Origin of the sequence: Thermincola ferriacetica, assembly GCF_001263415.1 — a bacterium.
Classification (GTDB): domain Bacteria; phylum Bacillota; class Thermincolia; order Thermincolales; family Thermincolaceae; genus Thermincola; species Thermincola ferriacetica.
Map to the genome: position 1 here is coordinate 1 of NZ_LGTE01000005.1, position 57671 is coordinate 57671.

The 57671-nt window shown below is 46.9% G+C and carries 53 protein-coding genes, 1 riboswitch and 2 other annotated features (1 of these 56 running past the window's edge); of the genes, 8 read left to right on the forward strand and 45 right to left on the reverse strand.

Annotated features, from left to right (window positions below; translation table 11 throughout):
* Positions 1-152 precede the first annotated feature (152 nt).
* From pyrE to pyrR, 9 genes are all read right to left on the reverse strand, one after another.
* Positions 153-731 carry an orotate phosphoribosyltransferase gene (gene pyrE, locus Tfer_RS04875; protein WP_200901007.1) on the reverse strand — a complete coding sequence of 193 codons (579 nt, stop codon included), beginning with the start codon at positions 729-731 and terminating at the stop codon, positions 153-155.
* Entirely contained in the window at positions 725-1483 is a 759-nt protein-coding gene (gene pyrF, locus Tfer_RS04880) for an orotidine-5'-phosphate decarboxylase (RefSeq protein ID WP_282432054.1), read from the reverse strand. The genes pyrE and pyrF overlap by 7 nt, the downstream gene beginning before the upstream one ends.
* A 65-nt stretch (positions 1484-1548) precedes the next feature.
* Entirely contained in the window at positions 1549-2466 is a 918-nt protein-coding gene (locus tag Tfer_RS04885) for a dihydroorotate dehydrogenase (protein ID WP_052217143.1), read from the reverse strand.
* Complete coding sequence (locus Tfer_RS04890) at positions 2459-3304, reverse strand: dihydroorotate dehydrogenase electron transfer subunit (RefSeq protein WP_052217144.1); 846 nt, start codon at positions 3302-3304, stop codon at positions 2459-2461. The genes Tfer_RS04885 and Tfer_RS04890 overlap by 8 nt, the downstream gene beginning before the upstream one ends.
* Positions 3305-3329: 25 nt before the next feature.
* A complete protein-coding gene (gene carB / locus Tfer_RS04895; RefSeq protein ID WP_052217145.1) occupies positions 3330-6554 on the reverse strand; it encodes a carbamoyl-phosphate synthase large subunit in 3225 nt (1074 codons plus the stop codon).
* Positions 6555-6558: 4 nt separating this feature from the next.
* On the reverse strand, positions 6559-7638 hold the full coding sequence (carA, locus tag Tfer_RS04900; protein WP_052217146.1) for a glutamine-hydrolyzing carbamoyl-phosphate synthase small subunit: 1080 nt from the start codon (positions 7636-7638) through the stop codon (positions 6559-6561).
* A gap of 14 nt (positions 7639-7652) precedes the next feature.
* Positions 7653-8945 (reverse strand): dihydroorotase, encoded by a 1293-nt coding sequence (locus Tfer_RS04905; protein WP_052217147.1) that lies wholly within the window; start codon positions 8943-8945, stop codon positions 7653-7655.
* Positions 8929-9870, reverse strand: a complete 942-nt coding sequence (locus Tfer_RS04910; protein ID WP_013120694.1) for an aspartate carbamoyltransferase catalytic subunit — start codon at positions 9868-9870, stop codon at positions 8929-8931. Before Tfer_RS04910 ends, Tfer_RS04905 begins: the two co-directional genes overlap by 17 nt.
* A 182-nt stretch (positions 9871-10052) precedes the next feature.
* Positions 10053-10601, reverse strand: a complete 549-nt coding sequence (pyrR, locus tag Tfer_RS04915) for a bifunctional pyr operon transcriptional regulator/uracil phosphoribosyltransferase PyrR (RefSeq protein WP_013120695.1) — start codon at positions 10599-10601, stop codon at positions 10053-10055.
* Between the two features lie 298 nt (positions 10602-10899).
* Here pyrR and Tfer_RS04920 point away from each other — a divergent pair, with 298 nt between their 5' ends.
* Positions 10900-11172 (forward strand): hypothetical protein, encoded by a 273-nt coding sequence (locus Tfer_RS04920; RefSeq protein WP_052217148.1) that lies wholly within the window; start codon positions 10900-10902, stop codon positions 11170-11172.
* A 37-nt stretch (positions 11173-11209) separates the two neighbouring features.
* On the opposite strand, the gene Tfer_RS04925 is transcribed toward Tfer_RS04920, so the two are convergent.
* The 9 genes from Tfer_RS04925 to Tfer_RS16500 form a co-directional block, all read right to left on the reverse strand.
* Complete coding sequence (locus Tfer_RS04925) at positions 11210-11794, reverse strand: restriction endonuclease (RefSeq protein ID WP_052217149.1); 585 nt, start codon at positions 11792-11794, stop codon at positions 11210-11212.
* A 350-nt stretch (positions 11795-12144) separates the two neighbouring features.
* A riboswitch (cyclic di-GMP riboswitch) is annotated at positions 12145-12295 on the reverse strand.
* A 98-nt stretch (positions 12296-12393) separates the two neighbouring features.
* Entirely contained in the window at positions 12394-13359 is a 966-nt protein-coding gene (locus Tfer_RS04930) for an RluA family pseudouridine synthase (RefSeq protein ID WP_427916553.1), read from the reverse strand.
* 1 nt (position 13360) lies between these two features.
* Positions 13361-13828: a signal peptidase II gene (gene lspA, locus Tfer_RS04935; RefSeq protein WP_052217150.1), complete on the reverse strand. Its 468-nt coding sequence runs from the start codon at positions 13826-13828 to the stop codon at positions 13361-13363.
* A 96-nt stretch (positions 13829-13924) separates the two neighbouring features.
* Entirely contained in the window at positions 13925-14674 is a 750-nt protein-coding gene (locus Tfer_RS04940; RefSeq protein ID WP_052217151.1) for a TraR/DksA C4-type zinc finger protein, read from the reverse strand.
* Between the two features lie 23 nt (positions 14675-14697).
* The gene (locus tag Tfer_RS04945) at positions 14698-15222 is read right to left on the reverse strand and encodes a nitroreductase family protein (RefSeq protein WP_013120701.1); all 525 of its coding nucleotides are present in this window, start codon (positions 15220-15222) and stop codon (positions 14698-14700) included.
* 13 nt (positions 15223-15235) lie between these two features.
* Positions 15236-15541 carry a DUF5665 domain-containing protein gene (locus tag Tfer_RS04950; RefSeq protein ID WP_052217152.1) on the reverse strand — a complete coding sequence of 102 codons (306 nt, stop codon included), beginning with the start codon at positions 15539-15541 and terminating at the stop codon, positions 15236-15238.
* A gap of 135 nt (positions 15542-15676) precedes the next feature.
* On the reverse strand, positions 15677-16123 hold the full coding sequence (locus tag Tfer_RS04955) for a threonine/serine exporter family protein (RefSeq protein ID WP_013120703.1): 447 nt from the start codon (positions 16121-16123) through the stop codon (positions 15677-15679).
* Between the two features lie 13 nt (positions 16124-16136).
* A complete protein-coding gene (locus Tfer_RS04960; protein ID WP_013120704.1) occupies positions 16137-16919 on the reverse strand; it encodes a threonine/serine exporter family protein in 783 nt (260 codons plus the stop codon).
* A 312-nt stretch (positions 16920-17231) separates the two neighbouring features.
* Positions 17232-17384, reverse strand: coding sequence for a hypothetical protein (locus tag Tfer_RS16500; RefSeq protein WP_160315526.1), 153 nt, complete (start codon positions 17382-17384; stop codon positions 17232-17234).
* 86 nt (positions 17385-17470) lie between these two features.
* Between Tfer_RS16500 and Tfer_RS17100 the strand changes: the two genes are divergently transcribed.
* Entirely contained in the window at positions 17471-17596 is a 126-nt protein-coding gene (locus Tfer_RS17100) for a hypothetical protein (RefSeq protein WP_282432055.1), read from the forward strand.
* A gap of 279 nt (positions 17597-17875) precedes the next feature.
* On the opposite strand, the gene Tfer_RS04965 is transcribed toward Tfer_RS17100, so the two are convergent.
* From Tfer_RS04965 to Tfer_RS04985, 5 genes are all read right to left on the reverse strand, one after another.
* Positions 17876-19324, reverse strand: a complete 1449-nt coding sequence (locus tag Tfer_RS04965; protein WP_160315527.1) for a cytochrome c3 family protein — start codon at positions 19322-19324, stop codon at positions 17876-17878.
* Positions 19325-19549: 225 nt separating this feature from the next.
* Positions 19550-20557, reverse strand: a complete 1008-nt coding sequence (locus tag Tfer_RS04970) for a 6-bladed beta-propeller (RefSeq protein WP_013120706.1) — start codon at positions 20555-20557, stop codon at positions 19550-19552.
* 71 nt (positions 20558-20628) lie between these two features.
* Positions 20629-21288, reverse strand: coding sequence for a tetratricopeptide repeat protein (locus Tfer_RS04975; protein WP_052217154.1), 660 nt, complete (start codon positions 21286-21288; stop codon positions 20629-20631).
* Between the two features lie 53 nt (positions 21289-21341).
* Positions 21342-22505, reverse strand: coding sequence for a cytochrome c3 family protein (locus Tfer_RS04980; RefSeq protein WP_052217155.1), 1164 nt, complete (start codon positions 22503-22505; stop codon positions 21342-21344).
* Between the two features lie 320 nt (positions 22506-22825).
* Positions 22826-23506, reverse strand: coding sequence for a response regulator (locus Tfer_RS04985; protein ID WP_052217156.1), 681 nt, complete (start codon positions 23504-23506; stop codon positions 22826-22828).
* Between the two features lie 368 nt (positions 23507-23874).
* Here Tfer_RS04985 and Tfer_RS16695 point away from each other — a divergent pair, with 368 nt between their 5' ends.
* Positions 23875-24261, forward strand: coding sequence for a hypothetical protein (locus tag Tfer_RS16695; RefSeq protein WP_052217157.1), 387 nt, complete (start codon positions 23875-23877; stop codon positions 24259-24261).
* Positions 24262-24735: 474 nt separating this feature from the next.
* Here Tfer_RS16695 and Tfer_RS04995 read toward each other — a convergent pair whose 3' ends face one another.
* Both Tfer_RS04995 and Tfer_RS05000 read right to left on the reverse strand, forming a co-directional pair.
* Positions 24736-26094, reverse strand: coding sequence for a PFL family protein (locus tag Tfer_RS04995; protein ID WP_052217158.1), 1359 nt, complete (start codon positions 26092-26094; stop codon positions 24736-24738).
* 16 nt (positions 26095-26110) lie between these two features.
* Positions 26111-26422, reverse strand: a complete 312-nt coding sequence (locus Tfer_RS05000) for an ACT domain-containing protein (RefSeq protein WP_013120712.1) — start codon at positions 26420-26422, stop codon at positions 26111-26113.
* A gap of 219 nt (positions 26423-26641) precedes the next feature.
* Between Tfer_RS05000 and pduL the strand changes: the two genes are divergently transcribed.
* From pduL to Tfer_RS05010, 3 genes are all read left to right on the forward strand, one after another.
* Complete coding sequence (gene pduL, locus Tfer_RS05005) at positions 26642-27325, forward strand: phosphate propanoyltransferase (protein WP_345786538.1); 684 nt, start codon at positions 26642-26644, stop codon at positions 27323-27325.
* 72 nt (positions 27326-27397) lie between these two features.
* On the forward strand, positions 27398-27574 hold the full coding sequence (locus tag Tfer_RS16505) for a hypothetical protein (RefSeq protein ID WP_013120713.1): 177 nt from the start codon (positions 27398-27400) through the stop codon (positions 27572-27574).
* Positions 27575-27662: 88 nt separating this feature from the next.
* Positions 27663-28187, forward strand: coding sequence for a GNAT family N-acetyltransferase (locus Tfer_RS05010; RefSeq protein ID WP_052217159.1), 525 nt, complete (start codon positions 27663-27665; stop codon positions 28185-28187).
* 29 nt (positions 28188-28216) lie between these two features.
* Here the strand turns inward: Tfer_RS05010 and Tfer_RS05015 are convergent, their stop codons facing one another.
* From Tfer_RS05015 to Tfer_RS05025, 3 genes are read right to left on the reverse strand one after another with little or no spacing between them, the layout of a single operon-like run.
* Positions 28217-28537, reverse strand: a complete 321-nt coding sequence (locus tag Tfer_RS05015; RefSeq protein ID WP_052217160.1) for an STAS domain-containing protein — start codon at positions 28535-28537, stop codon at positions 28217-28219.
* A 32-nt stretch (positions 28538-28569) separates the two neighbouring features.
* Positions 28570-30615 carry a FapA family protein gene (locus tag Tfer_RS05020; RefSeq protein ID WP_052217161.1) on the reverse strand — a complete coding sequence of 682 codons (2046 nt, stop codon included), beginning with the start codon at positions 30613-30615 and terminating at the stop codon, positions 28570-28572.
* On the reverse strand, positions 30605-32734 hold the full coding sequence (locus Tfer_RS05025) for an HD domain-containing phosphohydrolase (protein ID WP_052217162.1): 2130 nt from the start codon (positions 32732-32734) through the stop codon (positions 30605-30607). Before Tfer_RS05025 ends, Tfer_RS05020 begins: the two co-directional genes overlap by 11 nt.
* Before the next feature lie 212 nt (positions 32735-32946).
* Between Tfer_RS05025 and Tfer_RS05030 the strand changes: the two genes are divergently transcribed.
* Positions 32947-33168, forward strand: coding sequence for an alpha/beta-type small acid-soluble spore protein (locus tag Tfer_RS05030; protein WP_052217163.1), 222 nt, complete (start codon positions 32947-32949; stop codon positions 33166-33168).
* A gap of 220 nt (positions 33169-33388) precedes the next feature.
* On the opposite strand, the gene ileS is transcribed toward Tfer_RS05030, so the two are convergent.
* The 5 genes from ileS to tyrS form a co-directional block, all read right to left on the reverse strand.
* Positions 33389-36193: an isoleucine--tRNA ligase gene (gene ileS, locus Tfer_RS05035; RefSeq protein ID WP_052217164.1), complete on the reverse strand. Its 2805-nt coding sequence runs from the start codon at positions 36191-36193 to the stop codon at positions 33389-33391.
* Positions 36194-36258: 65 nt separating this feature from the next.
* Positions 36259-36507, reverse strand: a binding site (T-box leader).
* A gap of 47 nt (positions 36508-36554) precedes the next feature.
* A complete protein-coding gene (locus Tfer_RS05040) occupies positions 36555-37274 on the reverse strand; it encodes a hypothetical protein (protein ID WP_013120720.1) in 720 nt (239 codons plus the stop codon).
* A gap of 126 nt (positions 37275-37400) precedes the next feature.
* Positions 37401-37688 carry a DUF167 domain-containing protein gene (locus tag Tfer_RS15920; RefSeq protein WP_083436807.1) on the reverse strand — a complete coding sequence of 96 codons (288 nt, stop codon included), beginning with the start codon at positions 37686-37688 and terminating at the stop codon, positions 37401-37403.
* Complete coding sequence (locus Tfer_RS05045) at positions 37682-38347, reverse strand: DivIVA domain-containing protein (RefSeq protein ID WP_052217165.1); 666 nt, start codon at positions 38345-38347, stop codon at positions 37682-37684. Before Tfer_RS05045 ends, Tfer_RS15920 begins: the two co-directional genes overlap by 7 nt.
* 98 nt (positions 38348-38445) lie before the next feature.
* Entirely contained in the window at positions 38446-39669 is a 1224-nt protein-coding gene (tyrS, locus tag Tfer_RS05050) for a tyrosine--tRNA ligase (protein WP_013120723.1), read from the reverse strand.
* Positions 39670-39916: 247 nt separating this feature from the next.
* Here tyrS and Tfer_RS05055 point away from each other — a divergent pair, with 247 nt between their 5' ends.
* Positions 39917-42433: a transglycosylase domain-containing protein gene (locus Tfer_RS05055; RefSeq protein WP_052217166.1), complete on the forward strand. Its 2517-nt coding sequence runs from the start codon at positions 39917-39919 to the stop codon at positions 42431-42433.
* Between the two features lie 12 nt (positions 42434-42445).
* Here Tfer_RS05055 and Tfer_RS05060 read toward each other — a convergent pair whose 3' ends face one another.
* The 12 genes from Tfer_RS05060 to Tfer_RS05110 all read right to left on the reverse strand — a co-directional run.
* Positions 42446-42976, reverse strand: coding sequence for a ferredoxin domain-containing protein (locus Tfer_RS05060; protein WP_052217167.1), 531 nt, complete (start codon positions 42974-42976; stop codon positions 42446-42448).
* Between the two features lie 91 nt (positions 42977-43067).
* Complete coding sequence (locus Tfer_RS05065; RefSeq protein WP_052217239.1) at positions 43068-45416, reverse strand: endonuclease MutS2; 2349 nt, start codon at positions 45414-45416, stop codon at positions 43068-43070.
* Between the two features lie 67 nt (positions 45417-45483).
* Complete coding sequence (locus Tfer_RS05070) at positions 45484-48024, reverse strand: U32 family peptidase (RefSeq protein ID WP_052217168.1); 2541 nt, start codon at positions 48022-48024, stop codon at positions 45484-45486.
* A gap of 81 nt (positions 48025-48105) precedes the next feature.
* Complete coding sequence (locus tag Tfer_RS05075) at positions 48106-49059, reverse strand: hypothetical protein (protein WP_013120728.1); 954 nt, start codon at positions 49057-49059, stop codon at positions 48106-48108.
* A gap of 164 nt (positions 49060-49223) precedes the next feature.
* The gene (gene polX / locus Tfer_RS05080) at positions 49224-50951 is read right to left on the reverse strand and encodes a DNA polymerase/3'-5' exonuclease PolX (RefSeq protein ID WP_083436794.1); all 1728 of its coding nucleotides are present in this window, start codon (positions 50949-50951) and stop codon (positions 49224-49226) included.
* Between the two features lie 116 nt (positions 50952-51067).
* Positions 51068-51331: a cell division protein ZapA gene (zapA, locus tag Tfer_RS05085; protein ID WP_052217170.1), complete on the reverse strand. Its 264-nt coding sequence runs from the start codon at positions 51329-51331 to the stop codon at positions 51068-51070.
* 90 nt (positions 51332-51421) lie between these two features.
* Positions 51422-53845, reverse strand: a complete 2424-nt coding sequence (gene pheT, locus Tfer_RS05090; protein ID WP_052217171.1) for a phenylalanine--tRNA ligase subunit beta — start codon at positions 53843-53845, stop codon at positions 51422-51424.
* Between the two features lie 60 nt (positions 53846-53905).
* A complete protein-coding gene (gene pheS / locus Tfer_RS05095; protein WP_052217172.1) occupies positions 53906-54928 on the reverse strand; it encodes a phenylalanine--tRNA ligase subunit alpha in 1023 nt (340 codons plus the stop codon).
* A 102-nt stretch (positions 54929-55030) separates the two neighbouring features.
* Positions 55031-55294, reverse strand: a binding site (T-box leader).
* 21 nt (positions 55295-55315) lie between these two features.
* Complete coding sequence (locus Tfer_RS17270; RefSeq protein ID WP_152908973.1) at positions 55316-55408, reverse strand: YqzL family protein; 93 nt, start codon at positions 55406-55408, stop codon at positions 55316-55318.
* A 79-nt stretch (positions 55409-55487) separates the two neighbouring features.
* Positions 55488-56294 carry a TrmH family RNA methyltransferase gene (locus tag Tfer_RS05100; protein WP_052217173.1) on the reverse strand — a complete coding sequence of 269 codons (807 nt, stop codon included), beginning with the start codon at positions 56292-56294 and terminating at the stop codon, positions 55488-55490.
* 4 nt (positions 56295-56298) lie between these two features.
* Positions 56299-56946: a potassium channel family protein gene (locus Tfer_RS05105; protein ID WP_013120734.1), complete on the reverse strand. Its 648-nt coding sequence runs from the start codon at positions 56944-56946 to the stop codon at positions 56299-56301.
* Between the two features lie 65 nt (positions 56947-57011).
* Positions 57012-57671: the 3' end of a TrkH family potassium uptake protein gene (locus tag Tfer_RS05110; RefSeq protein WP_052217174.1), read on the reverse strand. The gene runs 681 nt beyond the window's last position; only the last 660 of its 1341 coding nucleotides appear in the window; the start codon falls outside the window, past its right edge; the stop codon is at positions 57012-57014.

A 57671-nucleotide genomic window follows, 5' to 3' on the forward strand; every position in this document is an offset into this window, starting at 1 on the left:
AATATGCTAGTCACTCGAATCGGCTAATTAGTGACAGGAGACTTTCACTCCATTAGTTTCCCAGCCTTGACGGCTGCTCCCTCTGCGTCCTCTGTGGTGGGTGGGTAAAGGGTGGGTGGGGTGACCCGGCTACCCCACCCACCTTTACTGCCTTAATTTACTTCCCTGCTACCCGGTTTTACTACGGGTATGCCTTCCTTACATAGAGGACAATCATCAGCCTCCCATGACTGGATGTCCATTGTCAATTCAGCGTGCAGCGGCACGCCGAAATCAACAGCGCCGTTACTCCTGTCTACCAAAACGCCTACCCCAACAATATTGCCCCCTAACTCACGTATTACGTTCATCACTTCTTTCACTGAACCGCCGGTGGTAACCACGTCCTCCACCACCAGCACATTGGCGCCCGGTTCAATGGTAAAACCGCGACGCAGCTTCATCTGGCCCTGTTCGCGCTCGCAGAAGATCGAAGGCACACCCAAGGCCCTGGCCACTTCATAAGAAACGATAATACCTCCCATGGCCGGTCCGACAACAATATCAATCTTCTGACCCTGAAATTTTGCCGCCAGATCAGCGCATAATTTTTGTGCATACTCAGGAAATTTTAAAACCTGGGCGCACTGCATATACCGGTTGCTGTGGCGGCCGGAAGTCAGCCGGAAATGACCGGTCAACAGCGCCTTGGCCTCGGTAAAAATATTTAATACTTCTTCCTTACTCAACATTTCAACCCCTCCTCCATTTCCGCAACTATTCTTTTGGCGGCCTCCACCGGGTCATTAGCCGCTGTTATGGGCCGGCCCACTACCAGGTAACTGGCCCCGGCCTCAACTGCCTCTTTGGGGGTCATTACACGCTTTTGGTCATTTTTCGCAGACCAGGCCGGCCTTACCCCGGGGGTGACAATGACAAAATCATTACCGCAGGTTTCCCGAATGACCCTGATTTCCCTGGGAGAAGCCACAACGCCATTCAGTCCCGACTCTTTGGCCAGTTTGGCCCACTTAACCACCTGTTCCTCAACGGTCCGGTCAATACCCATTTCGTTGCGCAGTATTTCTTCATTGATGCTGGTTAATACTGTCACGCCGATTACTAACGGTCTCGGAAGATTTAAAGAGGACGCCGTTTCAACGGAAGCTCTGACAGCCGCTTCCATCATCTCCTTTCCGCCGGCCGTATGTACGTTGAACATATATACCCCGTGCCCCGTCAGGACAGCACTGGCCTGCCCGACAGTATTGGGAATGTCATGCAGTTTCAGGTCCAGGAATATCCTGGTCCCGAGGCTATGCAGCCTCTTCAACACTTCCGGTCCCTCGCTGTTAAACAACTGCATGCCGACTTTGAACACTCCGACATGCTCCTGCAGTTGGGCAACCAGCATTTCAGCTTCTTGTGCCGTATCCACATCAAGAGCCACTATCAAACGGTCCTTCGCTGCTAACAATTGTTTAGCCTCCTTTTCTTTGGCCAACCGCCCGGCAAACCCCCTCGGCCTTCGCCTCTGGGGTGTAAAGGAAGGTTTGCTTACGCAAACCCCTATTTCCACGCGGCGCCTACCAGTTCGTTAATATCTTTCACCCCGTATTTCTCCATGTATTGCTCTATCCCTTCAAGAACGTCCATGGTAGCCCGGGGATTAACAAAGTTAGCCGTTCCGACAGCCACCGCCGTAGCGCCGGCCAGGATAAACTCTATGGCATCTTCGCCTGACATGATACCGCCCATGCCCAAAATAGGAAGATTAACTGCCTGGGCTACCTGCCAGATAATGCGCACGGCCACGGGTCTGATGGCCGGGCCCGATAAACCGCCCATTGTGTTGCCAAGGACCGGCTTTCTGGTATGAATATCAATGGCCATGCCCAGCAGAGTGTTAATCAGGGCCAGGGCATCAGCTCCTGCCTCGGCTACCCCCTGGGCTATTTCCACGATGTTGGTCACATTTGGCGATAGCTTGGCAATAACAGGCAGGGTGGTATGCTGTTTTACTGTCCTGATAACTTCGGCAGCCATAAAGCAGTCGGTTCCGAAAACCATGCCGCCTTTTTTCACGTTGGGGCAAGAAATATTTACTTCCAGGGCCGCCACCCCGTCGGCAGCAGTCAGCCGTTTAGCCAGTTCGGCGTAGTCTTCCAGGGTATTACCTGCTATATTCACAACTACCGGAGTATCATACTCCTTCAGATAAGGTAAGGCCTTGCTGATAAAGTGGTCTACGCCAGGGTTCTGCAGGCCTATGGAATTCAGGATTCCCGCCGGTGTTTCCACAATCCTTACGCCCGGGTTGCCCAACCGCGGCTCAAGGGTAGTTCCCTTGACCACTATGGCGCCCAGCCGGTTTAAGTCGATGTAGGGAGCATACTCCGGGCCAAAACCGAAGCATCCCGAAGCAGTAGTAACGGGATTTTTCATCTGCAGGCCCCCAAGATTTACGGCCAGGTTTGGCCTAGTCATCAAAAATCACCTCACCTGCACCAAAAACCGGACCATGGGTACAAACAAGACTGTAATCAAAATTTTGTTCATGACCGGCCACTGACAACTGACCACCGATCACTGATTGTTGTCCACCGGTCCTTTTTCTTGTTTTACACGTACACGCCAGACAGGCGCCCACGCCGCAGCCCATGCGGGCTTCCAGGGATACCTGGCCAGGGATGTTCGCTTCTTTCATCAGCCAGACCACATTCCTGATCATGACTTCAGGGCCACAGACATAGTAATAATCCGGTTTAAAATCGGTAATGGCCTGTTTAACCAGGTCAGTTACAAAGCCACGGTGGCCAACAGACCCGTCATCGGTAGCTATGGCCAAAGGCCAACCCTTTTCCTGCACGACATCAATGCCCACCACGGCATTAGCATTCCGGAAACCGTAAAGAATCTTCTGCTCCAAACCCGCCTGGTCCAACATGCCGATTAACGGTAAAAGCGGGGCCACTCCAATTCCTCCCCCTACCACCAGGCACCGGGTTGCCCTATCAGGTAGCCAAAATCCATTCCCCAACGGACCCATAATATCCAGGTCGGCGCCAGCTTCTATCTCACTAAGCATGCGCGTACCCCGGCCCACTACCACATAAAGCAGACTTAAAATACCCTTTTCTTTGTCAATATCGTAAAGGCTGATTGGCCTTCTGAGGAGCGGGTCCATGGTCCTGCCAACCCTGATATGCACGAACTGACCCGGTTTTGCTTCTTCGGTAACTTTTGGGGCATCAAGCTCCATAAGGTAATAGCCCGGTTTTACCGGACTGTTGCTGACAACTTTAGCCATTTCCCGGACCGGCAAATCACTTCCCCCTTTTTGTGTAAGTCTAATTAAGGTATTCCTGTAAAGGAATGAGCGTGAAATCTTTACCTTCTTCAAAGGACTTCAGCACGTCGCGGATTACCCGGGTAGTATCCAGGGAGGTCAGGCAGGGGATGCCGTGCTCAACGGCAGCACGCCTGATCTTAAACCCGTCCCTTTCGGGCTGTTTACCCCTGGTCAAAGTGTTTATAACCAGGTCAATTTTGTTGGCCCTGATCAGGTCTATGATATGGGGTGACCCCTCCCTGATCTTGTTGACCTTTTCTACCGGCAGCCCTGCCGCCTGCAGGGCTTTGGCCGTCCCGCAAGTAGCCAGCAGTTTAAACCCAAGTTCTACAAAACCCTTCAGAATGGGGATGACTTCTTCTTTATCCTTGTCTGCTATGGTGGCCAGTATGGTCCCTTCCCTCGGAATATCCATCCCGGCAGCCACCAGAGCTTTGTACAGCGCCATGGACGGGTCGACATCAACCCCCATTACCTCTCCCGTGGATTTCATTTCCGGCCCTAGCGAAGTATCTACTTTCAGCAGTTTGGAGAAGGAGAAGACAGGCACTTTAATAGCATAGTACCTGGGAGCCGGGTAAAGTCCCGGTTTGTAACCCAGGTCCCGGAGTTTCTTGCCCAGAATCATTTTCGTCGCCAGGTTCACCATAGGTACCCCGGTTATTTTGCTGATATAAGGTACCGTCCTGCTGGAACGCGGGTTTACCTCCAAGACAAAAATCCGGTCTTCATGAAGCACATACTGGATATTGATAAGCCCTTTCACATGCAGGGCCCGGGCCAGTTTGGTAGTATAGTCAACCACATCCCTGGCCAGGTTCTCCGGCAGGCTCCTGGCCGGATAAACCGCTATGCTGTCTCCCGAATGAACGCCGGCCCGCTCAATATGCTCCATGATCCCCGGTATGAGTACATCCTCTCCGTCTGAAATGGCATCGACCTCAATCTCCTTGCCAACCAGGTATTTATCTACCAAAACGGGGTGCTTGGGCGATACATTTACAGCAGACTTCATGTATTCCAGCAGTTCATCCTGATTATAAACAATTTCCATCGCCCTGCCACCCAGCACATACGAAGGACGCACCAAAACCGGGAAACCGATTTCTTCAGCAATTTCCTGGGCCCCTTCCACGGAGGTCGCCGTTCTACCCGGCGGCTTGGGAATGCCCAGGTCTTGCAGGAGCTGGTCAAATTTATCCCGGTCTTCAGCCATATCAATATACTTCACAGACGTACCAAGAATATTTACCCCGGCTTGGGCCAGGGGTTCCGCCAGGTTGATGGCTGTCTGGCCGCCGAACTGTACCACCACACCTACCGGCTTCTCTTTCTCGATGATATTCAGCACATCTTCCGGAATAAGGGGTTCAAAGTAGAGGCGGTCCGAAGTATCAAAATCCGTACTCACCGTCTCCGGGTTGTTATTGATAATAATGGTCTCAATACCTTCTTCCCGGAGAGACCAGACAGAATGCACCGAACAATAGTCAAACTCAATTCCCTGGCCAATCCTGATAGGCCCGGACCCCAGCACAATGGCCTTTGGCCGGTCCGTCGGCTCCGCTTCATCCTCCTGGTCGTAAGCAGAGTAATAATAAGGTGTCACCGCTTCAAACTCCGCGGCACAGGTGTCAACCATTTTGTAGACCGGAACTACCCCGTGCCGCTTCCTGACATGCCTGATTTCTTCCTCAGCCAAACCCGTAATTTCCGCCATATATACATCAGGCAAGCCAAAATATTTGGCCTCAGCCAGAACTTCCTTGGTCAGGAAATCCGTTCCCTGCGCCTGAACACCGGCAGCCAGCTTTTCTTCAAATTTAACGATGTTTTCTATCTTTTCCAGGAACCAATAATCAATCCTGGTAATCCTGTGGATTTCTTCTACAGTCATACCGCGCCGCATAGCCTCAGCAAGGACAAACAACCGCTCATCATCGGCGCTGGCCATTTTTTCTTTCAGCAATTCCGTGGAGATCTCTTCCATCCCTTTAACTGTTAGACCGTACCGGCCGATTTCCAGCGACCGGATAGCCTTCATCAGGGCAGCTTCAAAATTTCTGTCAATGGCCATTACTTCCCCTGTAGCCTTCATTTGGGTACCCAGCATACGGTCGGCGAAAGCAAATTTGTCAAAGGGCCACCTGGGGATTTTCACAACACAATAATCCAAGGCCGGTTCAAAGCAGGCGTAAGATTTGCCCGTAACGGCATTGATAATCTCGTCCAGGGTCAAACCAATGGCTATTTTGGCCGCTACCTTGGCAATAGGAAAGCCCGTGGCCTTGGAAGCCAAAGCACTGGAGCGGGATACCCGCGGATTAACTTCAATAACAATGTATTCAAAGCTGTTCGGATTTAACGCAAACTGTACGTTGCAGCCGCCTTCAATACCCAGGGCCCTGATTATTTTTAGGGATGCTGCCCTTAACATCTGGTATTCCTTGTCGGACAGGGTCTGGGAAGGAGCCACCACTATACTGTCCCCGGTGTGTATCCCGACAGGGTCGATATTTTCCATATTGCAGACAGTGATGCAGTTATCGTTACTGTCCCTGATAACCTCGTATTCTATCTCTTTCCACCCGGCCACACTGCGTTCAATCAGGCACTGCTTAATCATACTCATTTTCAGCCCCCGGGTGGTAATATCCTTTAATTCTTCCACGTTGTTGGCTATACCGCCGCCGGTACCCCCAAGGGTATAGGCAGGCCTTACAATGACCGGAAAACCTATTCTTTCAGCAAAAACCACCGCATCATCCACGTTATCCACGATTACGCTTTCCGGAATAGGCTCCTTTATCTCATTCATCATATCCCTGAACATTTCCCTGTCTTCGGCCTTTTTAATGGTTTCGAGCGGCGTCCCCAGCAGGGCAACCCCTTCTTCTTGCAAAATTCCCCTTTCCGCCAGTTCCACGGCAATGTTTAAACCAACCTGGCCGCCCAAGGTAGGCAGCAGGCCGTCAGGCTTTTCTTTCTTGATAATTCTGGCTACAAAATCCGCCGTCAGGGGCTCGATATAAACACGGTCGGCTATGTTCGCATCGGTCATGATAGTGGCCGGGTTACTGTTGACAAGGACGACCTCCAAGCCCTCTTCCTTTAAAGCCCGGCAGGCTTGGGTGCCGGCATAGTCAAATTCCGCAGCCTGACCGATGATAATCGGGCCAGACCCTATAACCATTACCTTCTTTAAGCCCTGCTTCTTAGGCATCCTCCTACCTCCTCCATTTTTCCATCAAGTCCAAAAACTGGTTAAACAGGTATTCCGAATCCCAGGGACCGGGAGCTGCTTCGGGATGATACTGGACCGAAAATACCGGCATGGTTTTGTGCCGGAGTCCCTCTACCGTACCGTCATTCATATTTATATGGGAAACTTCCAGGTCCTTATCTGTCAGAGAATCACCGTCTACGGCATAGCCATGGTTCTGGGATGTAATATGCACCTTGCCTGTAGCCAGGTCTTTAACGGGATGATTGGCCCCCCTGTGACCAAACTTTAGTTTATAAGTTTTGGCGCCAAAAGCCAGCCCCAGGATTTGGTGCCCCAGGCAGATGCCGAATATGGGCTTTTCGCCAAGTAGTTTTTTCACCGTTTCTATGGCAAAGGGGACAGCCGCAGGGTCACCGGGACCGTTAGACAACATAATGCCGTCAGGATTCATGGCCAGTATTTCTTCGGCCGTGGTCTGGGCCGGGACAACAGTCACGTCGCAACCAAGGTTATACAGAGACCTGGCAATGTTTTTCTTCGCCCCAAAATCCATCAGCACCACTTTATAACCGTCATTCGGCAAGTTATACGGTTCTCTGGTGGTAACCTCCAAAACAAGCTCCGGCCCTGTCCAGGTTGGGGGCTGCTTAACTTTTTCTTTCAGTTCATCAATATCAAAATCACCGCTGGCAATTATACCCCCCATGGTTCCGTGGTTGCGGAGACGCCTGGTCAGCGCCCGGGTATCTACACCCGAAATTCCAACGATACCTTTTTCTTCCAGGTATTCATTAACTGTTTTTCCAGACCGCCAGTTACTGGGGTGTTCACAGAATTCCCTGACCACAAAACCTTTGCAAAAAGGCCTGATCGATTCAAAGTCCTCGTCATTTATACCGTAATTGCCTATCAGAGGATAGGTCATGGTAATTATTTGGCTGCAGTAGGATGGGTCTGTAAGTATTTCCTGGTATCCGGTCATACCGGTATTAAAAACTACTTCGCCAAATTGTTCACCAACAGCCCCAAAGCCCTTTCCTTCATACACGGTACCGTCTTCTAATACTAAAACTGCCTTCATAATTTATCCTCCTTCTACAATGTCCTGTTGTTCATCACAATTTTACCCTGTACAATCGTATAAACAGGCAGAGCTTTTAAGCGCCTGCCGATAAATGCGGAATTTCTGGCTTTAGACGCAAAATTGTCGGGATTAACTGTCTCTTCCAAAGCCGGGTCAATTATGGTAATATCCCCATCGTATCCCACAGTCAAAGAACCCTTGCCCTGCAGCCCGAAAATGGCAGCCGGACGCACAGTTAATTTGGCTACAGCTTCCTTTAGGTCTAAAATTCCCTTCTCCACAAGTTCCTCATAAATTAACCCCCAAGCGGTTTCCAGACCGATCATCCCGAAGGGAGCATAATTGTATTCGACATCTTTTTCCTCCACAGTGTGGGGAGCATGGTCTGTGGCAATAATATCTATGGTGCCGTCTTTCAACCCTTCTTTCACAGCCTGTACATCTTCAGCAGACCGCAATGGAGGATTCACCTTTGTACTTGTATCATAATTGCCCACCGCTTCCTCAGTCAGTGTAAAATGGTGCGGCGTGGCTTCGGCAGTAACCCGGAGGCCTTTTTTCTTAGCCATGCGCACCAGTTCTACAGAACCCCTGGTACTTACATGAGCGATATGAAGTTTCGCTCCCGTAACTTCTGCCAGCAGTATATCCCTTGCTACCATAATCTCTTCGGCAGCCCTGGTTATGCCGCGCAAGCCAAAGAGGGTGGAACAGTACCCTTCATTCATAACGCCGTCGGCAACTAACTGCTTGTCTTCACAGTGAGAAATTATCGGGATATCAAACATCATAGCATATTGCATGGCCAAACGCATAAGCTGAGCGTTGGCAACAGGCTGTCCGTCATCAGATATGGCTATTGCGCCGGCCTGGTACATATCGCCGATTTCAGCCAGTTCTTCACCGCGGGACCCCTTGGTAATAGCGCCGATGGGAAAAACATGTACAACCCCCTCAGCCAGAGCCTTGGCTTTGACAAATTCTACCAATGCCCGGTTGTCAATAACAGGATTGGTGTTTGGCATACAGGCAACGGAAGTAAAACCACCCCTGGCCGCCGCCCTTGTCCCTGTGGCAATAGTTTCCTTGGCTTCGTACCCAGGTTCCCGCAGATGTACATGCATATCTATAAATCCGGGAAAAACCCATTTCCCCTGGGCATCAATCACTTCACAGTCATGCCGGGAAACATCAATTTGTGCCCCGACGGAAGCAATTTTTCCATTTGTAATATAAATATCTGCTACCTGATCCATATTATTGGCCGGGTCAACTACCCGCCCGCCTCTAATTAGCAGGTTCATGAGGGTTCCCTCCTCCCGCCAGTAAGTAAAGCAAAGCCATCCTGACCGCTACCCCGTTGGTAACTTGTTCATTAATAACCGCTTCGACGCTGTCAGCCACATCAGGAGCAATTTCAACACCGCGGTTCATCGGACCCGGATGCATGACTATGACATCAGGACTGGCGACCTTGAGCCTGTCCTTCGTAACGCCAAAAATCCGGGCATACTCCCTGATAGTCGGGAATAATCCCTTCTGCTGCCGTTCCAACTGTAGGCGCAGAACCATTACCACATCCGCATCCTGTAAACCTTCCTCCAAATTGTAATAAGGCTTTGCCCCCATTTTTTCAATTTCCGGCGCCATCAGGGTGGCCGGGCCGACAACTCTAACCTCGGAACCCATTTTCGTCAGCCCGAAAATATTGCTCCGGGCAACCCGGCTGTGTAAAATATCCCCTACAATTGCCACCCTCAGGCCCGCTAAAGTACCCTTTTTCTCCCTAATGGTATACATATCCAGTAGAGCCTGGGTCGGGTGTTCATGGGCTCCGTCCCCGGCGTTAATAACACTGGCCGAAACATGTCTGGCCAATATATGCGGAGCGCCGGCAACAGGATGTCTTAAAATAACTACATCGGTCCCCATAACCTCTATGGTTTTGGCCGTGTCTTTCAGCGATTCCCCTTTAACCACGCTGCTGGTGGAAGTGCTGATATTAATAGTATCAGCGCTCATATATTTCCCGGCCAGCTCAAAAGAGGTTCGAGTTCTGGTGCTCGGTTCGTAAAACAGGTTTACCACCGCTTTGCCGCGCATAGTCGGCACCTTTTTGATTTGGCGCTGAATAATTTCCTTCATAGGCTCAGCCGTATCAAGAATCAGGGTGATTTCATCAGCCGTCAGGTCCTTTAACCCCAACAGGTCTTTCCGGTTCAGACTCACCGTCAGTATCTCCTCCTCATCGGCGCTTGGCGCTCCGTGGCACCAAGGGCATGAATCATCCAACAGGCCACTTGCCCACTGACCGCCCGGTCGTAATAGAAAACCTCCTTATCAGCGCAAGCCAATAAGGAGGTGCTGCCATCTCACCACCCTTATTGGCCTCGCCGGACCAAGTTAAAGGGTTACGCTTCACCTTCTACAATGATAACCCGTTCTTCGCCGTCTATTTCCTGGAGCTTACACTCGATAATTTCCTTCTTGGAAGTAGGGACGTTTTTGCCTACGTAATCCGCCCTGATAGGTAATTCCCTGTGGCCCCTGTCTATTAAAACAGCCAACTGAATAGACCTGGGCCGGCCCAAATCCATCAAAGCATCCATAGCGGCACGGATGGTCCGGCCTGTATATAAAACATCATCAATAAGGATAACGGTCTTCCCTTCAATATCAAAAGGTATGTTTGTTTTTTGCAAAACCGGCTGATTATTAATTGTTGTCAAGTCATCGCGATAAAGGGTAATATCCAAAGTCCCAATGGGAATCTCTTTATTTTCAATTTCCTTAATTTTTTGCTGCAGTCTCTGGGCCATTGGCACACCCCGGCGCCTGATGCCTACCAGAACCACATCGTCAATTCCTTTATTCCTTTCAATGATTTCGTGCGCAATACGGGTTAAGGCCCTACGCATGGCTTCCGCATCGAGAATCTGGGTCTTTTCCTGAAGTTTCATTTTACAACACCTTCCGCTTTTAATATTTTTGAACCCCTTTAATTATGCCTGTGGCCAGGCGGATATATAAAAATACCTGCGTACCAAGCGGCAAGCAGGCATAGTTTCCCCAATTAACAAAAAACTGTATACTCCTTACTAGCCTCTCGGACTAATTTAAAGGGACTTTTTATTCTTCTGTTAGTTTACCAAATCGGCCGGAGAATGTCAAGGAAAACTGCACCAGCATTTTTGCACCTTTATTTATCGCCGGTCATATTAATGTATAGAAAATTATTATATGGAGGAGGAGAAGCAAATGTATTTTCACCCTTACCACCCGGGTTTCTACCCAGGTTATAGTTATCCATACAGCCCCATGGGAGAAAATCCGAGTCAAATAATTGCCTGTACCGACCCGATAGTTCAGCACGGTATGAAAGAGCTTAAGGCTCGCGTTCCCATACGCCATGTTTTGAGAGAAGTTGCCGCCGCAGCTTACCTGGCAGGTATGGGCTATGCGCCCACGGAAGCTATAGCTGCTGTTGAAAGATGGGAAGAAATGGGTTATTTCCCGCCTGCCAGAAGATAACGAGGATAGGAAAAGCTAGGGTGATACCCTAGCTTTTTTATGCCACTCGCTCCTTTCCCACCTGCTGCATCTGGACCTTGCTGCTCCGGCCGGGCATCTTAGACTTGTTAGCACGAAAATACGAGAGCAGTCCAAGCAAATCACCCCTGTCGAACAGCAATACTTCCAATTGTTGCGCCGCCTCCTGAGCTTTGGGAGTAAAAAAGCCGTTTGTAATAACCATTCCTTCTGTGCAGCCATACACATCACTGCCGTTGCCTGCCGTCAGGACCGCCCTGCTGCCGACTCTGTAACGGGGCAAAGTATGTTTTATCACTACGGCTATCTTCTTCGTGCCTTTATGGAGAATAAGGTCTATCCCCCCCTGGCCGGCTGATTCTCCGCCTATTTTTTTCACCAGGAACCCCTGCCATTCAAACATTCTAATTAAAAGGAGGACAAACTGTTCCTCTGCCAAATGGTCTATCTGATAAATATCAGCGGAACGAATATTTTTATATCTCTGCTTATAACGAAGGTACCTTGTATAATAAATACCGGCTCCAAACATCAGAAAAACCGACAGCACTATCGTCCATAATACCAATACAAAATCGTAAACGGTAATAGCATAACTTACCATATTTTTCACACCTTTAAAGGAAGACTGCTTCCTTTTTTAAGGAGCTTCCTTTGTTAAATCCTCTAATGATATTATAGTATATTTTACAGCGAATTGGTAGTGCCTCCCGCCCCGGAGGCACAGGTCGAAAACTAAAAAAAAGACCCAAATCACCGGTGCAGGATTTTCCTGCGATTTGGTTCAGGACTATAAGTTTTAGTCCGGGTAATCCTGGTGGGGGGATTAAACCAAATTCATTTGCCGGTGACTTGAGTTGGATGAGGGCTATTTGGGGCAAAACGGGCAAGGTTCTCAATAAAAAAACCTATCCAGTTACCAAGGACAGGTTAAACACATTGTGCGAGAACACCTTCGGTAACCCGGCTGTCGTAAATCAGCGACCAGTGATCCACAGCCAGTAACCAGTTTATTTTTTATTTACCGGTCACTGGTCACTAGTCACCAATTCGTAGACCCGTGGCTTTGCGTCCCAGATTTTCACCTGGTTTGCCGTTTCGGGACCCAATATTTATTTTCCAAATATATTATAATAGCCATAAACCCAAGTTGTCCAGACTAAATTTTCCATTTTTCGAGAAAACGTTATTTTCCGGTGTACATTAACCCCGCAATTTACTAAGGATATTGTTGAAGTATTCCGGCAAAGGAGCCTTAAATTCCAGGTATTCACCCGTGCGAGGATGGTGAAAACCTAAAATGTGCGCATGTAGCAGTTGACCCGTCTGGCCGAACTCGTTTTTGGCCGGCCCGTAAACAGGGTCACCCACTACCGGATATTTGAGGTAAGCCATATGTACCCTGATTTGGTGGGTGCGCCCGGTCTCCAGTTTACATTCTATAAATGTATATTTGTTGAATCTTTCTAAAACTTTATAATGAGTTACGGCCGGTTTAGAATTTTTGGTTGTTACGGCCATTTTTTTTCGGTCCTTCGGATCCCTCCCAATTGGTGCTTCAATGATGCCCGCCGGCTCCGGGATAACCCCATGAATCAGGGCTAGATACCTTCGCGTTATGGTGCGGTCTTTGATTTGCTTGGCCAGGCTTGCATGTGTCTCGTCATTTTTTGCCGCCATAATAACACCGGAGGTATCCTTGTCCAGGCGGTGAACTATTCCCGGTCTCATCACCCCGTTTATACCCGATAAATCTTTACAGTGCCACAACAGGGCATTGACCAGAGTTCCCGAATAATTACCCGGCGCAGGGTGTACTACCATTCCCTGGGGTTTATTGATTACAATCACATCTCGGTCTTCATACAAGATTTCCAGAGGGATGGGTTCCGCCGATACTTCCAGTTCTTCGGTATAAGGTATTTCCACCCGGACAAGTTCTCCTGCCTTCAGTTTATAATTAGCTTTTACGCGGGTACCGTTAACGGTTATATATCCGTCCCCAATCAGCTTCTGTATGTAACTGCGGGATAAATGGTCAAATATGCCGGCTAGATATACGTCTATCCTTGTGCCCGCATTCTCAGACGAAATGATTTCCTCAACTATTTCTTCCACTGCTTCTTCATCTTCAGCCTTATCGTATTCGAGAGTTTCCCGGTCTCCCACCCTACTCACCTCCCGAAGCGATACCAGGCTGATCTTGCTTGTCGGAACGCCAAAACTCCCAGAACAGCAATCCAACCCCAATTACAATGGCGGAATCAGCAATGTTAAAAACCGGCCATACCCGAAAATCCAAAAAGTCTATTACATAGCCGTAAATTAATCTATCCGTTAAATTACCGATGGCTCCGCCAAACTGCAGGGCTAAAGCAATTAGCAACAGCTTCTTTTCCTTTGGAATTCGCCTGTAAAAAAAAGCCACTACCGACAATACTACCACGGTCACCACTATAAAAAAGGTAGTTTTGTGCGCCAGCATCCCAAAAGCAGCTCCGTAATTGTGTACATAAGTAAGATGAAAAATAGGGCGTACAAGAGGGATAGACTGGCCAGGCTCCATATATCTCTGCACCGATATTTTTGTAAGCCTGTCAACGGTAAAGACAATTATGGCAATTAACCAAAAATACATCTGAATTCCCCTTTTGGCTCGCTTAATCGGCCCATGCCAAACTCAGTATAGCATAAAATTTTCCTTTGAGAAACCAGGGAAATTAAAAAGGGTGTATTATTTTTTATCATTATCTGCCCGCACATCGTCTCTGTAAAGGCTTACATTATCATCGAACAATTCATCATCCTGCCCGTCGAAGTCCTGGTAAAACATCCCGTCTTTATGCTTTTCATAGGGAATTGATTCCACATCCTGCACAGTGCCTACATTTTCGTCGGCATCAATATACATGTGGTCGTAATCGGTTATCCCATGGACACTGATATCCTGGGGGGTTTCGGAAGTTCCCCAACGAGCCACCTGCTGCCATGCATCTTCTCCGTCAAATTCTATCTCGTCTTCCGCATCGCCCAGTTCAAACTGAGAATCATCGTGGGTCCGCATACCAAAAGGCGGAGCTATCACATCCTCCTCAATGGGCCTGATATGCCGGTCCGGCAATTCTTCATCCTTCTCCTTACACTCAATACAGTAAGTAGTGGTAGGCATAGCCTCGAGGCGCTCCCTCGGTATTTCCTTACCGCATCTTTCACACCTGCCATAGGTACCTTCCCTGATCCTCTCCAGGGCGTCCTCAACTTGATCCAACTGGATGCGGGTCACCTCCCTTAACGCTATATCTTTGCTCCTCTCGAAAAGTTCATCGCCTATATCGGCCGGGTGGTTATCATAAGCAGAAAGTTCACTTAGAGAATCCCCCAGAGAAATATCCAAGGTTGATTCCATACGGTCTATTCTTGTCAACAAATCTTGTTTTTCCTGCTGTAACCTTTGTTCAAAATACTGTAGTGATTGCCGGTCCAAGTCAAATCCCCCTCATTAACTAATTATTCATATAGGACTACTATGTCATCTACTGAACTCCTGGCCGGGGCTTTTACTTCGCCGCCGGGATAACCAATAGGAATGATGGCTACAGGCCTATGATCAAAGGCCAGTCCCAGGGTTTCCGACACGGCTTTTTCATCGAAGGCTCCGACCCAGCAGGTGCCCAATCCGTAACCCGCAGCGGCCAGCATAATATTTTGCACCATGGCAGCAGTATCCTGAATGGCGTAAAGATTTCTTCCCCGGTCCCCGTAACGGGCAGCCGATTTTTCCGGCAAAGCGCAGACCACAAATACAACCGGCGCCTGAGCCACAAATTGCTGACCGAAAGCAGCCGCAGCAAGCTCTTGCTTCTTATCTTTACTATAAACAACAGCAATTTTCCACGGCTGTATATTACCGGCGCTGGGAGCCCACCGGGCTGCGTCCAGCAACCGGCCAACAGTAGCGGCCGGAACTTCCTCATCTTTAAATCGCCTTATACTGCGGCGTTCCAATATCGCTTCAATTACGTCTTTTGTCATTGTATCCCACCCTTTACTGCATTTTTAGCTGAGCCTGCACAATCCTTACAATGTCGGCAATGAAGTCCCCGATAACCGGAAGATTAAGCACCTGTAATCTTTGCAAAGTATAGATCAATATAGCGCCTAACAGGGTGAAACCTATTGCCATACCCAACCCCCGGGCTATCCCGGCAAAGAAATTAATAAAAAACAGGCGCGTCGGCTTATTTAATAACTCCACATACTCGGCCAGCTTCATTTTTTCCATGGCCAGTCCCAGCTCTTCAATTTTCTTATTCAGATAATTCATATTTTCAGGAGGTTTTTTAGTTTCCATCTACTTTCCCCCGTTTAAATTATAATTTACCCCAAAGGAATAGTCTTTACTAATTTATTTCACAAGGGAAAAAAATAGCCGGACCTCTTTACGGACTCCGACAAAAAAATATGGGTTCACATATACTGATAAGTCTCACTTAACATCCTCTCTACCCCGGCGCAAGATAATTTTTAAGTTGCGCACCACTAAAGGAGGCAAAGCTAACCCCGTTGCCAGGTAAGAAGCAATGAGAAAAGCCTGAAAAAATAACTTTAACCCGTCAATAAACCTGTTTTCCAAAAAGGCCAACATGGAATTGTAAGCCACCAGTCCGGGAACCAGCGGAATAATGCCTGATACCACATAGACCGTAACAGGTTGTTTCTGAACCCGGGCAAAAAATTCCCCCAAAGTCCCTACAACGAGGGCGCCGATGACCACAGCGACCAGCTCCGGCATGCCGCTACCGACTGCCACCTTGTTAGCAGTCCAGCCGAGCATACCCGTAATTCCTGCTGTAAATAAGGCTGATGGGGGTATTCGCAAAGTTACCCCGGTAAATAAAACCGTAATTAAAGCCAGAACCATTTTTGTTGCCAACAGCCATCCGCTCCTAAAACAATACCTTTCTAAGATGGTCAAAATAAAGGGCAAGAGCTAAACCCACACCTCCCGCCAGAGCTGCCGAAACAAGGATGGCTTCAACCATTCTTAAAATACCCGATAAGAGGTCGCCCGTAATAAAATCCCTTACCGCGTTAGTTAGGGCAACCCCGGGAACCAGCGGAAGCAGTGCACCAACCACAATTCTGCCCATGTGCTGACCAAAACCCAGGTCAACAAAAAAACCTCCCAATAAACCGGCAACCAAACCGCCTACATAAATCTGTAAAACATAGGCCAGGTTAAAAGCCGTGATACCGATAATCACCCTGACCAAGGCCGCTGCCATCAGAGCCGGCAGAAAATCGGCCCCGCATCCTCCTAACAGAATGGTAGCAGCCCCGGAAGCCAGCGCTCCGGCAAATAACACGCCCAAAAAAGACGTACGTGAAGGTGTCGGCTGTTCCAAATCACGAACTGTTTTTAAGCCTTCTTCCAGAGATATTCTCCCGGCAGCATATTTTCTGGAAATATCGTTAATTATTGAGACCACGTGCAGGTTAATATCTCTGGCGTAAATACGTTTAGCTCTTGTTAACCTGACGCCGTCAAGTTCTCCGTTTATGATGATTCCTGTAGGAAAAACAATTACTTCTGTATTATGAAAACCGGCCCGGTTACAAATGCGGTTAATGGTATCCTCCACGCGGGAAGTTTCCGCACCGTTTCTCAGCAGCAGTTCTCCGGCCAATCCGGCAAATTCTATGGCTTCATGACCGCTAATAGCAATCATCCCCAAATTCCTTTTTTCTTATTATTTGACAGGCCGAACTTACTATGCAAGATTTTGGTTTAAAAAAATGTTGTAAAAAAGGGAGCCTGTTAAGGCTCCCTTCAGGCCGTTGACAAAGGTATCTCGGATAAATTTGTGGAGCTTAAATATGTTCCGGAGGCTCTAATTTAATCCACCGGTTTTTTATGGAGGGGTGGGTGAAGCAGCATTTTGGAAGGGTGGGTGGGGTGTCCCGGCTACCCCGGAGCTTTGTGCTGCAAAACCTTGCCAGAAAGGCAGTGTTCCCGAACTCGATGGCTCATATTGCATTTCTTACAAGTCAGGCCGCCTCCCGTTCAGGCACTCAACATAAGTTGAGCGCGTGACTTCCCGGCGGCCCTCGCCATCTTCGAACATGCGGGAACCCCCTGCCTCCCTGGCTGCGGTTCTGCGGGCGCAGTCGCTCCTTAACGGTAGCCTCAGCACCCCACCCACCCTTCTGTTGTTGTAGGTATCTGCTGCAGCGATTTCCAGAAAGGCAGAGAAAACCGTTATGGAGGTCAAACAATAAGTTGCGACTTGGTGGAGGGCGGATAGACAGTGTTAACGACAGTGAGGGCTTGAAATCACTGTTTCCGGCACGGACGCCGGAAACCCGGCCATTGAGCCATGGACGGCGATTTGGCCGGGTTCAGTGATTTCAACCGAACGGAGTTTACACTGTCTCCGCCCGTAACCTTGGAGCAACGGTTGTTTACCTTCATAGCGGTTACAGCAACTCACGGCTGTGGTTTTGCAGCATAAAGCTCCTTGGTAGCGAAGAACCCCACCCACCCTTCCAATGGACAGAATTGGAAATATTGGAGTGGAGGAATCATTTAAGCTCTCTTCAATCGTACTTATTAGACTTTGTCTAAAATCTGAAGGGAGCCTGTTGAGGCTCCCTTGAACTTTACCAAATCACAATTGATTTAATTTTAGTGAACGGGGTTAGTACCAGCGTCAACAGTATTCCAGTAGAAGTCGTTGTTCTTCAGTTGTTCAGCCTTGGAGTCAGTATGGCACTTGTAGCAGACAGCCATGTTATAGTAACGCTTCAGAGCAGAAGATGCGTTAACGTCAGTACTTACACCCTGTTGATCGCGAGCATCCTTCATGATGCTGTTGTCTGTACCGTGTGCATAGTGGCAGGACAGACATACCATGTTGGCGTTAGGAGTACCGTTAGCATCCGGCTCGCCAATCATACCGGCCTTAAGGCCTTGTACGATTTTGTGACGGAATGCCTTGGAGAAGGTACCGGTTTCAGTCTGAGCGCTGTTGGAGTTGTAGTCGGTATGGCAAGCAGCACAGTAAGCGTTTACGCCTTTCTGATAGCTGGTTACCTTAACTATAGGAATACCGGCTACAGTTTGCAGCAGTTCTTCATTCATCTTAACAACAGTAGCAGGAGCTATGTCCATTTGAATGTCAGCAGGGTTAACACCATTCAGTACACCTTTGGGGTCGGTGAAGAAACCGCCACGGTAGTTAACTTCCAATACATCGTTCCAGGACTTAGATGGGTCGCCCGGATACTTGTAAGAAAATTGACCGGTTGCCGGATCCTTAACACGGATCTGGGTCCAGTAAACTTTCGGCTTACCATAAGTGTAACCGTAGAGCCATGGACCGGCAATAGCCTTACCGGCAGAATCTTTGGCAGTATATTTGCCAGTAGCTGAATCAAAAGCAACAGTAGCGTTAACTATCTTGGTACCACCCTGGTCAGGAGTACGGGTACCCAGACCGTTCGGGTTGTAGTGAAGTAGCCTGTCACTGTAGGAACCGTGTGGGCTGTGGCAGCTAGCGCAAGTGAAGTCCTTGCCCCAGGTGTTGGGATCAGTGCTGGTTCTGTTACCACCGGGAGCTGCACTTACCTTCATAGCGCCGGTAGCCAGGTGGACGGAAGCACCGTTAGCAGGATCACCGCCGAAGGTACCGGCATTGGAAGCCATAGCACCATCAGCAAATACGTTGTAGAAACCTAAAGTACCGTCATGGCATGCAGTACAGGTGTTGTAGATACCGTTCCTGAACAGTAATTGCCGGCCGGAAGCGGTGTGTGTCTGGTGACAGGAAGCACAGGAGTTGGTATCGTTGGCATATTCGCCGTGAGTTCTTTGACCGTTTTTGTTCTTAATTACAGTTGCAAAGCTTTCAGTAGTACCGGTAGCGCCTTCACCGGTTTTGTTGGCGTTAACCAGGCCGTTGGAGAGATCCCACGAATTAGTGAACTTAGTACCGCTAGTCTCATTTAATTGAGCGGTAAACTTGTCAGACGTGGAATCTGGTGGGTAATTACCAGGAGCAGCCATAGCTGCAGCTAAACCCACTGTAAAAAGAAGGGCCGCAGATAATGCCAAAGCTAAACCAAATTTTTTCACTTTTGTGTTTCCTCCTTTAGTACTTAAAGATAATTCTGAGAACTTGACCTTTGTCATGCCACCTTTCACCCCCTTTCTCTGACAGGCTAGGCAAGTCTGTCAGTGGCAAAGCCACATAACAGCGTAAGTGATTAAAGAGGGATTTCCCCTAAATCCCGGCAAACCCCGGTATAAATTATCAGCAGGAGGAAGAAGCTGAAATTGATTAGTACAGATATATAAACCTTAAGACTGGTATACTGTTACACGGGCATTAGCGGTATCGGTAATATATACGCGGCCCTGGTCATCAACATAGAGGCCGTTAGGTAGGGTAAATTGTTCATTATCCTCTCCCTGGCCGCCAAAGGAGAATATCTTTTTACCGTCTTTGTCAAAACCATAGATAAAGTGAGTCAGGTTGCTGACTACCAGAATATTGCCTTTTCTGTCTATACCAATACCTCGCGGGTTAACGAAAACAGAGTCGCCTTTACCATCTTTGGAACCGTTGATAATCTTCATAAATTTGCCGTTTTTATCAAAGACCTGCACTCGCTGGTTACCCGTATCAACTACATAGATATTGCCATCCCTATCGACAGTAACGGCATTGGGAGCCAGGAACTGTCCGGGTTCCCTGCCAGGCTTACCGATAGTCTTTAGGAGTTTGCCCTGCAAGTCAAAGACCAGTACGGCATGTTTTTTCACATCTGTTACATAGAGCTTGTTGTCATCGATAAACAACCCTGCCGGGGCGGCGATTATATTTTCCGAAGGTTTTTTCTCGGCAAAGTAATTCAGAAATTTGCCATCAGCATCAACTACAGAAATTGCACCTGTATAAAGGTCTGCTACATAGAGCTTCCCGTCTTTACCGGCTAACCCGTAAGGAAACTGGAATTTCCCGGGTTCAGAGCCGTATCCGCCGAATATTTTTAAGGGATTCCCTTCATAGTCAAAAATCTGTACACGGTGGTTATTGGTATCACTGATATAAATCTTGTTATCCATAACGGTTACTGCCATCGGCTTTTCAAATTCCCCACCGCCGAATTTACCGTAGATAACCTTTAGAAAAGTCGGTTGCCCGGTCAGATTTTGGGTCACTTTGGGTACTATTTCAAAAGGCGACTTATTCATCAGATAAGAATAACCGAAACCGATTACGGCAATCATAAACATCAACTGAATCAACCAATAAACGTATTTACGTTTAATTTGGATCGGTCTTCTCTCGGCAATTGTAGTCATTTATTGTTCTGGCCTACCCTTGTAGACCAGTCTTCACCTCTCTTTTTTATTTGTGAAAAATGAGAGAAACACTACTTCAAGCGGTTCAAAGCTTCCTGAGCATCTTTGAAATTAGGATCGTAATTCAGCGCCTCTTTGTACATGGAAGCGGCGCCCTCTTTATCACCGCTCTTTTCTGCGGCTACACCGATATAATAAAGCACGTCGGCTGAACCGGGACGGTTCTGATTAGCCTTGTTTAAAGCCTTGAAAGCCTCATCATATTTGCCCATATCGGTATAAACAATGCCCATCATCATGAAGTTCTTGTAATCAAGAGGAGCCAGCTTGGTGGACTTAGCCAAAGCCTCAAGGGCATCGTCATAACGCTTCATGTCCTTATAAACCAAACCCATGTTGTAATAAGCATCAGCATACTTGGGGTCAAGATTTACAGCAATTTGAAACTGCTTTAAAGCCATATCATAATCTTTTTTCAGGTAGTAGGTATATCCCAGATTGACACGATTTTCAGGAACCCTAGGCTCAGCCTCGACCTTGGCTTCAAAGTAAGCCAACTGTTGATTGATACGGTCCTGGTCAAGGTTATTCCAGAAAAAGTTCTTACCAATCAGGAAACCTGCAGCAATAAATACAGTTGCGGCGAGCAATACAATAGCTATGGCTTGGAACAGGGTAAAAGTTTTTTCCGACGGTTGCTGAAATCCCTGAGCTGGTACAACAGAACTCATTTGTCATCCCCCTTAATTGATTAATTTGGTTCCAGGACAATCTGAGCTGGAATCTAGGAAGTACGGTGACAGCTTCCACAAAGGTCTTGCACATGACATTGCAAGCATTTTTTCTCCAATCTGCCGTACCTGGGCGGTACGGGTATCGGATGGCTTTTGCGCCAGTCATATTTATGGATACTGGGGTGGCAGGAGGAACAAGCCCCTTTACTGGTTGTTCCCGGCACATCGGTACGTGGACTATGGCAAACCATACATTTCTCGGTATTCGGCCCTTTATTAGCCGCTATACCGTGTTCAAAGGCCCAGTTATCGTTATGGCTGGGCGGCCTTTTCCTGTGGCAGTCGGAACAATAAGAGTTATTGGCTGCATAACTGGCGGCAGTGGTTTTCTTTTCAGCGCCTATCAGCCGGTCCAGGTACTGGGAAACAATGTCCTGCTCTTTGTCTTCCAGTTCCAGAGACTTGCCGCCATTAGCCGTAATGAAATCATGACAGGTAGCACAATAATCTATCGATTTTCGGGCCAACTGGCCGTGGTTTACTTTGAAATCTTTACGCCGGTGGGAATCTGGCATGATATTGCCCGTATGGCATGCCTCACAGGCAATTGTCACATTTCTGCGCTGGTGGCAGTCCATACAAAGTTCCATCTTCGGCTGAGTGTATTCCTGGCTCATCAGTTCCCGGCCCTTTTTCAAATCCCAGTTGGAGAAATCGCCTCCCATAGTTTCACCCCGGGTGGCTATCTTGCCGTGAGCCACGCCCTGGTGACATTTAATACATGGAACTCCCTGTTTGGCATGTTTATCGTGCGGTATATATAAATCCCCCGTAGGAGTAATTTTCCGTTTCAGTGAATGGCACTGCAAACACCTGGAATCAGGTAATTCCTCGGTCATGATTATCGGTAATTCGTAGGTCTTTGTAAGATACATGTATAGTTCTTTAGTAGCCACAACTTTGTGCTTCATTTCATTTACCAGCCCGGAATCAACGTGACACTTTACACAACTGATCTGGCTGTGAGAAGATGCCTGCCAGGTCACATATTCCGGTTTCATAATATGGCAGGTCTTACAAAAATCCGGAGTAGAAGTCAATGCGGTAGCTCCATACATTCCGACAAACAGAAACAACAGTACCCCTGTTAAAATCAGAACATACTTAGCAACAGCCTTCCCCTCCGGCACTAATTTTTTTATATTAATTTGCATCTACAGTTCCCCCTAGGCCTTGGGTATCCTTTAATGTGATACAGCGTAAATTACTGTGATATGGCTTTGATTAATGAATTTGGATCATACCCATATGTAGGACCCTTGGAACTCGCGCGCTCATTGCCCCGGTTATCCCGGTCAATGACAATGTTATCACAGGAAACTTGTTCAAACACGTGCCATAAGTCCTGCTTTTTCTCGGTCCTTCCTTACTATCTACCCCTGCCGAAATGTACTGAACCAATATTCTGATAACAGTAAAAGGAGCATGTACAAAAGTACATACCGGGTAAAAAAGCCGAAAAAAAGCCGCGGGATTAGTTCCCGCGGCGGTCATTTACCGCTTTTGAATATGCCATGAGGTTGTTACGTACGGCATAAGCTGCCGCTTCTGCCCGGTTACTGAAATTAAGTTTGCTTAAAATGCCGCTGACATAGTTTTTGATTGTATTATTACTTAACGTCAGAATCTGGGCAATCTCCTTGTTGGTCTTACCTTCCGCAATCAAGCTCAGGATCCTTCTTTCCTGCGGATTAAGTAGGGATACATCCTTGGGCTGAGGTTTTGGCTGGCCGTTTTTCACCCTGTCCAAAACCTTGTTGGTAATGGAAGGATCCAGCAACGCCTTTCCTTCCAAAACCATATGAATTGACCTAATCAGTTCTTCACTGTTGAACTGTTTTAGCAGCAACCCGTCTACACCGGCGGAAATACAGGAAAAAATCGCTTCATCATCATTACCGGTAACCAGCATAATGACTTTAATTTTCGGTACCGACTCTTTTATTTTCCGGCAGCATTCAATACTGTTGCCGTCAGTCATCCTGGCTTCCATTATAATAACATCAGGCTGTAATTCTTCAGCTTTTCTCAGCACTTCGTGGCAGGAACCTGTTTGTCCAACTACCTCAAACTCATGGGAACATTGGATAATGAAACTGATTCCAAGCCGTACAACTTCGTGGCTGTCAGCTATAAAAATTTTAGGTTTAGCCATTCTACATACCCCCGTATATCTTCTGTTTTGGAACATATTGTGAATGTTAGTATTACATGGTATCGTACAATAGCCTAAGTAAATATACATTATTACTAAAGTTACCATACTTTTCGACATGTAAATATAAATCCCTTTTAATATTTATAAATTTGTTTTGTGTAATTAATGGAACAGTTAGAAAATTACGCCGCTGGTTGCTCCGTATTCGTTGATTGAATTTCCAGTTCAATCATCCAAGAAGAGGCATATTGTGGGAAATACTGTTCATTTTTTTTTAGCGGAATTTGTTATCAGAAGAATAATCTGAATCAATCCAGCAAATCCTATAGTCGTTCGGGAAATTAAAATTCAGGAGGTGACATAACTTGCCATTTCGTCAACAATTACAGCAAAACCTTAATCAAATCGCTCAAATTTGTCAACAGTTGAGCCAAAACGAGCAATGGAATGTATCAAAACTGGAGCAAATGGTTCAAGCGGAAAGAACCGCAGCCCAGCAATTACAGCAATGTGTTCAACTGTGCCAGCAAGCAGTTCAACAGATGCAACAACTCAGCGCTCAATTCACATCTGGTCAGTATGGTACTACCGGAGCCGGAGCAGGAACTTACGGAAATTGGTCAACCAGACCTGTAAACACAAGTAACGCCTTTGTTGGACAAAGTGGTCAATTCGGTACTTTTGAAACTTCAAATGAACTACAACCAACTGGAAAATCTGCTTTTAACACTAACAAGGATTTAGGTCAGTAAATCCAGCATTTTTCAGTCTCTTTAAGGACTGCTGAGAAATCAGCAGTCTTTTTAATACAAAAGAATACCACTAACGATGACAAATTACTGCCGAGAATAAACAGGCCGGACGTACTGTTTCGTTTATTCGCCCCTTTTCCGAAACGTAAAGGCCACCGGAAATATCATGTCCTGCATAAAATCTCTGTAGGTCCATTAATCCCCTGTTCTATCTAAATCCGAAGGTGTCAAAGGTTGCTTTTGAGATTTTGGTAATACAGATACTTTAACCCCACTCGGCCTATGGCCTTCGGGGGTAAAAAGGTTAGTTTGCCCTGCGGGCAAACTTCAGATTAAAGACAAAGTTACATTATAGGGCAAAGGGGAGGTTAAATGATCCCTCCGCTCTGGGCGAAATAGCCCCGCTCCGGAAAACATCTAACCTCCCCGAATTTCTCAGAATGAACTTTGTCAACGGCCTTTAGTTTGCCCTTGCTAATTTTTAAGACTGTGGATAGGCGCAGGGATCCGCCCGCCTCTTTTCACGAACTCTGCGGAATTATATCTGTTTACGGGCATTATCGGCCCCGCACCGAGCAAGCCGCCAAACTCCACCCTATCCCCCACTTGTTTGCCCGGAACAGGTATAATCCTTACGGCAGTGGTTTTCTGGTTTATTACACCTATAGCCACCTCGTCGGCAATGATGGCCGCTATTGTTTCCGCGGGCGTATCGCCCGGAACGGTAATCATGTCCAGCCCCACCGAGCAAACACAGGTCATGGCTTCCAGCTTTTCCAGGGTAAGGGCCCCTTCTTCCACTGCCCGGATCATCCCGGCGTCTTCACTGACGGGAATAAAGGCCCCGCTTAAGCCGCCTACATAAGATGACGCCATAGCTCCCCCTTTTTTTACAGCATCGTTAAGCAGCGCCAAAGCTGCCGTAGTGCCATGAGCACCACATCTTTCCAGGCCCATAGCTTCCAATATTTCAGCCACACTGTCCCCAATTGCCGGCGTCGGCGCCAGGGATAAATCAACAATACCAAAAGGCACGCCCAGCTTTTGGGAAGCTGCCCTGCCTACCAGTTCACCCATGCGGGTAACTTTAAAAGCCGTACGTTTAATAATTTCGGCTAATTCACCAAAGCTGGCGCCATTAGCCTTTTCCACAGCATTTTTTACTACTCCGGGACCGCTGACTCCCACGTTGATCACACATTCAGGCTCACCCACACCATGAAAAGCTCCCGCCATAAAGGGATTATCTTCAGGAACGTTGGCAAATACTACTAACTTGGCACAGCCCAAACCACCTTTATCGGCTGTTCTCTCTGCTGTTTCCTTGATAATGCCGCCCATGCGATATACGGCATCCATGTTGATTCCCGCTTTGGTGGTGGCCACATTAACGGAAGAGCAAACCCGCTCCGTGGTACTCAAAGCTACAGGTATGGCGTTAAGTAGGTTTTCATCACCCTTAGTGAATCCTTTATGCACCAATGCAGAAAAACCACCGATAAAATTAACCCCCACTTCCCTGGCTGCCCGTTCGAGGCACTCGGCAAAACCTACATAATCATCTGTCTCGGAAACTTCGGCAACCAAAGAAATCGGCGTTACAGAAATCCGCTTGTTCACTATAGGAATACCGTATTCCTTTTCAATTTCTTCTCCTGCCTCCACCAGATTAGCCGCCAACCTGGTTATTTTATCATAGATTTTTTGCTGCGCCTTGCGGGGGTCGGCATGAGCGCAGTCACGTAGGCTGATACCCATGGTAATAGTCCTGATATCCAGATTTTCATTCTGGACCATCCGGATTGTTTCCATTATCTCCTGTATGGTTAACATCAACTGTTCCCCTTTCCTAAATCCTATGCATAAACTTAAAGATATCTTCGTGCTGAGCCTTAATCTGCAAGCCCAGTTCCCGCCCCTTATCTTCCAGCTTTTCCCTGAGCAGGTCAAAATCTATAAAGCAATTGCTGATATCTACCACCATTACCATAGTAAAAATATCCTTTAATATAGTCTGGCTGATGTCCAAAATATTGGCGTTATTTTCCGCCAAAATAGTGGAAATGGCCGCAATAATACCTACCCTGTCCTGTCCAAGGACTGTAACAACAATTCTGTTGCCTGATGTACCTCCTGCTGCAGCGATTTTATAATCGTTCATTTACGTCATCCCCTCGTAAAAAATAGTTTGTGAAAAATGGAATTTTTTATGTTCTTTAAGTATAACGAATAGCTTCTTTTTGGTCAATATATTATTACCTAACTTTATAATCTGCTACCAAATAAACAAAATAATAACTCTATGCTCTTTCCGGTTAAAATATGACTGAAAATATATCCGACTACCACAAATCTATTACTTTAACCAGGAGGCATTCAAATGCTTGAGCACAACAATCCAAATATCACTGAATATCATGAATATCAAAAGCCGCTAGAAATGCCGGAACACCTGGCATTTAAGCCCTTAACCAAAGCTACTAATCAGGTAACGGTAAGAATTTCAGGCCGGCACATTCATTTGTGCCCTGCCGACCTTTATGCATTATTCGGTCCCGGTTATACCCTCCATAAATACAAAGACTTAAATCAACCAGGCCAGTTTGCCGCCAAAGAAACCCTCACCGTTGTGGGGCCAAAAGGAGTTATCGAAGGCGTAAGGGTGCTTGGGCCTTTAAGAGACAAAACCCAGGTAGAAATATCCGGTACCGATGGTTACCATCTGGGAGTAGATCCACCTGTGCGTGATTCCGGTGACCTGGAGGGAACACCGGGTATCGTTTTGGTTGGACCAAAGGGGGCCGTCAATTTAAAAGAGGGACTTATACTGGCAGCCACTCACATTCATATGCATACCTCTGATGCCGAACGACTGAACCTTAGAAACGGAGACAGGGTACAGGTCCTCATTGATGGTGAAAGGGATTTGATATTTACCAAAGTTCTGGTTCGGGTAAGCGATAAATTTAATACTGAAATGCACATTGATACCGATGAAGCCAATGCGGCTGTAATAGAAGACGGCGATATTGTCGAAATCATCGGCAAATTTGCTCCCATGTAGAGGTATATCTGCCGCCGGGAGCGGCAAACAATAATAAAGACGGCGAAACTTATTTTTAAGGAGGTAAATATATTGACAGAGCAAAAGAAAAAGCCAGATACATTAAACAAGGTACCGTCTCTCAAACATCACAAGGAAGGTAACCTTTACGTGACCATGAACAATCCCGACGACAGTTTAACCAAGCAAACAGGAGATAATGCCAGTCTGATAAGCCTTGATAATCCTGACGACAGTTTGGAGGAGTGATAAAAAAGTTAATTTTTATGAGCAGGAATATAGCCGGTTGCTGGTAAATTAATTGTTAATACATTATAAAGCTATGGAGGAGTGTCAGTTGTCCCTACCTTTTTATTCCGAATACCCGTTTGTCATTCGGCCGGCTACCACCAATGATTTAACTGATATTGCCTATGTCATCACCAGAATAGCCAGAGAAGAAAATTCTCTTGGTGCGGAACCTATGCTAACCCAGGAACCGGCTACAATTACCATGTTGGAAAAGATGAGAGAACGGCCCCATTGTTGGCTCGTGGCTTTAGTCGATAACAAAATCATCGGCATCGCCTGCGCCGTTAAATTTTTCGAAACAGGAAATTCAGGCAGTACTGCCGTACTGGGCATTGGAGTGCTTAAGGAACACCGCAACAGATCCGTCGGCAGCGCACTTATACACCGGGTCATCGAGTGGTGTATATCCAACAATATCTCCAAAATCCGCTTGACTGTTTGGGAGCATAATAACGCAGCGCTTCAACTGTATAAAAAATTCGGTTTTAAACCTGTGCAAAAGAAAAAAACAGCCTTTCCTGCCAAAGGCTGTTTTGTTGATGAAATCATCATGGAAAAGCAAATTGTTTGAAACAGGGCTTCGCAAAGAAGCCTTGGTTTTTATTCCCGCTGTTCAAACACTTCACGGCCCAGCAGCATGGGTAGCCCCAACAGGTCAAAGACTTCGTAAACCTCGGCAGACAAGTTGCGTATTTTCACATCAATGTTGTCATTTTTTAAGCTCTTAATAACGTTAAGTAAACCACCAACACCGGTAGAATCAACAAAACTCAGTTTTTCCATGTTCAAGGTCAAAGCTGTGGCCCCCTGCCGGGCTTCCTCCACACTGGTCTTGAACTTGTCTACCGTCGCTATATCGAGTTCCCCGATTAATTCTATCATTCTGTCAGTACCCTTAACAATCGTTTGTAATTCTAACATCATTACCCCCCTCACCGCATTTTCATATATTCTTATGCTTTAAGTTTATCGGTAATTAAGCGTCCTTCATGGTTTACGTAAGCATTAAAATTCCTATATAAATTATCCACCCTATACTTTTCGGTTCCTATCTGCACTATAACATTGGGATGTATTAATTCGGCAGAAAATTTACCGGTTCCTTTAATCGCCACGGAAGTTTGGGTATCGAATGCCGAACCCAGCTCTTTAACAGTTATACTGCGACCGGCTGTAATTTTTACTCCCCTCGCAATACCTGGGTTTCCGGCAACAATAACTTCACCACCCGCTGTTACCGTAGAAATGTAGCACCCCTGACCTTCTATAATCACATCCCCGCTGGACAGTAGAGTGGAATTCTGCACATATCTTACAGTAATACATTCTGCTTTCCGCATATAATTATTTATAAAATCCGTGACCTGGTCTAATCCCTTTATAAGAATCAGGAGATAATCAATTTTATCCAGGTGCAGCGGACCCAGACCACATAAACTTTTCTGAAGAAGGGTAACTACATTTATAACCTCTTCGTGCACAACCTGTTCTTCACTTGATACGGCCGCGACCAACTCACTAACTGCCTTGGGCACATTATGAAACTTGGAATCTATAAGCAGTTGAATTAACTGCCCGTCACCTCTGGTCTGCAGGTCCGAAGTTTTAAACCCCGGCACTTGTTTTAACTGCAGGGCCACAGTATAAGTTTTATCCACAAGGTCCCTTATTTCCTTTAATAAAGGCAAAATCGATGTATATAAAGCTGCCAGCCCACCGGCCACTATAGTGCTTCCCAGCACCATTTTATGTACTTTAACACTACCCCGGGCCTTAAGCGTTGCCCTGGTTACATCGCCAAATACCTCAATATTGCCTGTGGCTTCAACTTTATATCCCTCCCTGACTTCGCCCGTAACCCGAACGTCACCGGAAAACTTTATATCTCCCGTTATACCGTCTACATTTGTCACTTCCAGCACAGGTTCAACCGTGAGTACTGCGTTTTGCCCGTTGTACTCCACTACCGGTCTGCCGTCGATACTGGCCACAACTTTCCGACCGTTATCCACCAGTTCACAACCGCCTTTAACGATAATGGAACAATCCACTGCGGGTCTGGCTTTAATCTTTTCACCGGTTACCGTCCGTCCGTCCACTCCTTCCTGGGGAGGAACCTTGACAGCAATGACGTCACCTTTGCTTACCGAAATCAGTTTATTCCGTCCAAACAGTCCTTCCTCCTCATCCGGTTTATTTTCCAGAAAAAGGCACCTCACATAAGCATCAACCCCATCTACAGGCCTTTGCCCCCGGGCAATCAGAAAACTCTCTTTGCTATTGGGATTGGCTATAACCTGCTCGATAACATCCTGATAAACTCCTTCGATAATGTTATTCTCCTGCAAGAATCTCTTTATATCGTCCGGTGTAACCGGCGGCGGCTCAACTACTTCGGCTACTTCTGTCAGCAAAGTCAGCTTGTTGGTCCGGGGCTGGTCCTTCAACCGGTAATTGGCCCCCGGGTGTCTAATCAGCCTTATCCGGGCTTCCACTTTATCCTCTGAAAGTTTTAATTCAATAGTATTTACGGGTTCGTCATTAACTATATCAATATGTACTTTGTCTTCTTCTGAAACATAAGTTTCATTTTCAACTTTTTTACCGTTAATCAATAAATTCACGTGTTTCCCGGGCGTAATTGTAGCATATTTACCTTCCGCCACGGGGTTGGTAATAATGAGTTCTCCCTTTTTTACCGCCGCAACACCGAAGTCTTTATAAACCACTTTTGATCGGTAGTTTTCCTGCCCGGTCTCATCCTTTATATCAAGAGCGATCAATAAATCTGTTAATTCAATTTCAGCCATTGCGTCTTCTCTGACACATACTTTAACTTTTGCGGGCCTTGCGCCCATGCCCAGAAAGCCGTGCTTGCCTTCATCCAAAATCTCAATTTTTGCCTGTTCCCTGGAAATTCTCAATGCTTTGAGGGCCTTGTTTACCGCCTCCTCAACAGTAACCCCCTCGGTAGTGATACAGGTATTCTCAACTGGCATTTCCCGGCACCACCTTTTCTTCTAATACCCTGCTGGGGCTGCTATTACTCTGTCCGATACCGTAAACCATTTCCAGAACCAGGGTTGTTCCGCCTGTAGTAGACATTATTAAACGGTCCAAATAATCCAACATGATGGTAAATCCGTAACCTAAAGAAATCTTGGTAGAGTATCCTTTTCTCAAGGTTACCTGGGGCAACTGGGAAATATCTATGCCCGGACCGTTATCCTGGATAATAACGCGAATGGCATGATCCAGCAAATAAACGAAAACCTTGCCTTTCCCCACGTGTTTGATAACATTGGTAGCTGCCTCAGAAACACATAGGACCATTTGCGTTTTTCGCCGGTTGGGCAGGGGTGCCTTCTGGAGCGCCTCCCTGATTAATGCCCGTGCACGGGCTACATCTTGCGGTTCTACCAGTTCCATTTGATAATGAACCTTATCTTCATCATGATAGGTTTGTATTTCTTCCTTGGCAGCCAGGAGCAGTTTACCTTGGGTAACAGCCATAATGACATCCCGGTAAATATTAATTTCCCTTTCATCCCTGGCTTTTTCGGTTTTTAATATTTCCGTCATATCAAAAACCGTTATTAAACATGAACGTTCTGAAACCGGGATAAAATAAGTCTCAAAAATCTTAGCAGATGCAGAATCGATAATAAATTCCTTGCCGTATCTGTCAATACCCTCTTTCAGATAGTCCAACAAATAGCTTTTTATAGAATCAGGCACTTCTTCCCGCCCCAGGTTTTTTATCTGGCCGTCTTCATAAAGCGCTACATAATTCATCCGCAAAGACTCCAGTACCCAGGATTTATCAAGGTAATACCTTAACTGCTCAATTACGTCTTTCGCCCCCGATTCCAAGCGCTCAGTCAGCCGGTCATCATCGAGAATAATCACTTTCTTATCACTCATAAGCGCTTGCAAAAAGGTCTCAACCAATTCAGGGTCCAACTCTGTTCCGGCAATGTTTTTCAGTTCCGTGCAAGCCTGTTCTAACTTTAACCCATCACGAAACATAAAATTGTCAAACCTGTCGGCAATAGCGATGACCCTGGCCCCGAAGGGAATATCCTGACCCGCCAACTGCCTGGGATACCCTGTTCCATTGTATCTCTCATGGTGGCAATAAATTAATTCGGCCACATTACTCAAACCGTGTATCTGCTGAATCAGGTTCCTGCCTATTTCCGCATGAGCCTGTAATTGCTGCATTTCTTCGCTGGTCAGATAATTGCGCAATTTCAACAGTTTTTCAGGCATACCCAGTTTCCCTATATCATGCAGTAAGGCGGCATATTCTATGGTAATGCGTTCATCCCTGGTTACCCGCAGGTGTTTTAAGAGAATTTGGCAAAACTTGACTACTCTTTCGGAATGGCCCCGCAAATGGGGAATTTTGTTTTCAGAGACATTTAAAAAGGTCTCCACCGTTTTTAGGTATTTTTGTTCGGAATAATGATAATCCTTAAATATTTTCCATATGGCAGCAAGTAAAAACAAAATCATGATAATTCCCGGTAACCCGCTGCTTTGCAAAACTATGGTACCCACAATGCCTGTTAATACGGCTACGGTCAAGGTTAAACTATCGTCAGGAACTGTAATTAACACCTCTACCGGTTTATCGGCAGCTATAGTCCTGTAAATGGCCTTAAAGGCGGAAACCAAAATAAGGTAACCGGCCACAAAACTCAGTACAGGTAAATAATCGGCGCGCAAATCCAATGCCCCAAAGTTGCCACCTGCCACAACAAACAAAAAACCGGCCACCCAAACAACCAGCGCTTGTCCACCGATAATTAGAATAGAATCCTGTAAAGACTGCTTCGTGAACAGGGTAAATCCTAACATAGCGATAGCAACAACCCAAACTGCGGAAAAGCCATAGCTCAAAACATAAATAATGATAACGGCGCTTTCCAGTGATAAAGCCCCAGCCATCGATAAATAAGTCTTTAATAGTGAAAATAAAAGGACAGCAGCAGCAAAAAACAAAATTACGACCCACAAACCAAGGTCTGTCGGAACATAGTGATTAAGCAAATAAACACTGACGGCAAATACAATTGCATTAAATGCCCATAATCTAATATTGCCTATAATCATACTATACACACCTTCTTTGCCGCTTGGCCCCAACAGTGTTGAATTAATCTATTTAATTTTTTTACAATTTCACAATACTATTTTTCGACAAATCCCCCCCCTTTCCTGCTAAATAGGTACTTTTTTAGCAAAATTAACTATATTATATTGGCATCATTTAGTTTATATATTTTTACTTTCCACAGGGCAATATTAAATTCAGGTGATGGTTGATGAAAAAGAAACAAAGCAAGAGTCGGGTAAGAGTCTTGAAAAAAAAGAGCCCCCTTACCCCTCAAGAAAAATTGAAGTATGAGGTGGCCAAAGAACTCGGTCTCTGGGACAGAATAAAAGAAGTTGGATGGGCCGGGCTTACCGCCGCTGAGACCGGCAAGATCGGCGGTTACATGACCAAAATCAGCCTGACCGGCAAAAAGGAAGTGTCCCATAAGTAAATGGGCCCCCCTTTTTAGCTATGAAAGCATAAGGAGCGGCAGACATATTCCTCCACGACGGCAACAATTCAGCTTGTTACCGGCTCCCGCATACGCGGATCGCCGACAAGCGGACATCAGACTCGTCGTTCCGAAACATATCTGCCACTCCCTGAATTTACGGTCACAAAATGAAGGGAGCGCGCCATAAGATTTTTACTTATGGGACACTCCCTTTTTATTAAAGCTGGGCGACGACTTCAGCGCAGCGCGGGCATATGCTAGGGTGGTCGGCATTTTTACCGATCTCCGGCGAGTAAACCCAGCAGCGCTCACATTTTTCTCCCGGAGCTTGGTTTACTGTAACGGCAAGCCCCGGCACTTCCTCTGATACAGAGGCCGCCTCAGGTAACACCTCTTCGGGTTCGTGAATCTGTACCGATGACACAATAAAGATTGTTGCCAGTTGTTCTTGTAACGGCGCTAGAAATGCTCTCAGTTTTTCGTCGGGATAAATGTGCACTTGCGCGTTCAGAGAATGGCCGATAACCTTATCCCTTCTGGCCTTCTCAAGTTCTTTGGCTACTTCTTCCCTGATTTTGATGACTTTTTCCCATTTATCTTCTAAAGCCTGGTCCAGGTAAGCTTCATTCACTTTGGGCATATCTGCAAGCTGTACACTGATCAGGTTTTCTTCCTTATAGGGAATGTAACGCCATATTTCTTCGGCCGTATAAGACAATACCGGAGCAATCAACCTTACCAGGGTATTTATAATTTCGTACATGACCGTCTGGGCTGCACGCCGCTCAACAGAAGAAGGTAAAGAGGTATACAGCCGGTCCTTAATAATATCCAGGTAAAATGCGCTCATATCAACGGCACAGAAGTTATGAATAGCATGGTACAAAATATGGAATTCATAATTTCTATATGCATTTAATACCCTCATGGACAGTTTGTGTAACTTCAGCAAAGCCCACTTATCCAGTTCTTCCATTTGCTCGTAAGGTACAGTATCTTTAGCCGGATCAAAGTCGTAAAGGTTGCCCAGGATATAGCGGGCAGTATTCCTGATTTTTCTATAAGCTTCGCTCATCTGCTTCAAGATATTGGATGACAAGGCAACATCAGCCTTGTAATCAGCCGAAGAAACCCACAATCGCAAAATATCGGCGCCCATTTTATTGATTACTTCCAGGGGATCTATACCGTTACCCAGCGATTTGGACATTTTCCGCCCCTGCTCATCTACCAGGAAACCATGGGTCAGTACAGTTTTGTAGGGGGCTTTCCCTGTAGTTGCAACTGACGTACATAGGGAAGAGTTAAACCAGCCTCTGTGCTGGTCGCTTCCTTCCAGGTACAGGTCTGCTGGCCACCGCAGATCAGGCCAAATTTCCGGCTGTTCTAAAACAGCCTTGTGACTGGAACCGGAATCAAACCAAACATCCATTATATCGGTTTCCTTACGAAAATCGGTCCGGCCACAGGAAGGACACTTAGTTCCCTCAGGCAGCAGGTCTTTGGCGTCCCTGGCAAACCATACATCAGACCCATACTTCCTAAAAAGCCCGGCAACATGTTTTATAGTGGCATCGTTTATCAAGTCCTTACCACATGCTTCGCAGTAAAAAATGGGTATTGGCACACCCCATGTCCGCTGCCTGGAAATACACCAGTCCCCCCGGTCAGCAATCATGTTATGAATTCTGTCCTCGCCCCAGGTAGGTATCCACTGCACTTCTTTTATTGCTTCCAGGGCTTCTTTCCGGAAACCGTCAATGGAAGCAAACCACTGTTCAGTAGCCCTGAACAAAATAGGATTCTTACAGCGCCAGCAGTGAGGATATTGGTGTCTGATCCATTCCAGTTTTAGCAGGGCACCAACTTTATCCAGTTCTATAACTACATTTTTATTGCCTTCATTGGTATCCTGACCGCAAAATATACCGCCTTCTTCCGTAAACCTTCCCTTGTTGTCAATGGGATTGATAACGGGCAAATTATATACCTTACCGATTTCAAAGTCCTCCAAGCCATGGCCGGGAGCCGTATGAACCGCACCGGTACCTGCTTCCAGGGTAACATGCTCACCGAGAATGACTAATGAATCCCGCTCAATTAAGGGATGCTTACAAACTACGTATTCCAGTTCCTGGCCCCGGATTGTTTTCAGCTCGTCGTAAAACTTGATGTCAAATACATCCATTACCCCGGCCAGCATTTCCTTGGCTATTACATACCTTTCACCTTTGCGTTCGCTATCTTTTACCTCTACTAATGAATATTCAAAATCAGGATGAACAGCTATGGCCACATTTGCCGGGATCGTCCACGGAGTAGTGGTCCAGATTACAATAAAAGTATTATCTTCAGGTAGTACCCCTTTTCCGTCTTTCACGGCAAACTTGACATAAATTGATGCAGATTTCTTCTCAGCATACTCAATTTCCGCTTCAGCCAGGGCAGTTTCGCAACTGGCACACCAGTATACCGGTTTCAACCCCTTATAGATATAGCCCTTTTTGGCCATTTCCCCAAAAACTTCGATCTGTTTTGCTTCAAAGTGGGGCTGCAGGGTGAGATAAGGGTTGTCCCAGTCCCCGCGACAGCCAAGGCGTTTAAACTGTTCACGCTGAATATCCACATATTTTAATGCGTATTCTTTACATTTTTTTCGAAACTCAACAGGTCCTACTTCATGACGGTTAATACCCAAAGCTTTGATTGCCTGCTGTTCGATAGGCAGCCCGTGCGTATCCCATCCGGGTACAAAGGGCGCGTCAAAACCGTCCATAGACTTAAATTTGACAATTATATCCTTTAAAACCTTATTTAATGTGTGCCCCAAATGGATATCACCGTTTGCATACGGCGGACCGTCGTGTAGGATAAACTTTTCTTTGCCTGCGTTTTTTTCTTGAACTTTTTTATAAATGGAGTTATCCTCCCAAAACTTCAGAATCTCCGGTTCCCGCTCAGAAAGATTCGCGCGCATGGGAAATTCTGTCTGCGGTAAGTTTAGAGTTTTACTGTAATCCATCACTATCCTCCTCTTGACCAACGTGCAGTAAAATTTATTTAAGCATAATAAAACTCCTCCCGCCTCCAAGGGACGAGAGGAGATTCCCGCGGTACCACCCTAATTTCCGAACCCAAATGCCCGGACACTTGTTACCTGCACTTTAACGGTGTGCAACCGATACAGCTTAATCGGCAGTTCTGATCACTTGGTCCGTACCTTTAGGCTGTACTACTCCCGGGTGATATTCAGTTAAATCCTTGGTTCCGGCTTCCACCAATCCCGGAATCGCTGTTCCTCGGAAGTTAACCTACTGGCCCGTTCATAGTATTTCACATTTTATTTTCCAATTACATCTATTTATTATACTTTAACAGGGCACTTAAGTCAACTTTCGAGCTTTTTTTGCACCCTTTGCCAGGTTGGTGCTATCCACTACACCTTTAACTATCCAGAAACACTTTTTAGCCATATCCCACTTCAAGTTGGGTGGCAGTTCCTCAATTTCATGATCCGAATCAAGTACTAACCGGACCAAGACCCATGGAATCTTGGCCTGCTCACAAAACTCCGCTAAATAATATCCGTCCATGTCCCAACAGTTAATTGTTTTAGTGTTGGGTGGCGGGATAAAGCCTTTGGGTGCAACAGCGCCCGGTTGGTAAGTACTGATGCTACCAACTACGGCTTTAGTATCAACTTCTTCTGTCTTATAACGTTCCAAAGCACTAAGTACCTTGTCCATCAGTTTGGGATGGGCAGCAAGAGATTTGGCATTCACCAATAACCCCTTTGAATCAACCTGCCACAACTGCGCGTCCGATGATAAAACGATATCTCCCTCCTGCAGCCATGGTTCATTTGTCCTGCCTATATCAAAGGATAATAACTGACCCACCCTGTATTCCGAAAGTAAGCCGGCAACCTTTTTGTCTCTAAATCTTTCATTTTTCTCAGAAAGTTCGAAAAGACAAATTACTTTTCCCCACAGTTTCCCATGGGTAACCCTGATACCTTCATTTTCACTGTATAAACCACAGGACATATTTTCTTTAATGAAAACGGTTAATACTTTAGAAGGGCTTATAATCCCCAGTTTCATTGCAACCGAAGGCCTCCTTCACCATCACCAACAATTTTCGACATTTTTTGGAATATTCTGCAATTTTAGTTAGTAAAATTATTTATCTTCTTCTTAACTCAACCTTCGCATTTTAAAAATTATGTCCTATAAATTCAGCCTTTTCTCTGCTTCTTCCTTGGTTAATCCTTTAACCTTCAGGAGTTTTGTTCTAGATGTATGCCCGGTAATAATTTCTACCTGGCTTTTGGCAACAGAAAATAATTCAGCAAAAAAGCGAATACACGCCTCGTTAGCCGCTCCCTCGACAGGCGGCGCAGTAAGTTTTACCTTAAGGGAGTCGCCCTGGACTCCCTTAAGTTCGTTTTTTGAAGCCTTCGGCTGAACCTTGATTTTAAAAGTTATTCCGTCAGAATGCTGTTCTATTATCAGAATAGAACCCCCTTATTAATTATGGTCTGCGGCTCTTCCCGCCCGACAATTTCTTCAGCGCCCTCGCCAGGCACCTGTCCGGCATCGGAAGCCGCTGCCTCGTGGGCAGCTCTCAACATCTCGGTTTGTGGCTTCAATTGAATTTTCCCGGCGTTTTGGTTGATGGAAATTTCTCCAAAAAGCTCGTGTTCGCCATCATTAATAAGGGAAAGTTGGCTTTCCAGAAAAGATTTAAACTTGATCCTAAAAACCTGCACCTGTTTCTGCAAGTCTTCCAAATTTTTATATGTATTATTCGCTTTTTCTTCTGCCCCGGCTATTATATTTCTTGCTTTTTCTTCTGCAGCGCCAATTATCTCGGCAGCCTTCAATTCAGCTTCTTTAAGCATTACCTCTACTTGTTTTTCAGTATTATGCTTCATTTCATCAGCTGTTTGTTGAGCCACAACCAAAGTCTGTTTCAAAGTTTCCTCTAAATCCTTATACTTACTGACATCAGAATCTTTGGTAGCAACCAGCTCTTTAAGGCTGAGATTCTCCTTGTATATGGATTCGTAGCTTTCCACTATCTGGTCCAAAAACTCATCAACTTCCTCTTCGTCGTAACCCCGAAATACCCTCTTGAATTCCTTGTTACGAATGTCCAGTGGGGTTAAAGGCACAACAAGCACCTCCCTGTATTTTCCTCTATTTATTAGTTCGACGGGCAGTATAAAAATTCCTTTAGCAAAAGAGAAAAAGAACCCTACAAGGTTCTTTATTAAACGACAATTTTTACAAACTTGCGTTTACCTGCTTTTATTATCATACCGTTTTCCGGTTGTACCTTTGCGGCAGGATCGACAACCTTTTTATCATTTACCCGGACCCCACCCTGAATAACCAATCTGCGGCCTTCGCTGGAACTCGATACCAATCCGGCCAACGCCATGAGTTTAGGCAACCAGATTTCCCCTTCTTCCAGTTGATTCTTATCCAACACATATTCAGGGATTTCATCGGGCAGCTCTTTCTTCTGGAAAATACTTTTAAATTCTTCTTCTGCTTTTAATGCTGCTTCACGCCCGTGATACATAGTAACTATCTCGCGGGCCAGCCGCATTTTTACATCCCTGGGGTGCAGAGCGCCGTTCTTCATTCCCTCTTCAATATCCCGAATCTCTGCCAGTGATACAGGAGTAACAAGTTCGAAATACCTGATCATCAGTTCATCGGCTATGGACATGGTTTTCCCGTACATTTCCCTGGGGCTTTCCGTAATGCCAATATAGTTTCCCAGGCTCTTGCTCATTTTCTGAACCCCGTCAAGCCCTTCTAAAATAGGCATCATTAGAGCAACCTGTGGCTCCTGGCCATATTCTTTCTGCAGGTGGCGGCCCATTAACAGATTGAATTTCTGGTCTGTGCCGCCCAATTCCACATCAGCTTCCAAAGCTACAGAATCATAGCCCTGCATCAAAGGATAAAAAAATTCATGGATACTGATGGGCTGTTCATTTGCAAACCTCTTGGCAAAATCGTCCCGTTCCAGCATCCGTGCTACCGTATACTTTGCTGCCAGGTTGATAATATCTGCAAACGAAAGAGATGCCAGCCATTGGCTGTTGAAAACAACATTGGTCTTTGCCGGGTCGAGAATTTTAAAAATCTGTTCTTTATATGTGGCAGCGTTTTTCCTGACCTCTTCTTCTGTTAATTGTTTGCGGGTTTCCGATTTCCCGGTAGGGTCGCCTATTCTGGCTGTATAATCACCCAGGATGATGGTCACCTTATGACCTAACTCCTGAAATTGCCTCAGTTTTTGCAGAACCACCGTATGTCCCAGGTGAATATCGGGAGCTGTAGGATCCAGTCCCAGTTTAATATGTAAGGGTTTCTTCCGGGCAATCGATTTTTTCAGTTTTTCAACTAACTCGTTCTCAGGGACTATTTCCGCAACCCCTCTTTTAATAATCTCCAATTGCTCCTGTATGTCCAATACCACCCTGATTCTCCTTCCTACCGTTTCTACAGATTCCACAGAATACACAACAAAATTTATTTTTTAATTATAACAAAATAGTTTCCAATTAGCAACAAGCCCTACAAAAGATGGCTGCAGGAACCTTTTTTAAAGTGATTTCGTATGATATTTCCGGAATCTGACTCCAGGACGGATAAGCGGTGTTAACTTTGGCAGGAGTTTATGGTATAATAACAGAGTTATATCCCTTGCGGGAGGAAGGTGTTTTATGACGTTAGAACCCAGTAAACCTGTTAACAAAAAACCAAAACCTAAAAAAAGACGTAAACTTAACTTGTTCAGACTGTTCCTCTTCCTGGTCATTGTCGCCGGGCTCCTGTTGGTCGGGGCAGTATCGGGAATCGTCTTGGCCAGCATAAAAGATGTACCCGCCTTTGACCCCAAGGCCCTGGAACCCAATCTGCCTACATATATCTACGACATCAATAAAAACCCGGTCACCAAAATTTATGTAGAAAATCGTGAACCTATTAAAATTCAAGATGTGCCCAACTTGGTTAAAAATGCTTTTTTAGCCATTGAAGATGTCAGGTTTTACGACCACAAAGGAATTGATTTGCGGAGAATAATAGGAGCGGCTATTGTAGACATTAAGGAAGGCCGGGCTGCCCAGGGAGCCAGTACTATTACCCAGCAGTTGGTCAAAAAAGCCTTTTTGAACCCAGACAAAAATATTAAGCGAAAAATTCAGGAAGTGGTGCTGGCTATTAAACTGGAACGTGAATACACCAAGGACCAAATTTTGGAAATGTACCTTAATCGGATATATTTCGGCCATGGCGCGTATGGTCTCCAAAGCGCCGCCCAGATATATTTCAATAAGGACGTCAAAGAACTTACCCTTGATGAAGCAGCCGTACTGGCCGGTTTGCCACAGGCACCTTCTGCTTATGACCCGTACAGAAACCCGGAAGCGGCTTTAAAGCGGCGTAATGTTGTTCTGGACATGATGGCCAAGTATGATTTTATTTCCCAGGCCCAGGCCGAGGAAGCCAAAAATAAAGCCATTACCTTGAAGAACTCAGGAGAGGACGGTAAAAAAGAGGAGTACCCGCATCCTTATTTTGTCGACTATGTAACTGATGTTCTCCTGGAAAAATACGGGGAAAACAAGGTCTTCAAGGGTGGCTTAAAGGTTTATACCACTATGGATCCCAAGATTCAGACCATTGCTGAACAGGCCATGGCCAATCCCAATAATTTTCCCAGGTCCAAAACCGATAAAAACGGGTTAAAACAGCCGGAAGGAGCCTTAGTCATCTTAGACCCTCATACAGGTTATATCAAAGCCTTGGTCGGTGGCAGGGAACATTCACAAAAACTACAGTTTAACAGGGCTACGGACGCCAAACGTCAGCCAGGGTCCGCCTTTAAACCGATCATTGCTTATGCACCGGCCATCGAAAAAGGAGCCGGCGCCGGTACGGTAGTTGTTGATGAACCTGTAACCTTCGGCAAATATAAACCGGAAAACTCCGATGGTAAATACCGGGGACCAATTACGCTCCGGGAAGCCGTTACTCATTCCGTAAACGTGGTTGCGGTGAAGGTTCTCAAAGATACGGGTATCACCAACGCTGTTAAATTTGCCAAAAAACTCGGCATTACCAGTTTAACACAAGAAGATGAAAACCTGGCTCTCGCCCTGGGAGGCCTCCACTATGGAGTAACGCCCCTGGAACTGGCCGGCGCCTACGGGGCTTTTGCCAACAAAGGTATATACATACAGCCGACGGCCATCATCAAGGTAGAAGACCGTTACGGTAAGGTCATAGACGAATTCAAACCCCGCAAAAGAATAGCCATGAAAGACACAACAGCCTATATTATAACGGATATGTTGAAATCAGTAGTACAACGCGGCACCGGTACCAGGGCAAGCCTTGGCAAGCGACCGGTGGCAGGCAAAACCGGAACTACGAACCAGGGCAAAGATATCTGGTTCGCCGGCTATACCCCCGAATTAGTGGGCGTGGTATGGATGGGACATGACGACCCCAAACCTATGCCCCGCACTTACGGCGGTACTTATCCAGCCAAGCTCTGGAAAGAAGTGATGTCTAAAGCCCTGAAAGACAGAGAGATTAAAGATTTCGACAAACCGGCAGGCTTAGTAAAAGTAGCTATTTGTACTCTATCCGGCAAACGCGCCGGCAAAAACTGCCCACAGTCGGAAATCAGGTCGGACTGGTTTGTTAGAGGCACAGCGCCTTCCAAAATATGCAACGACCATACTTATGTTTCGGTGGAAGTTTGTGCCGACTCCGGCCTTTTAGCAACAGAATACTGTCCCAATAAAATTACCAGGTCTTTCCTGAAACGGGATAAGGAACATACTTACAGTTCTTCCGATATATATGTACCAACGCAAACTTGTAATATTCACGGTCCTAATAACAGAGTAATCAGCATTTGTACCGACCCGTCCCACGGAGGAACCAGGTACCTGGCCAACATACCGGGTCCGGGTGAAACCGGAGGATGTCCGCCCGAGTATGTTGTCAAAGAAACTCTGGGGGCAGGAGAGACCGCGCCCTTAGAACATTGCCCCATTCCGGAGCATCAGGTTTACCCCAAATCCCCGGATAACCCAGGAATTATTCAACCGGAAATTAACCAAAAGCCGGAAAAGCCGGCCAAACCCGGTAAAGTAAATCTACCGGCTCAGCCTGAAATAACTACACAAAATTACCAGGAAAAGGATAAGCGGAAAGGGCTGCCCTGAGGCAGCCCTGACTTACTTGCGGTCAAAGAATGGGTTCTTGCCGGACACGCTCAGCGGTATTCCGTAAGCAATCCGGATGTTGCCACTGAACAGCCCCAGATCAATGGCCGCCCTGCCGACGGTAAACATAATCCTGTTATCCACATGGTGGGCCGCTGCGACTGCCACTGCCGATCCCACCGCAATACCCAGGTCACCTGCATTAAAAGCGCAGATACCTCCGGTTTCATTCATTTCCGTGCAGTTTTTAAAGCCGCAGTACCCGCAATGGGGAAGCCCTAACGGTTTTACCTCCGTACCCAAAATAACAGCCGCTCCCGCCTTTTCCAGGTTTTCGGCATCGCGGGCAAAAAACTCCGCTCTCGGTGAATCGGCCAGTTTTCTCATGTACGCAGCCACTTCTGTCTTGGTTTCCGCAGTGATGATAAGGGTCTCAAGGTGGTCTCTCCCTTTTCCCTTCGGCGCTGTCCGGGCGGCCAGACACATGAGTTCGGCCACCTGCAGCAAACCTTTTTCCTCTGCTTCAGCCTGTCTGATAATCATAACCGTATAACCTCCCATGGATATAATCTCTGTGTCGCAATCTCGTACTCACATACAAGATTAACACCCTACTTTGATTTATTAACAGCCCCTATTTTAATTTTATCACGGTCACTCCAGTCCCGCCTTCGCCGTAATGGCCCAGGCGAAATTCCTGCACATATTTGTGCTTCGCCAAGTAGCTGTTTACGGCTTTTCTGAGCACGCCGGTGCCTTTACCGTGAATTATCTGAACTTGCTGTAGACCTGCCAGGTAAGCATCATCAAGGAATTTCTCCAGATCAGGTAAGGCCTCGTCCACAGTCTTGCCGCGAATATCAAGCTCGGTCCTGGCTTCTTTAGCTTTGCCGACAACTAATTTTCCTGTTCCCGTTGGCGCTGTGTAAACGGCCGGCTTCTCCTGCTTCCGCCGTACTTCACTTACATGAACCGCTAATTTAAGTATCCCGGCCTGTACATAAAGTTGGCCGTTTTCGTCAGGAGTGGTAAGCACATATCCCGTTTGGTTAAACCTTGGCAGAAATACCGGTTCTCCTTCTTTTAATCCTTTGGGTATTTCACCGGCTGCGGCTTTTTCCTGCATCAGTTCTTCATCTTTGCTATTTTCCAGTTCCTTCAGCCTGTTTCTTGCTTCTTCAGCCTCCGCCAACTGTTCAGCCCGTTTTTCCTGCACATACCGTCTAAGCTCTTTAACCAGTTCATCCGCTTCTTTTCGGGCCTGCCTCACTATTGATGCGGCTTCCTCTCTCGCCTTTTCCACCAGTTCTTTCCGCCGGTTTTCCAAGGCCTCCAATTTGGCTGCATAATCCCGCCGCATTTCGTCCAACTCGCGCCTTAATCGCTCAGCTTTCCTCCTTTCTTCTTCAGCTTTCCTGCGGTTGCTCTCCAGTTCTTCTACCAGGTCCGCCACCTGGATCTCCTCACTGGTCAGGAAGCTGCGGGCCCTGGTTACCAAGGCTTCGGGCAAACCCAATCGCAAAGCAATCTCAAAAGCGCTGCTGCGACCTGGTTGGCCAATTAACAGTTTGTATGTGGGCCGGAGAGTTTTGCTGTCAAATTCCACGGAAGCGTTTTCCACGCCTTGCCGCTCAAAGGCAAAAACCTTGAGTTCACTGTAATGGGTCGTTGCTACTGTCCGGGCTTTTTTCTGATAAAGGTATTCCAGAATAGCCATAGCCAGGGCCGCCCCTTCAACGGGGTCAGTTCCGGCCCCCAGTTCATCCAGCAATACGAGCGCAGACTCGTTGACCTTTGCAAGTATATGTATAATATTTTTCAAATGCCCCGAAAATGTGCTAAGGGACTGTTCGATGCTTTGTTCGTCTCCGATATCCACAAAAATGTCATGAAATACAGGCACCTGCGAACCGGGTTCACAGGGAATATGCAGGCCGGCCTGGGCCATCGCGGCTGTTAAACCCACTGTCTTCAGGGAAACAGTCTTACCGCCTGTGTTTGGCCCCGTTATAACCAAAACATGAAAATCCCGGCCCAGGTATATGTCTATCGGAACAACATGGCCTTTTATCAGTGGATGGCGGCATTTCCGCAGGTTTATATAGCCGTCCTTATTAAAGACCGGTTTACTGGCATTCATGTGGTGAGCTAATTTACCTTTGGCCAGAATAAAGTCGATGGTGCCCAGGATTTTGGCGTCTGACAGTAATTCTTCGCTAAAGGCCTTGACCGAGGCGCTTAGCTGGGTCAGGATACGCAAGACTTCCCGTTCCTCATCACTGTACAGCTTTCTTAACTCATTATTTAATTCCACGGCCGCCACGGGTTCAATAAAAAGGGTCGCGCCGCTGGCCGACTGGTCATGAATAATACCGGGAAATTGCCCCCGGTACTCCTGCTTGACGGGAACCACGTAACGGTCGCCCCGTACAGTAATAATAGGTTCCTGAAAAAATTTTTGATGTTCCTGTGACCTGATGATACCTTCCATTTTGGCTTTGATATTTATTTCCGTTTCCCTTATCCGGTGCCGGATTCGTCTCAGTTCCGGGGAAGCCTCATCAGCAACAGCTCCGGAAGGGTCAATAGCCTGGCTGATTTTTTCTTCAAGTTCTTTATTGATAAAGAGGTTTTTTACTAGGTCACCCATAATCGGGTATTGATGGGACCGGTCACTAAAAAATCTTTTCAAGCGCCGGGCCGCCACCAGGTTCCCGGCTACGTCCAGGAGCTCGGCCGGTTCCAATATGCCACCGATATTGGCTTTTCTGATGATTCCTCTGGTATCCCGCATTCCTCCCAAAGGTACATCAGGTTCTTTTCTGTAAATTTCAGCAGCTTCCGCAGTTTCCTCCTGCCTGCGCAATACTTCTGCATAATCAGTACTGGGCTGCAGCTCCGCGCAATATTCCCTGCCCAGGCTGAAGGTAGCGCATTCCGTAAGCAGCTCAATAACCTTTTGAAATTCCAACCTCTGCAACATTTTATCTTCCACAATCGATCAATCCTTACTGTTTTAGTAGCCCGTAATTAAGGTTAGCAGCCATTGATTAAAGCACGCCGCGGTACAAATGTCCTTTGGTAACACCCTGGGCCGTCATCGCAACCAGTGTTTCTTTAGCGTCCGGATCAGGGGCATAAGTATTTTTATTTTCCATAAGTTTATCTATCTCCTGCCGGTAAAAACCGGCAACTTTTTTCACGTAATCCGGGGAATCTTTTCTTAACTCCAGCCTGACCGTGCATACACCTGCTTCGTACAATGGTTTAAGGTCTTCGATCAGACATAACTCTTTGGGATTAAAAATATGCGACCTGCAGAAACAGTCAGTCACCAGCGGAAACAACATCCCCAGCCGGTCCTTTAATGCAAATTGTTCGCCCCCCCGGCATGGCTGATTACATTTTTGGGCCTCTTTAAACCCACCGTAAACGCTGCCGACAACACAGTGCTCCGAAATCATTAAAGGCAAAGCCCCGTGCCCCACTACTTCTACATTAAACTCGGCAGCCAGTCTTTCAATCTGCTCAAGGGTAAGCTCCGGCGACAGCGTCACTTGGGATACGCCATTGTCCTGCAACCAAAGCAGCGCCTGGGAATTAAAGGCGTTTAAAGAATAATCGGCATATATGTTGCTAAAGCCTATATCCCGCACAGTTTTTAACGTTCCCAGGTTAGTTGCCAAAATACCCAGGTTAAGTTTCCCGGCCTGCTGTAGAAAAGGAGCAATAACCGCCAAATCTTTGTCTTTAGTAATCCTGGGAAGGGCAAAAACAAGCTGGGCCCCCTGAGATTCAGCTTTGGCAGCCAATTCTTGCAGGTCATCAACCTTTAGGACCGGTGTCCCATTAAGTCCATCGGCGCCTACATAGACCACATCCACTCCGGCTTCAAAGGCTGCCAGGGCCGCTTTTTTATTGCCAACAGCCGCCGAAAGTCTCATGATCTTCCGTTGCACCCGTTTCTCCTTATCCTTCCGGTAAGAATCAGCCTCTTCCAATCTGGCAGCCACCAGGGTTTCCGGGATAGCAACAGGCCTTTTGAGCATTATGCGCTGCTGTTCCAATAAATGCAGCGCTTTACGCCGGGCTTCATTTATTTCACTCAAAGGCACCATTATATTACCGTCTATCTTTATCTCCAGCGTCGCCAAATTAAAAGGGGTATTGCCCAACCGCTGCACCTGCCGGCGAATAGTTTCTTTGGTCAGAGGCCGGTTGATGGCTTCTTCGGCAATAAATTCCGTACGGGCCACCGCCTTGTTGCCTTCCGTATCTTCAACAATTATCCGGAGAGGTTCGCCGGCTTTAACCCGGACTTTCATGGCAATATTTACCTTCCGCAATTCTTTAGGGGAAGTAAAACTCTGTTGCGCCTGGCGCATCAACAGGGCGTCATGGGTTTTAAAAACTCGGTCACCCGGCTTGACTTTTCCCTTGACGGGAACGGTGACAGTCTGGCCGGGCAAACCCGATTCAACCGGATTACCTGCCAAAAGAATCTGGTCCACGACGGTACCCTGCCGTCCTCCCTCAGAAACCCAGACTTCTATGCCATCGCCCAGGTTCAGCCGCTCATCAAGCTGTATGCTCATGGTTGCTTTTTTTCGGTTGTAATTTACCACCCGGCCGAGCCTGATCCCCCTGTTGTTGGGCCTCTTATAACTCATCAAATCGGCGCCCGGGGGTCCCATAAAGTATCCCGTGGTAAAGTCCCTGTTGAAAATCTGCAACAACTGCCTGTCCTCTTCAGGCGTAATTTCAAAATTATAAGGGGCCATGGCATACCGGTCAAGGGCTTGCCGATAAATCCGGGTAACGGTAGCCACGTATTCGGGCCTTTTCATGCGCCCTTCAATCTTCAAAGCATCTATGCCCGCTTCCGCCAGTTCCGGAATATGGTGTAACAGGCGCAAATCCCTTGGGCTTAAGAGGTATTTCCCCACCTCTTCGGGTTCCAGCAATATCTTGCCCCTTTCGTCAACCAGGGTATAGTGCAGCCGGCATGGCTGGGCGCAACGTCCCCGGTTTCCGCTGCGGCCCCCGATCAGACTGCTCATCAGGCACTGACCTGAGTAGGATATACACAAAGCCCCGTGCACAAAAACTTCTACTTCTACGCCTGTCCTTTGTTTCGCCTGCTTTATCTCATCCAGGGACATCTCCCGGGCCAAAACCACCCGTTTTACACCACTGGCTTTGACCAATTCAACTCCGGGAGTATTGTGCAGTGTCATCTGCGTACTGGCGTGTACATTAAGTTCCGGAAAAACAGAACGGGCAAGGCGCAGCACGCCCAAATCCTGCACAATGACAGCATCTACGCCTGTCTCGTACAGAAACTTCAGATAGGCGACCAGTTCCGATATTTCGTTGTCAGCTATCAGGGTATTTACGGTAACATATACCTTGACCCCTCTGACATGAGCATAGTCTACTGCCCGGATCAGCTCTTCCCTGTCAAAATTACTGGCATACTGCCGGGCATTGAACATCCTGCCGCCCACATATACAGCATCGGCGCCGTTCTGCACGGCAGCCACCAAAGCATCCCAACTCCCGGCTGGAGCCAACAATTCAGGCTTAAACATGCAGAAATCTCTCCTTCACCAATAAAGCGTGGCTATTCAGCTTGACCGGCAAGCCCCATAGACACGCTTCCCACATTTGCCTTAACTTCTCTGGTATCTAGTAAATCCCGCACAAGGGATGATATCAATCCCCTGCGAAACCAGGTTGTCTACGATAAGGTTCATCCCCAGCGAATCACTGGCCATATGTCCCGCAATAACAACGTTTATATGGTTTTTTTCCGCTTCCTTACGATGTTTTTCCCCAATGTGCATACATACCAGCGTGCCGACGCCGGCCTGAGCCAGTTTGCTGAAGGCATCCTCGGAACCGCCTGTGCCGCCCGTCATATCGACAAAAATTTTACCCGTTTTACGTTCCTTGGACCCCGTAACTATCGTCGGTCCTGCGCTGTTTTTAACGGCTTCCTGGTATTCGGGCAGGTCCTTGAGTATCTTCACTACTTCTCCTACGGTGTCCGGTTTTTTCTTATCAAAAAGGTTCTGCAAAAAAGTAGTAACCATATTATCGGCGGGAGTATGGCAGCACATAAAAGGAATGTCCAGTATTCTCGCCACATCTACCGCTTTATTATGATTTAAGGGCAAGAGCCCTCTTTTAACTTCGCTGATCCTGGACACCATGATGCCCTGGGCCACGCTGATGGGCACGCCAAATTTTTCTAATATTTCTGATTGCATATGCATGACTTCAGAAAGGGCAGCAAGAGCCTTACCTTCCGGGTGATGGGCGATGACCAGGTCAATGTTCCGTCCCTTTTCTTTTAGACGATCTGCCAACAGGATTTCGGCCGCTTCAATATCGATACCGACAAGAGCTGTCTTTACCTCCCTGTCACCGTCACCGTATAATATACGGGTATCGCTGTACGGGTTGGTTAGAGCTTCCTGATCAAATTCTTTTTTCTCGGTACCTTTCAGCTCCTTGAAGGCTTCTTTGGCTTTTTTCAGGTCCCTTTCGACCTCTTTTTTTCCCCGGGGATCATTCTCAATACCTTTCCGGACCACCAGTTCGTATATGTCCCTTAACTTCAACCCACATCCTCCTCTAAACTTAATTTATTTTTAACTGCTATGAACAAGCACATATTTTTTCTATATTCTCTTAAATACAAAAAATTCCTTTTTAAGGTAGCATTTTTTCCAACTTTGATGCTGCTCTTTTACAATAATTATACCCTTATAAAGAAGTGTGTATTTTACCGGTTCTTCAGGAACCTCCTTAATTTGTCGTAATCCCAGGTATTGATAACATCTTCTTCTTCAAGCCAGCCCCGGCGGGCGGTCCCAATACCATACCGGATTTCGTTCATTCTGATAACTTCATGGGCGTCGGTATTAATAGCTATTTTAATGCCCATTTCTTTGGCCTGCCGGACATAAAGGTCATTCAAATCAAGTCTGTCCGGTGAAGAATTGATTTCCAGTACCGTATTGTATTTGGCCGCCATCTCGAAAATCCTGTCCATGTCTACTTCGTATGGATCCCGACGCCCGATGAGGCGTCCGGTAGGATGCGCAATAATATCAACGTGTTCGTTCTTGATGGCTGAAATGATCCGTTCTGTAATTTTTTCTTTATCCTGCCGGAAACCGGAATGAATTGACCCGATGACGACATCTTTTTCGGCCAAAATTTCATCGGGGTAATCCATATCCCCGTTGGCTAAAATATCAGCTTCCACACCGGTCAGTATATGAATTGCTTCTTCTTTTTGCAGCGCGTTAATAACTTCCTGTTGTTCAGTCAGTCTCTCTGTCGACAACCCCCGCGCAATTCCAAGGGACCTGGAATGATCTGTTATGGCAATATATTCGTAGCCCATTTTTTTGGCCTGCTCAACGATCTGTTCTATGCTGTTCACTCCATCGCTCCAGTTGCTGTGTAAATGCAGGTCGCCTTTCATGTCATCGTACCCGATGACATGCGGCAGCCTACCCTCCTCCGCAGCAAACACCTCGCCCCTGTCCTCCCGCAATTCCGGGGGAATATAGGCCAGTCCCAGCGCCGTATAGATATCTTCTTCCCCCGATACAGGAATTCTTTCGTCCGAATCTGTTTTGAACAAACCGTATTCATTTATCTTTATACCGATTTTATGGGCTCTTTCCCGCAGTCGGACGTTATGTTCCTTGGAGCCGGTAAAATGATGCAGGGCCGTCCAGAATTCATCAGGTCGTACAAGCCGCAGGTCAACCTGTACCCCGAATTTTAACAAAACACTGATTTTCGTACTGCCGTGGGCCAGGACTTCTTTCACCTGAGGGTGTTTAATAAATACCTCGGCCACCTTTTCGGGTTCTTCGGTGCCGACCACAATATCAATATCCCCAATAGCTTCTTTCATACGGCGTGTACTCCCGGCTGTTTCCGCGTCCACCACCCAGGGCAGACTGCGCAAAAAATTCAATAGACTATCAGCTACAGTCCAGGCCAACCCAAGGGTAATCCGGCCCCGACCGCCGGATTTCAGCATTTCGATGCCCCGCAATATATTCAGTTCCGTTTTACTGCCCATTCCCGGCAAAGAACGGATCTTTTTGCCGCGAGCCGCATCCTCAAGTTCTTTTAAACTGCTTATGCCAAGCTTTTCATAGAAAGTTCTGGCCATTTTGGGTCCGACACCGGGAACATTCATCATTTCAACCAAACCGGGCGGAATCTCGCCCCGCAATTTTTCCAGGTAGATCAGCCGCCCCGTAGACAGAAGTTCCTCTAATTTGGCCGCTATGTTCTTTCCTACCCCGGAAATGCCGTTCAATTTCTTTTGTCTAAATAAATCGGTAATATCGACATCCAGGTTTTCAATTGCCCGGGCGGCCCGCTGATAAGCCCTTATCTTGAAGATATCTTCTCCTTTAATTTCCAAAAGCGCGGCTATTTCGTCCAATACCCAGGCAACTTCAATATTTCCGAACTTCTTCACCTTTCCACCGCTCCCATACATGTACCGGCTATATTAGGTTACCCAGAAAAGAAAGCAAGTAATACCTAAAAAGGCTCATGGAAGCTTAAACCATGAGCCTTGACTGCGTGTACTATTTAGGCCTGCTTTTTTTCGGTATCCATCAGTTTGACCAGAGTATCATAATCTTCCTGCAGTTTGCATAATTCATCAGCTATATTTAAAGCAGCCAAAACAGCCACCTTGGTAACAGACAGCCGGGAATTTTTCGCAGCAATTTGTTTCATTTTTTTGTCCACATATTCTGCAATCATTTCAATGTATTCTTCGGGCATATCGCCAATCACTTTATACTCTTCGCCAAAGATTTCAACCGCTACTTTGTTTTTTTTCCCCTGCATAAGGCCACCCTCCCGAACTATCTTTGGTAGAATAATTCGGCATCAGGCGACAAATTCCTTCCAAATCCCTCAATTTCTTGCAACTCCTGCTTATGCCCTCATTTGAGCGCCAAACTTGGTCTGCAAAGCGTTCTGAATCTTTTCGTACAAATCGTTAACTTCTTCATCCGTCAGGGTCCGGTCATTGGATTGGAAAAGGAAGGCATAAGCCAAACTCTTGTACCCTTTCTGAATCTGTTCACCCTGGTAGACGTCAAAAAGGCGGACGTTTTTCAGAAGGGGCCCCCCCTGCTGCCGGATTTCCGCAAGCAGGTCGGCTGCCAAAACTTCCTCTTTTACAACTACGGCCATATCCCGCTCTACCCCAGGGTACTTGGGCAGGCTTCTGTACATTTTAGTTTTTACTGAAACAGCTATGATTTCTTCTAAGGCCAGCTCCATCACATAAACGCGACCGGAAAGGCGGTAATTTTCCATAACTTCAGGGTGCACTTCGCCTATAAATCCTACCGGTCGGCCAGCCAGCAGCACCTGGGCCGTTCTGCCCGGATGTAGAGCCGGATGTCCCGGGAAAGGAACAAAAGACGTTTCTTTAACACCCAGCTCTTCTAACAAAGTCTCCAGAATTCCTTTCAGGTAGAAGAAATCCATTGGTTCGGCTTTTTGATTCCAGTTTTCCGGCCGGTTACCTGTAACAACCGCTCCCAAAGTAAGCTCTTCCCTGGGTAGTTTTTCTCCGGCCACAGGAATAAAGATATTGCCCATTTCAAACAATGCCAGGTCCTTGTTTTTCCGGGCCAGGTTCCTGGCTACAACCTCCAGCATACCGTGCAGCAAAGTTGTCCGCATAACCCCTTGTTCCTCACTGATAGGATTCTGCACCACCACGGCGTTACGAAATTCCGACTCAGCGGGTAAATTCAGCATATCAAAGGCTTTCGGATTGATAAAACTGTAAGTAATTATTTCGTTTAATCCAAAACCTGTTAAAATACTTCTTACCTTGTCCTGCATGCCCTGTTCAAAGGTCTTTTTGCCCTGGGTTGAGCGGCCTGAAGGCAATTCGGTAGGAATCCGGTTATACCCATATAACCGGACCACTTCTTCCATCAGGTCTACTTCACGGGCAATGTCTCCCCTGAAGGTAGGTACCGTAACCAGCAACACTTCATCCTTAGCCTCGACGGGAAGCTGGAGCCTGTTCAGGATGTCAACCATGGTTTTTGTCGGAATATCGGTGCCCATTACCCGGTTAAGTCTGGCAGGCCGTAATGTAATTTGCAGGTTTTCGACGGGGCAGGGGTAATTATCGACCACCCCGGCTACAATCTCTCCCGCTCCCATTTCGGCAATTAACTGGGCCGCCCTGTCGATAGCCCTTAAACATCCGTTAGGGTCAACGCCCTTTTCAAAGCGCAGCGAAGCCTCAGACCGTAATCCTAAAGCCCTGGAAGTTCTCCGTACACTGGGCCCGTTAAAACATGCTGACTCCAGCAGCACATTAACGGTATTTTCCGTGATTTCCGAATCAAGCCCACCCATAACCCCGGCGACAGCTACCGGGACACAACCGTCAGCTATCACCAGCATATCGGAATTCAATGCCCTTTCCTGATTGTCCAGGGTGACTATTTTCTCCCCTTCACCGGCCCGGCGAACAATAATGATTTGCTCCTGTATTTTATCAAAATCAAAGGCATGCAACGGCTGGCCCAATTCCATCATCACGTAGTTCGTAACGTCTACGATATTGCTGATTGGCCTCACCCCCGCTGCCCGCAGCCGTTGCTGCATCCACTCCGGCGACGGGGCAACCTTGATATTGCGCACAAGGCGCCCGATATAGCGGTTGCAGAGTTCCGGAGCCTCTATAACCACCTTCACCAGGCCATCAATTTTTTCACTGGTTTCAGGCACCGAAATCCTGGGCGGCCTGAAATCGGTCCCCAGGACAGCGGAAACTTCCCGGGCTACGCCGACCATACTGAGACAGTCAGCCCGGTTGGGGGTTAGCTCCAGCTCAAGAATAACATCATCCAAGCCGAGAACTTTCTTTATGTCCTCTCCCAATGGTGTTCCCTCAGGCAGAATGATAATTCCTTCCTGCTGGTCGGGCGGAAAGCCCTTTGGGTCCAGGCCCAATTCCTGGGCTGAACAGACCATCCCTGCCGATTCCACCCCCCGCAGCTTAGATTTACCGATCTTGATTCCTCCTGGCAGTTTGGCGCCGACCAGGGCTAATGCTACAATCTGTCCTTCAGCAACGTTGGGGGCGCCGGTCACGATCTGCAGATTTTCAGCTTGTCCGCAGTTTACAGAACAAACCACCAATTTGTCGGCATTGGGGTGCCTTTCTATTTTTTCAACTTTGGCAGTGACTACCTTCTCGATATCTTTCCCCAGGTATTCAATATTTTCGACAGCCACACCGGAAAAAGTAAGCCGTTCTGCCAGTTCTTCCGGACTTACAGGTATATCAACGTATTCCTGTAACCATTTATATGAAACCCGCATAAATTTCCTCCTTTATTCAGATTAACAGCCAACGGCCGGTAATTTTTTTAAAAAGCAACGTTAGAACTGCTCCAAAAACCTCTTGTCGTTCTCAAAGAGCAACCGCATATCATCAATGTTATATTTTAGCATAGCCACCCGTTCCACACCCATGCCGAAGGCAAACCCGGTAACCTCTTCAGGATTGTAACCGGACATTTCCAGCACCCGCGGGTGAATCATGCCGGCGCCCAGTATCTCCAGCCAACCGGTATTGGCGCATCCCCGGCAGCCCTTGCCGCCACAGGCCATACAGGAAATATCCACCTCAGCACTGGGTTCGGTAAAGGGGAAAAAACTCGGCCGCAAGCGAATCTCCCGGTCTTCCCCAAACATCTGGCGGGCAAAAGATAATAAAGTTCCCTTTAGCTCAGCAAAAGTAACATTCCTGTCAATTAGTAAACCTTCCACCTGGTGAAACATCGGTGAATGGGTAGCATCATCGTCACGCCTGTATACTTTTCCCGGAGCAATAATCTTCACCGGCACATGCGGCGCCTTTTTCTCCATTACCCTGGGCTGAACCGGAGACGTATGGGTGCGCAGTAAAACTCCCTTGCTTATATAAAAGGAATCCTGCATATCCCGGGCCGGGTGATCCGGCGGAATGTTCAGCGCCTCAAAGTTATAATACTCAAGCTCTACCTCTGGGCCCTCGGCTATCTCATAACCTAACCCGACAAAAATCTCTTTAATTTCATCCAGCACTGCCGTTAACGGATGTTTTTTCCCTACCTGTACGACCTTCCCGGGTAAAGTCACGTCAATTTTTTCTGCCCGCAAACGTTCCTGCCTGGCAGCCTCCTTCAAAGTTATCAACCTGGCCGCCAGGGCCTCTTCCAGCTTGGCCCTGACTTCGTTGGCCAGTTGGCCTACCCTGGGCCTCTCATCGGGTGACAGGCTTCCCATTCCGCGCAGAATACCCGTTAATAGCCCTTTTTTACCCAGGTACTTGATTCTTATTTCATTAACTTCATCCATTGTTGCAGCTTCGGCTATTTCCGCCAAACCTTTGGTCTGCATGCGCTGTAAATCCTCTTGCATAGTCCTCCTCCTTTGTTTGAGCCTTAAAAGAAAGAAAATTATGCCGATAATCACGGCATGATATTTACTTTAAGATATCTGAACATAAAAAAAACCTTCGCCCACAGGGACGAAAGTTATATTCCGCGGTACCACCCTATTTAGTATCCAACAAGGTTACTCACTCCACCAGGTACAAGCAAAATTTAACTGCTGATACCTGCTTCAAGATAACGGTTGAAGTCGCCGGCTCACCCTACTGTAAATTTCAGGCGGCTGCTCCCGGGTGAACTTCCCTTAAAATTGCCTTCAAAAGGCTTCCAGTCTCCGGCCTTTTGTCCCTGTAAGGCAACTTTTTAAGGTACTTTTCCCGTTCAACGCTTTTCTGTATATATATGCCGGCTGCCATTAATGAACAGCTAGCCTTTTGTATAAAATGTAGGCAGTGATAGAACCAGTAGCTTCAAATATCCTCCAAAAAAATTCGGCGGTTAAAAACATTTAACCACAACCTTTCAGCGGTTTTTGGGGGACCTTTGCCTCTGATTATATCACATGAATACCGGTTTTACAAGTCGGTTTAAGCCTGTCCGCAAGCTCTTTGCCGCGCTGCTTCAAATAAGATTATTCCTGTCGCCACCGACACATTCAGGGATTCCGCTTTGCCCGGCATTTTAATTGCCACCCGGTAATCGCTATTCTCAATGGCAAAGGAGCTTGCTCCGCTGGCTTCATTCCCCACTACCAGGGCAACAGGCTCCGAATAATCAACTGCCAGATACGAGGATGAATCTTTGGAGATATCAGTCACTATCAGTTTTAATCCATGTTTTTTCGCCAGGTGGCAAGCTTCTTCTATAGAATCAAAATTAATAATGGGCACATGGAAGACAGACCCCATAGTAGCCCTTAATGTTTTGGGGTTGTATAAATCAGCCGTCCCTTTCACCAGGGCCACCCCCGTCACCCCCGCCGCATCGGCTGTTCTGATAATAGTACCAAGATTTCCCGGGTCCTGAACCTTATCGATAATGAGTAAAAAGGGATTGGCTACCACAAATAAATCCTCCGCGCGGAATTCCTTCTTCCTGACCAAAGCCGCAATCCCTTGCGGGGTCTCCGTATCAGTTATCTTTTTGAACAACTGGTCGGCAATAATGGTAATGGGGATTTTATCAGATATTATACTTTGAAAAGACGGATTTTTTTCCAAAACGCCGGCAGCCAGAATTAACTCTTCAATATCCGCTCCCGATTGAAGGGCTTCCTGAACAAAACGCAAACCCTCCACCAGGAACTTCCCTTCCCGGTCCCGGTATTTTTTTTGTAGCAAAGACTGCAGGTACATGATGCGCATGTTTTTCGCACTGGTAATAGTCTCTTTCATCTCCTTATTCCCTTTCCAGCCTGCGAAGTTTTTCGTTTTTACCGATGGCAACCAGGATATCGTTTTCCCGTATTACCTCATCTGGCTGCGGTGCCACAAGAATATCCCCATCTCTTTTTATCGCCATTATCGTAACCTCATAACGGGCTCTAAGCTCGGACTGGCGCAATGATTTACCCACTAAAAAGTCAGGGGCAACCACTTCCAAAATGCTGTGTACCGGCGATAATTCTATGTGGTCTAAAACGTTGGAGGAAACTAGACTGTGCGCAACTTTAGCTCCCATGTCGCGCTCGGGATAAACTATTTTATCGGCTCCTATTTTAGCCAGCACTTTTCCGTGCAAATCGTTTTGCGCCTTTACAACGACGCATTTTACGCCCATTTCTTTTAGCATTACGGTTACAAGAATACTGGCCTGGATATCCTTGCCGATAGCCACGATAACCACTTCGAAGTTCCTTATGCCCAAGGCTTTCAGGGCATCTTCATCCAGTGCGTCAGCCTGTACACAGTGGGTAACAGAATCTACCATTTCCTCGATCCGTTCTTCATCACTGTCAATAGCCAGGACATCGTGTCCCATGTTGTATAAAGTTTTGGCAACACTGGAACCAAAACGGCCCAACCCGATAACAGCAAACTGTTTCAATGCCTTTCCCTCCCATTTTTATTTGTTTGGAAGCACAACATTTCCTTTGTCTAACCGATGATTGTTTAACCGACCATGACTTTTTCTTCCGCATACCGAAACGCAGTTCCCCGATTTTTCTTGGCTATCGCAAAAGCCAGAGTGAGAGGCCCAACCCGGCCCATAAACATGGTCAAGATGATCACAATCCGGCCTATGGTGCTAAGCTCCGGGGTTAATCCCATACTTAAACCCACGGTACCAAACGCTGAGGTGGTTTCAAACAAAACGGCCAGAAACTGGGCCTTTTCCGTTATGGATAACAACATGGAAACCCCGATGACAAGAGTCAAAGCAGCAAACATAACCGTCAGCGACTTATACACCTGATCCTTGGGAATACGGCGTTCAAAAATTACCACATCGGAGTCGCCTCTGATCATACTCCATACGGCAACAAAAAGGGTCCCCAAAGTGGACGTCTTAATTCCGCCACCCGTTGAACCGGGCGATGCACCGATAAACATGAGAATTACCAGCAAAAATTGCGTTGCATTACGAAGTTCAGCAATATTCAGGGTGTTAAATCCGGCCGTTCTCGGTGTCACTGACTGAAAGAACGAAGCCAGCAGTTTACCTCCCATATTCAATTGTCCCAAAGTATGGTCGTTAGAATATTCCAAAGCAAAAACTGAAACCGTCCCCAGGGCCAGCAGCAAGGTCGTCATGGTTAAGACCAATTTTGT

Excerpts from the sequence above, each read along its gene's own strand:
- pyrE (WP_200901007.1), bottom strand. The coding sequence starts at position 731 with ATGTTGAGTAAGGAAGAAGTATTAAATATTTTTACCGAGGCCAAGGCG.
- Tfer_RS04885 (WP_052217143.1), bottom strand. The coding sequence starts at position 2,466 with ATGACTAGGCCAAACCTGGCCGTAAATCTTGGGGGCCTGCAGATGAAA.
- carB (WP_052217145.1), bottom strand. The coding sequence starts at position 6,554 with ATGCCTAAGAAGCAGGGCTTAAAGAAGGTAATGGTTATAGGGTCTGGC.
- carA (WP_052217146.1), bottom strand. The coding sequence starts at position 7,638 with ATGAAGGCAGTTTTAGTATTAGAAGACGGTACCGTGTATGAAGGAAAG.
- Tfer_RS04905 (WP_052217147.1), bottom strand. The coding sequence starts at position 8,945 with ATGAACCTGCTAATTAGAGGCGGGCGGGTAGTTGACCCGGCCAATAAT.
- pyrR (WP_013120695.1), bottom strand. The coding sequence starts at position 10,601 with ATGAAACTTCAGGAAAAGACCCAGATTCTCGATGCGGAAGCCATGCGT.
- Tfer_RS04920 (WP_052217148.1), top strand. The coding sequence starts at position 10,900 with ATGTATTTTCACCCTTACCACCCGGGTTTCTACCCAGGTTATAGTTAT.
- Tfer_RS04925 (WP_052217149.1), bottom strand. The coding sequence starts at position 11,794 with ATGGTAAGTTATGCTATTACCGTTTACGATTTTGTATTGGTATTATGG.
- lspA (WP_052217150.1), bottom strand. The coding sequence starts at position 13,828 with ATGTATTTTTGGTTAATTGCCATAATTGTCTTTACCGTTGACAGGCTT.
- Tfer_RS04945 (WP_013120701.1), bottom strand. The coding sequence starts at position 15,222 with ATGACAAAAGACGTAATTGAAGCGATATTGGAACGCCGCAGTATAAGG.
- Tfer_RS04950 (WP_052217152.1), bottom strand. The coding sequence starts at position 15,541 with ATGGAAACTAAAAAACCTCCTGAAAATATGAATTATCTGAATAAGAAA.
- Tfer_RS04960 (WP_013120704.1), bottom strand. The coding sequence starts at position 16,919 with ATGATTGCTATTAGCGGTCATGAAGCCATAGAATTTGCCGGATTGGCC.
- Tfer_RS04970 (WP_013120706.1), bottom strand. The coding sequence starts at position 20,557 with ATGACTACAATTGCCGAGAGAAGACCGATCCAAATTAAACGTAAATAC.
- Tfer_RS04975 (WP_052217154.1), bottom strand. The coding sequence starts at position 21,288 with ATGAGTTCTGTTGTACCAGCTCAGGGATTTCAGCAACCGTCGGAAAAA.
- Tfer_RS04980 (WP_052217155.1), bottom strand. The coding sequence starts at position 22,505 with ATGCAAATTAATATAAAAAAATTAGTGCCGGAGGGGAAGGCTGTTGCT.
- Tfer_RS04985 (WP_052217156.1), bottom strand. The coding sequence starts at position 23,506 with ATGGCTAAACCTAAAATTTTTATAGCTGACAGCCACGAAGTTGTACGG.
- Tfer_RS04995 (WP_052217158.1), bottom strand. The coding sequence starts at position 26,094 with ATGTTAACCATACAGGAGATAATGGAAACAATCCGGATGGTCCAGAAT.
- Tfer_RS05000 (WP_013120712.1), bottom strand. The coding sequence starts at position 26,422 with ATGAACGATTATAAAATCGCTGCAGCAGGAGGTACATCAGGCAACAGA.
- pduL (WP_345786538.1), top strand. The coding sequence starts at position 26,642 with ATGCTTGAGCACAACAATCCAAATATCACTGAATATCATGAATATCAA.
- Tfer_RS05015 (WP_052217160.1), bottom strand. The coding sequence starts at position 28,537 with ATGTTAGAATTACAAACGATTGTTAAGGGTACTGACAGAATGATAGAA.
- Tfer_RS05020 (WP_052217161.1), bottom strand. The coding sequence starts at position 30,615 with ATGCCAGTTGAGAATACCTGTATCACTACCGAGGGGGTTACTGTTGAG.
- Tfer_RS05025 (WP_052217162.1), bottom strand. The coding sequence starts at position 32,734 with ATGATTATAGGCAATATTAGATTATGGGCATTTAATGCAATTGTATTT.
- Tfer_RS05030 (WP_052217163.1), top strand. The coding sequence starts at position 32,947 with ATGAAAAAGAAACAAAGCAAGAGTCGGGTAAGAGTCTTGAAAAAAAAG.
- ileS (WP_052217164.1), bottom strand. The coding sequence starts at position 36,193 with ATGGATTACAGTAAAACTCTAAACTTACCGCAGACAGAATTTCCCATG.
- Tfer_RS05040 (WP_013120720.1), bottom strand. The coding sequence starts at position 37,274 with ATGAAACTGGGGATTATAAGCCCTTCTAAAGTATTAACCGTTTTCATT.
- Tfer_RS05055 (WP_052217166.1), top strand. The coding sequence starts at position 39,917 with ATGACGTTAGAACCCAGTAAACCTGTTAACAAAAAACCAAAACCTAAA.
- Tfer_RS05060 (WP_052217167.1), bottom strand. The coding sequence starts at position 42,976 with ATGATTATCAGACAGGCTGAAGCAGAGGAAAAAGGTTTGCTGCAGGTG.
- Tfer_RS05065 (WP_052217239.1), bottom strand. The coding sequence starts at position 45,416 with ATGTTGCAGAGGTTGGAATTTCAAAAGGTTATTGAGCTGCTTACGGAA.
- Tfer_RS05070 (WP_052217168.1), bottom strand. The coding sequence starts at position 48,024 with ATGTTTAAGCCTGAATTGTTGGCTCCAGCCGGGAGTTGGGATGCTTTG.
- zapA (WP_052217170.1), bottom strand. The coding sequence starts at position 51,331 with ATGCAGGGGAAAAAAAACAAAGTAGCGGTTGAAATCTTTGGCGAAGAG.
- pheT (WP_052217171.1), bottom strand. The coding sequence starts at position 53,845 with ATGCGGGTTTCATATAAATGGTTACAGGAATACGTTGATATACCTGTA.
- pheS (WP_052217172.1), bottom strand. The coding sequence starts at position 54,928 with ATGCAAGAGGATTTACAGCGCATGCAGACCAAAGGTTTGGCGGAAATA.
- Tfer_RS17270 (WP_152908973.1), bottom strand. The coding sequence starts at position 55,408 with ATGTTTTTAACCGCCGAATTTTTTTGGAGGATATTTGAAGCTACTGGT.
- Tfer_RS05100 (WP_052217173.1), bottom strand. The coding sequence starts at position 56,294 with ATGAAAGAGACTATTACCAGTGCGAAAAACATGCGCATCATGTACCTG.